The sequence below is a fragment of the Gellertiella sp. DMC107 genome (assembly GCF_056313605.1).
Genome location: NZ_JBQUZZ010000003.1, coordinates 395,663 through 453,074, shown reverse-complemented (window position 1 = coordinate 453,074; position 57,412 = coordinate 395,663). Strand labels below are relative to the sequence as shown.

49 protein-coding genes and 1 tRNA gene (2 of these 50 cut by a window edge) are annotated in these 57,412 nt (G+C 60.5%); 27 read left to right on the top strand and 23 right to left on the bottom strand.

Annotated features, from left to right (window positions below):
• The 14 genes from rplE to rplQ all read left to right on the top strand — a co-directional run.
• A protein-coding gene (gene rplE, locus ACT54B_RS12895; RefSeq protein WP_476045361.1) for a 50S ribosomal protein L5 crosses the window boundary here: on the top strand, positions 1 to 394 show its 3' portion. Its footprint begins 164 nt before the window's first position; 394 of the gene's 558 nt are visible here — the last part of the coding sequence; the start codon falls outside the window, past its left edge; the stop codon is at positions 392 to 394.
• A 33-nt stretch (positions 395 to 427) separates the two neighbouring features.
• Positions 428 to 733 carry a 30S ribosomal protein S14 gene (gene rpsN / locus ACT54B_RS12890; protein WP_476045359.1) on the top strand — a complete coding sequence of 102 codons (306 nt, stop codon included), beginning with the start codon at positions 428 to 430 and terminating at the stop codon, positions 731 to 733.
• A gap of 12 nt (positions 734 to 745) precedes the next feature.
• A complete protein-coding gene (gene rpsH, locus ACT54B_RS12885; protein WP_476045358.1) occupies positions 746 to 1,144 on the top strand; it encodes a 30S ribosomal protein S8 in 399 nt (132 codons plus the stop codon).
• A gap of 39 nt (positions 1,145 to 1,183) precedes the next feature.
• Positions 1,184 to 1,717: a 50S ribosomal protein L6 gene (rplF, locus tag ACT54B_RS12880; RefSeq protein WP_476045357.1), complete on the top strand. Its 534-nt coding sequence runs from the start codon at positions 1,184 to 1,186 to the stop codon at positions 1,715 to 1,717.
• 12 nt (positions 1,718 to 1,729) lie between these two features.
• Complete coding sequence (rplR, locus tag ACT54B_RS12875) at positions 1,730 to 2,092, top strand: 50S ribosomal protein L18 (protein ID WP_476045355.1); 363 nt, start codon at positions 1,730 to 1,732, stop codon at positions 2,090 to 2,092.
• A 158-nt stretch (positions 2,093 to 2,250) separates the two neighbouring features.
• A complete protein-coding gene (gene rpsE / locus ACT54B_RS12870; RefSeq protein ID WP_476045353.1) occupies positions 2,251 to 2,820 on the top strand; it encodes a 30S ribosomal protein S5 in 570 nt (189 codons plus the stop codon).
• 14 nt (positions 2,821 to 2,834) lie between these two features.
• Positions 2,835 to 3,032: a 50S ribosomal protein L30 gene (gene rpmD / locus ACT54B_RS12865; RefSeq protein WP_476045352.1), complete on the top strand. Its 198-nt coding sequence runs from the start codon at positions 2,835 to 2,837 to the stop codon at positions 3,030 to 3,032.
• Between the two features lie 16 nt (positions 3,033 to 3,048).
• Positions 3,049 to 3,525 (top strand): 50S ribosomal protein L15, encoded by a 477-nt coding sequence (gene rplO / locus ACT54B_RS12860; protein WP_476045351.1) that lies wholly within the window; start codon positions 3,049 to 3,051, stop codon positions 3,523 to 3,525.
• 253 nt (positions 3,526 to 3,778) lie between these two features.
• Entirely contained in the window at positions 3,779 to 5,119 is a 1,341-nt protein-coding gene (gene secY / locus ACT54B_RS12855) for a preprotein translocase subunit SecY (protein ID WP_476045350.1), read from the top strand.
• Complete coding sequence (locus ACT54B_RS12850; RefSeq protein ID WP_476045348.1) at positions 5,116 to 5,772, top strand: adenylate kinase; 657 nt, start codon at positions 5,116 to 5,118, stop codon at positions 5,770 to 5,772. The genes secY and ACT54B_RS12850 overlap by 4 nt, the downstream gene beginning before the upstream one ends.
• Before the next feature lie 287 nt (positions 5,773 to 6,059).
• Complete coding sequence (gene rpsM, locus ACT54B_RS12845; RefSeq protein WP_476045347.1) at positions 6,060 to 6,428, top strand: 30S ribosomal protein S13; 369 nt, start codon at positions 6,060 to 6,062, stop codon at positions 6,426 to 6,428.
• 244 nt (positions 6,429 to 6,672) lie between these two features.
• Positions 6,673 to 7,062 carry a 30S ribosomal protein S11 gene (rpsK, locus tag ACT54B_RS12840; RefSeq protein ID WP_183366337.1) on the top strand — a complete coding sequence of 130 codons (390 nt, stop codon included), beginning with the start codon at positions 6,673 to 6,675 and terminating at the stop codon, positions 7,060 to 7,062.
• Positions 7,063 to 7,166: 104 nt separating this feature from the next.
• Positions 7,167 to 8,177 carry a DNA-directed RNA polymerase subunit alpha gene (locus ACT54B_RS12835; RefSeq protein ID WP_476045346.1) on the top strand — a complete coding sequence of 337 codons (1,011 nt, stop codon included), beginning with the start codon at positions 7,167 to 7,169 and terminating at the stop codon, positions 8,175 to 8,177.
• A gap of 39 nt (positions 8,178 to 8,216) precedes the next feature.
• Positions 8,217 to 8,636 carry a 50S ribosomal protein L17 gene (gene rplQ, locus ACT54B_RS12830; RefSeq protein ID WP_476045345.1) on the top strand — a complete coding sequence of 140 codons (420 nt, stop codon included), beginning with the start codon at positions 8,217 to 8,219 and terminating at the stop codon, positions 8,634 to 8,636.
• A gap of 159 nt (positions 8,637 to 8,795) precedes the next feature.
• On the opposite strand, the gene ACT54B_RS12825 is transcribed toward rplQ, so the two are convergent.
• The 5 genes from ACT54B_RS12825 to msrP all read right to left on the bottom strand — a co-directional run bounded on the left by ACT54B_RS12825 (position 8,796) and on the right by msrP (position 12,716).
• The gene (locus ACT54B_RS12825) at positions 8,796 to 10,070 is read right to left on the bottom strand and encodes an RNA polymerase sigma factor (RefSeq protein WP_476045344.1); all 1,275 of its coding nucleotides are present in this window, start codon (positions 10,068 to 10,070) and stop codon (positions 8,796 to 8,798) included.
• 89 nt (positions 10,071 to 10,159) lie between these two features.
• Complete coding sequence (locus tag ACT54B_RS12820; RefSeq protein ID WP_476045612.1) at positions 10,160 to 10,570, bottom strand: VOC family protein; 411 nt, start codon at positions 10,568 to 10,570, stop codon at positions 10,160 to 10,162.
• A 16-nt stretch (positions 10,571 to 10,586) separates the two neighbouring features.
• Complete coding sequence (locus ACT54B_RS12815) at positions 10,587 to 11,012, bottom strand: YciI family protein (RefSeq protein ID WP_476045610.1); 426 nt, start codon at positions 11,010 to 11,012, stop codon at positions 10,587 to 10,589.
• Positions 11,013 to 11,127: 115 nt separating this feature from the next.
• Positions 11,128 to 11,769: a protein-methionine-sulfoxide reductase heme-binding subunit MsrQ gene (msrQ, locus tag ACT54B_RS12810; protein WP_476045343.1), complete on the bottom strand. Its 642-nt coding sequence runs from the start codon at positions 11,767 to 11,769 to the stop codon at positions 11,128 to 11,130.
• A gap of 2 nt (positions 11,770 to 11,771) precedes the next feature.
• The gene (gene msrP / locus ACT54B_RS12805; RefSeq protein ID WP_476045342.1) at positions 11,772 to 12,716 is read right to left on the bottom strand and encodes a protein-methionine-sulfoxide reductase catalytic subunit MsrP; all 945 of its coding nucleotides are present in this window, start codon (positions 12,714 to 12,716) and stop codon (positions 11,772 to 11,774) included.
• A gap of 282 nt (positions 12,717 to 12,998) precedes the next feature.
• Here msrP and ilvD point away from each other — a divergent pair, with 282 nt between their 5' ends.
• The 3 genes from ilvD (at position 12,999) to ACT54B_RS12790 (ending at position 17,738) form a co-directional block, all read left to right on the top strand.
• Positions 12,999 to 14,840, top strand: a complete 1,842-nt coding sequence (gene ilvD, locus ACT54B_RS12800; RefSeq protein ID WP_476045340.1) for a dihydroxy-acid dehydratase — start codon at positions 12,999 to 13,001, stop codon at positions 14,838 to 14,840.
• Between the two features lie 184 nt (positions 14,841 to 15,024).
• A complete protein-coding gene (locus ACT54B_RS12795) occupies positions 15,025 to 16,428 on the top strand; it encodes a DegQ family serine endoprotease (protein ID WP_476045339.1) in 1,404 nt (467 codons plus the stop codon).
• The gene (locus tag ACT54B_RS12790) at positions 16,425 to 17,738 is read left to right on the top strand and encodes a replication-associated recombination protein A (protein WP_476045338.1); all 1,314 of its coding nucleotides are present in this window, start codon (positions 16,425 to 16,427) and stop codon (positions 17,736 to 17,738) included. The genes ACT54B_RS12795 and ACT54B_RS12790 overlap by 4 nt, the downstream gene beginning before the upstream one ends.
• Positions 17,739 to 17,852: 114 nt before the next feature.
• Here the strand turns inward: ACT54B_RS12790 and ACT54B_RS12785 are convergent, their stop codons facing one another.
• From ACT54B_RS12785 to ACT54B_RS12775, 3 genes are all read right to left on the bottom strand, one after another.
• Positions 17,853 to 18,092 carry a DUF378 domain-containing protein gene (locus ACT54B_RS12785; RefSeq protein ID WP_476045337.1) on the bottom strand — a complete coding sequence of 80 codons (240 nt, stop codon included), beginning with the start codon at positions 18,090 to 18,092 and terminating at the stop codon, positions 17,853 to 17,855.
• 122 nt (positions 18,093 to 18,214) lie between these two features.
• Positions 18,215 to 18,706 carry a histidine kinase gene (locus ACT54B_RS12780; protein WP_476045336.1) on the bottom strand — a complete coding sequence of 164 codons (492 nt, stop codon included), beginning with the start codon at positions 18,704 to 18,706 and terminating at the stop codon, positions 18,215 to 18,217.
• Between the two features lie 112 nt (positions 18,707 to 18,818).
• Complete coding sequence (locus tag ACT54B_RS12775) at positions 18,819 to 20,471, bottom strand: M20/M25/M40 family metallo-hydrolase (protein ID WP_476045335.1); 1,653 nt, start codon at positions 20,469 to 20,471, stop codon at positions 18,819 to 18,821.
• Between the two features lie 229 nt (positions 20,472 to 20,700).
• Here ACT54B_RS12775 and ACT54B_RS12770 point away from each other — a divergent pair, with 229 nt between their 5' ends.
• Positions 20,701 to 22,395 (top strand): calcium-binding protein, encoded by a 1,695-nt coding sequence (locus tag ACT54B_RS12770; protein WP_476045334.1) that lies wholly within the window; start codon positions 20,701 to 20,703, stop codon positions 22,393 to 22,395.
• A gap of 12 nt (positions 22,396 to 22,407) precedes the next feature.
• On the opposite strand, the gene ACT54B_RS12765 is transcribed toward ACT54B_RS12770, so the two are convergent.
• On the bottom strand, positions 22,408 to 24,681 hold the full coding sequence (locus ACT54B_RS12765) for a heavy metal translocating P-type ATPase (RefSeq protein WP_476045332.1): 2,274 nt from the start codon (positions 24,679 to 24,681) through the stop codon (positions 22,408 to 22,410).
• Positions 24,682 to 24,843: 162 nt separating this feature from the next.
• On the opposite strand from ACT54B_RS12765, the gene ACT54B_RS12760 reads away from it, so the two are divergent.
• The 3 genes from ACT54B_RS12760 (at position 24,844) to ACT54B_RS12750 (ending at position 28,384) form a co-directional block, all read left to right on the top strand.
• The gene (locus ACT54B_RS12760) at positions 24,844 to 25,266 is read left to right on the top strand and encodes a MerR family transcriptional regulator (protein WP_476045330.1); all 423 of its coding nucleotides are present in this window, start codon (positions 24,844 to 24,846) and stop codon (positions 25,264 to 25,266) included.
• A 106-nt stretch (positions 25,267 to 25,372) separates the two neighbouring features.
• Entirely contained in the window at positions 25,373 to 26,455 is a 1,083-nt protein-coding gene (locus ACT54B_RS12755; RefSeq protein WP_476045328.1) for a hypothetical protein, read from the top strand.
• Positions 26,456 to 26,551: 96 nt separating this feature from the next.
• A complete protein-coding gene (locus tag ACT54B_RS12750) occupies positions 26,552 to 28,384 on the top strand; it encodes a methyl-accepting chemotaxis protein (protein WP_476045327.1) in 1,833 nt (610 codons plus the stop codon).
• Positions 28,385 to 28,465: 81 nt separating this feature from the next.
• Here the strand turns inward: ACT54B_RS12750 and ACT54B_RS12745 are convergent, their stop codons facing one another.
• Positions 28,466 to 29,023, bottom strand: a complete 558-nt coding sequence (locus tag ACT54B_RS12745) for a hypothetical protein (RefSeq protein WP_476045326.1) — start codon at positions 29,021 to 29,023, stop codon at positions 28,466 to 28,468.
• A gap of 146 nt (positions 29,024 to 29,169) precedes the next feature.
• Entirely contained in the window at positions 29,170 to 32,973 is a 3,804-nt protein-coding gene (locus ACT54B_RS12740; protein WP_476045325.1) for a vitamin B12-dependent ribonucleotide reductase, read from the bottom strand.
• A gap of 758 nt (positions 32,974 to 33,731) precedes the next feature.
• Here ACT54B_RS12740 and ACT54B_RS12735 point away from each other — a divergent pair.
• The 3 genes from ACT54B_RS12735 (at position 33,732) to ACT54B_RS12725 (ending at position 38,489) form a co-directional block, all read left to right on the top strand.
• Positions 33,732 to 34,115: a VOC family protein gene (locus ACT54B_RS12735; RefSeq protein ID WP_476045609.1), complete on the top strand. Its 384-nt coding sequence runs from the start codon at positions 33,732 to 33,734 to the stop codon at positions 34,113 to 34,115.
• Between the two features lie 137 nt (positions 34,116 to 34,252).
• Entirely contained in the window at positions 34,253 to 36,307 is a 2,055-nt protein-coding gene (locus ACT54B_RS12730; RefSeq protein ID WP_476045323.1) for an oxidoreductase, read from the top strand.
• A gap of 256 nt (positions 36,308 to 36,563) precedes the next feature.
• Complete coding sequence (locus ACT54B_RS12725; protein WP_476045322.1) at positions 36,564 to 38,489, top strand: M10 family metallopeptidase C-terminal domain-containing protein; 1,926 nt, start codon at positions 36,564 to 36,566, stop codon at positions 38,487 to 38,489.
• 63 nt (positions 38,490 to 38,552) lie between these two features.
• On the opposite strand, the gene gpt is transcribed toward ACT54B_RS12725, so the two are convergent.
• From gpt to ACT54B_RS12705, 4 genes are all read right to left on the bottom strand, one after another.
• Positions 38,553 to 39,050 (bottom strand): xanthine phosphoribosyltransferase, encoded by a 498-nt coding sequence (gene gpt / locus ACT54B_RS12720; protein ID WP_476045321.1) that lies wholly within the window; start codon positions 39,048 to 39,050, stop codon positions 38,553 to 38,555.
• Positions 39,051 to 39,147: 97 nt separating this feature from the next.
• A complete protein-coding gene (locus tag ACT54B_RS12715) occupies positions 39,148 to 40,827 on the bottom strand; it encodes an adenylate/guanylate cyclase domain-containing protein (RefSeq protein WP_476045319.1) in 1,680 nt (559 codons plus the stop codon).
• 152 nt (positions 40,828 to 40,979) lie between these two features.
• Positions 40,980 to 41,819 carry a universal stress protein gene (locus ACT54B_RS12710; protein WP_476045317.1) on the bottom strand — a complete coding sequence of 280 codons (840 nt, stop codon included), beginning with the start codon at positions 41,817 to 41,819 and terminating at the stop codon, positions 40,980 to 40,982.
• A 191-nt stretch (positions 41,820 to 42,010) separates the two neighbouring features.
• Complete coding sequence (locus tag ACT54B_RS12705) at positions 42,011 to 42,790, bottom strand: competence/damage-inducible protein A (RefSeq protein ID WP_476045315.1); 780 nt, start codon at positions 42,788 to 42,790, stop codon at positions 42,011 to 42,013.
• Between the two features lie 231 nt (positions 42,791 to 43,021).
• On the opposite strand from ACT54B_RS12705, the gene wrbA reads away from it, so the two are divergent.
• Positions 43,022 to 43,621 carry an NAD(P)H:quinone oxidoreductase type IV gene (gene wrbA, locus ACT54B_RS12700; protein ID WP_476045314.1) on the top strand — a complete coding sequence of 200 codons (600 nt, stop codon included), beginning with the start codon at positions 43,022 to 43,024 and terminating at the stop codon, positions 43,619 to 43,621.
• 157 nt (positions 43,622 to 43,778) lie between these two features.
• The gene (locus ACT54B_RS12695) at positions 43,779 to 44,411 is read left to right on the top strand and encodes a glutathione S-transferase family protein (protein WP_476045312.1); all 633 of its coding nucleotides are present in this window, start codon (positions 43,779 to 43,781) and stop codon (positions 44,409 to 44,411) included.
• 66 nt (positions 44,412 to 44,477) lie between these two features.
• Here ACT54B_RS12695 and ACT54B_RS12690 read toward each other — a convergent pair whose 3' ends face one another.
• From ACT54B_RS12690 to ACT54B_RS12655, 8 genes are all read right to left on the bottom strand, one after another.
• The gene (locus ACT54B_RS12690) at positions 44,478 to 46,727 is read right to left on the bottom strand and encodes a hypothetical protein (RefSeq protein WP_476045310.1); all 2,250 of its coding nucleotides are present in this window, start codon (positions 46,725 to 46,727) and stop codon (positions 44,478 to 44,480) included.
• Positions 46,728 to 46,983: 256 nt separating this feature from the next.
• Positions 46,984 to 47,068: transfer RNA gene (locus ACT54B_RS12685), tRNA-Leu, on the bottom strand.
• A 251-nt stretch (positions 47,069 to 47,319) separates the two neighbouring features.
• Complete coding sequence (locus ACT54B_RS12680) at positions 47,320 to 47,568, bottom strand: hypothetical protein (protein WP_476045308.1); 249 nt, start codon at positions 47,566 to 47,568, stop codon at positions 47,320 to 47,322.
• Positions 47,569 to 47,727: 159 nt separating this feature from the next.
• Positions 47,728 to 48,477, bottom strand: coding sequence for a TfuA-like protein (locus ACT54B_RS12675; protein ID WP_476045306.1), 750 nt, complete (start codon positions 48,475 to 48,477; stop codon positions 47,728 to 47,730).
• On the bottom strand, positions 48,474 to 49,628 hold the full coding sequence (locus ACT54B_RS12670) for a YcaO-like family protein (protein ID WP_476045305.1): 1,155 nt from the start codon (positions 49,626 to 49,628) through the stop codon (positions 48,474 to 48,476). Before ACT54B_RS12670 ends, ACT54B_RS12675 begins: the two co-directional genes overlap by 4 nt.
• A gap of 77 nt (positions 49,629 to 49,705) precedes the next feature.
• A complete protein-coding gene (locus tag ACT54B_RS12665; RefSeq protein WP_476045303.1) occupies positions 49,706 to 49,927 on the bottom strand; it encodes a hypothetical protein in 222 nt (73 codons plus the stop codon).
• A 19-nt stretch (positions 49,928 to 49,946) separates the two neighbouring features.
• Positions 49,947 to 51,878: an SARP family transcriptional regulator gene (locus ACT54B_RS12660; RefSeq protein ID WP_476045301.1), complete on the bottom strand. Its 1,932-nt coding sequence runs from the start codon at positions 51,876 to 51,878 to the stop codon at positions 49,947 to 49,949.
• A 39-nt stretch (positions 51,879 to 51,917) separates the two neighbouring features.
• Complete coding sequence (locus ACT54B_RS12655) at positions 51,918 to 52,328, bottom strand: helix-turn-helix domain-containing protein (protein ID WP_476045608.1); 411 nt, start codon at positions 52,326 to 52,328, stop codon at positions 51,918 to 51,920.
• 482 nt (positions 52,329 to 52,810) lie between these two features.
• Between ACT54B_RS12655 and ACT54B_RS12650 the strand changes: the two genes are divergently transcribed.
• Positions 52,811 to 57,412, top strand: partial view of an alpha-2-macroglobulin family protein gene (locus tag ACT54B_RS12650; protein WP_476045299.1) — the 5' portion only. Its footprint extends 861 nt past the window's final position; the window shows 4,602 of its 5,463 coding nt (coding positions 1–4,602); the start codon lies at positions 52,811 to 52,813; its stop codon lies beyond the right edge, outside the window.

Below are 57,412 nucleotides of genomic sequence, written 5' to 3'. Positions count from 1 at the left end.
GCCTACCATTGCCGCCGCTGACCTCGCAGCAATTGCCGGCCAGAAGCCGGTCATCACCCGTGCCCGCAATTCGATTGCAGGCTTCAAGGTGCGTGAAAACATGCCGATCGGCGCGAAGGTCACCCTGCGCGGCGCCCGCATGTACGAGTTCCTGGATCGCTTCGTGAACATCGCGCTTCCGCGCGTTCGCGACTTCCGCGGCCTGAACCCGAAGAGCTTTGACGGCCGTGGCAACTTCGCCATGGGCATCAAGGAGCACATTGTGTTCCCTGAAATCAACTACGACAAGGTTGATCAGATGTGGGGCATGGACATCATCGTTTGCACGACGGCAACCTCGGACGACGAAGCACGGGCTCTCCTGAAAGAGTTCAACTTCCCGTTCCGTCAGTAACCGTAACGACGAGCGTAGAAAAGGAACACCTCTATGGCGAAGACAAGCGCTATTGAAAAGAACAAGCGCCGCCGCAAGACGGTTGCCAACCAGGCTGCCAAGCGCGCTGCCCTGAAGGCAATCATTCAGAACCAGGCCCTCCCGATCGAAGACCGGTTCAAGGCAACCCTGAAGCTTGCAAGCCTGCCGCGCGACGGCTCCAAGACCCGCATTCGCAACCGTTGCGAAGTCACCGGTCGTCCGCGTGCATTCTATCGCAAGCTCCGCATGTCGCGTATCGCGCTGCGTGAGCTGGGCAACACCGGCAAGGTGCCGGGCGTCGTCAAGTCGAGCTGGTAAGGAGACGGGCACATGGCTATGACAGATCCTCTGGGCGATATGCTCACCCGCATCCGTAACGGCGTTGCTCGTCGCAAGTCGTCGGTATCCACGCCTGCCTCCAAGCTGCGTGCACGCGTTCTCGACGTGCTGCAGGCTGAAGGCTACATCCGCGGCTACACCCAGGTCGAATTCGGCAATGGCAAGTCCGAACTGCAGATCGAACTGAAGTACTACGAAGGTGCTTCGGTCATCCGCGAGATCGGCCGCGTCTCCAAGCCGGGCCGCCGGGTATACGTCTCGGTCAAGTCCATTCCGCAGGTCGCGAACGGCCTCGGCATCACCATCCTGTCGACTCCGAAGGGTGTGATGGCCGATCACCAGGCTCGCGAACAGAACGTCGGCGGCGAGGTTCTCTGCTCGGTCTTCTAAGATCGCGCAGGGTCCCCGCAAACAGATAGGGAATATATAATGTCTCGTATCGGTAAGAAGCCCGTTCCGGTTCCTGCAGGCGTCACCGCTGGCGTTGAAGGCCAGAAGGTGTCCGCCAAGGGCCCCAAGGGCGAACTGTTCTTCGTCGTCAACGATGAAGTGAAGGTTTCCATGGAAGGCAACGCTGTTGTTGTCGTTCCGGCAAACGACTCCAAGGATGCCCGGTCGAAGTGGGGCATGTCCCGCACGATGATCGAAAACATCTTCAAGGGCGTGAAGGACGGCTACGAGCGCAAGCTCGAAATCAACGGCGTCGGTTACCGCGCGGCCATGCAGGGCAAGAACCTGCAGCTGGCACTCGGTTTCAGCCACGACGTGGTCTACGAACCGCCGGTCGGCATCTCCATCGCTGTTCCGAAGCCGACTGAAATCATCGTCAGCGGCATCGACAAGCAGGTGGTCGGCCAGGTCGCCGCCGAGATCCGCGAATACCGCGGTCCGGAGCCCTACAAGGGCAAGGGCGTCAAGTATGCCGAAGAGCGGATTGTCCGCAAAGAAGGCAAGAAGAAGTAAGGATCACGCGAAATGGCTAGCAGGAAAGAAGCACTCGTTCGTCGTGCGAATCGCGTGCGCCGTCAGGTCAAAGCGGTGGCCAATGGCCGTCCGCGCCTGTCTGTTCATCGCTCGTCGAAGAACATCTATGTCCAGGTCATCGATGACGTGGCGGGCCGTACGCTCGCCGCTGCTTCGACCCTCGACGCAGGTCTGCGCAAGGAACTGAAGACCGGCGCCGACGTGGCAGCAGCTGCTGCCGTTGGCAAGCTGGTTGCCGAGCGCGCCGTTAAGGCCGGTGTGAAGGAAGTCGTGTTCGATCGCGGCGCCTTCATCTATCACGGCCGCATCAAGGCTCTGGCTGACGCTGCCCGCGAAGGCGGCCTCAGCTTCTGATTTCCGTACCGGCGCCTGCTTTTGGGCGTGTCGCCGGAACGGATCGGGTTTCGGTCTCCTGAAGACAGACCCATTCATCGGGACCGTATCCACCTTCATGGGCGGATGCGGTCCTTAAACTCATCCATTGCACCCGGAAAAGAAAAAGGAAGAGGACAATGGCACAGAAGGAACGGGCGCCCCGCGAAGAGCGCCAGAACCGTGAAGAGCGCGACAGCGAGTTCGTCGACAAGCTGGTCGCGATCAACCGCGTCGCCAAGGTGGTAAAGGGCGGCCGTCGCTTCGGCTTCGCTGCTCTCGTCGTCGTCGGCGACCAGAAGGGCCGCGTTGGCTTCGGCCACGGCAAGGCACGTGAAGTGCCGGAAGCGATCCGCAAGGCAACGGAAGCTGCCAAGCGCGACATGATCTTCGTGCCGCTGCGCGAAGGCCGCACGCTGCATCACGACGTCAACGGCCGTCACGGCGCCGGCAAGGTTCTGCTGCGCTCCGCCAAGGCCGGTACCGGTATCATCGCCGGTGGTCCGATGCGCGCCGTATTCGAAACGCTCGGCATGCATGACGTGGTTGCCAAGTCGACCGGTTCGTCGAACCCCTACAACATGGTTCGCGCCACCTTCGACGCTCTGAAGCACCAGGTACATCCGAAGGACATCGCGGCACAGCGCGGCATCAAGTTTGCCACGCTCCAGGCTCGCCGCGCCGCCTCCGGCAATGCCTCCGAAGAGTAAGAGGAGATTGATCGATGGCTAAGAACGCAGGCAAGACTGTCACTGTTGAACAGATCGGCAGCCCGATTCGCCGTCCGGATGTACAGCGCCAGACGCTGATCGGTCTCGGACTGAACAAGATGCACCGTCGCCGCACGCTGGAAGATACCCCGGCAGTTCGCGGCATGATCCGCGCGGTCCAGCATCTCGTCCGCATCGTCGACGAGAAGTGAGCCGGAGGAGAGATCCATGAAACTGAATGAAATCAAGGACAACGAAGGCTCCACCAAGAACCGCAAGCGCGTTGGTCGCGGTATCGGTTCTGGCAAGGGCAAGACCGGTGGTCGCGGCGTCAAGGGTCAGAAGGCTCGTTCGGGCGTTGCCATCAACGGCTTCGAAGGCGGCCAGATGCCCATCTACCGCCGTCTGCCGAAGCGCGGCTTCACCAACATCTTCGCTTCCGATTACGTCGAGGTTTCCCTCGGCCGTATCCAGGCTGCCGTTGATGCTGGCAAGCTCGATGCCAAGGCCACGGTCGACGCAGCCGCTCTCAAGGCTGCCGGTGTGATCCGTCGCGAGAAGGATGGCGTTCGCCTCCTGTCCGACGGCGAGCTGAAGGCAAAGCTGACCCTCGTCGTTGCTGGCGCTTCCAAGCCGACCGCCGAGAAGGTCGAAAAGGCCGGCGGCTCCCTGCAGCTGCTCGCCCAGCCGGCTGCTGCCGAATAAGTTTGTCAAACAACCGCCCGGGGTGCTTCACACCGGGCGGTTTTGCTCCCATATGTGAGCCTCACTGTCCGGACAGGGAATCGCTTCAGGTGATCCGCCGGACGCTTATGGAAAACGAGGGTGAGGCACGCGATCCAGAAAACGCGATACGCCCGCCGCCGAATTCCTAAACGATTTAATTTTCTCCGGGTGAGGCCCGGTGCTCCCAAGACCGGGCGCCAGCTTCCACCGGATGGGTTGTGCGGAGATATGCATGGCGTCTGCAGCGGAACAACTGGCTTCGAATCTCAATTTTTCGACCTTTGCCAAGGCCGAGGACCTCAAGAAGCGCCTCTGGTTCACCCTGCTGGCGCTGATTGTCTACCGTCTCGGTACCCATATCCCGCTTCCGGGACTGAATCCCGAGGCCTATGCCCACGCCTTCAAGGGCCAGTCGGGCGGCATTCTCGGGCTGTTCAACATGTTCTCGGGCGGCGCCGTACAGCGCATGGCAATCTTCGCGCTCGGCATCATGCCCTACATCTCTTCCTCGATCATCGTGCAGCTGATGACGTCGGTCGTCCCGGCGCTCGAGAATCTCAAGAAGGAAGGCGAACAGGGCCGCAAGATCATCAACCAGTACACCCGTTACGGCACCGTACTGCTCGGCGCGCTGCAGGCCTACGGCATCGCAGTGGGCCTCGAGAGCGCCGCCAACGTGGTAACCGATCCTGGCCTGTTCTTCCGCATCTCGACCGTGATCTCGCTTCTCGGCGGCACCATGTTCCTGATGTGGCTCGGTGAGCAGATCACCTCGCGCGGCATCGGCAACGGCACCTCGCTGATCATTTTCGCCGGTATTGCGGCTGGCCTGCCAACCGCTCTTGCCGGTACGCTGGAGCTCGGTCGCACCGGGGCTCTGTCCACCGGTCTGATTCTGACCGTTCTGGTCGTTGCGATTGCCGTTATTGCGCTGATCGTTTTCGTCGAGCGTGCGCAGCGCCGCCTTCTGATCCAGTATCCGAAGCGTCAGATCGGCAATGGCATGTCGCGGGGCGAATCGTCCCACCTGCCGCTCAAGCTCAACACCTCTGGCGTCATCCCGGCCATCTTCGCATCGTCGCTGCTGCTGCTGCCGGGCACCATCGCAGGCTTCTCGCATAACCAGAACCTTCCCGAATGGGCCACCATGGTCATTGCATCGCTCGGCCACGGCCGTCCGGTCTACATGGTGCTGTACGGTCTTCTGATTGCGTTCTTCGCCTTCTTCTACACGGCCATCGTCTTCAATCCGAAAGATACGGCCGATAACCTGAAGAAGCATGGCGGCTTCATCCCCGGCATTCGTCCCGGCGAACGCACGGCGGAATATCTCGACTACGTGCTCACCCGCATCACCGTGGTCGGCGCGATCTACCTCGTCATCGTCTGCATTCTTCCCGAAATTCTTGTTTCCCAGACGGGTATCCCATTAGCCCTTGGTGGTACGTCGCTTTTGATTGTTGTCAGCGTCACCCTCGATACGGTAGCACAGATTCAGGGACACCTGATTGCGCAGCAATATGAGGGCCTGATCAAGAAGAGCAAGCTCCGTGGAGGGAAGAGGGGACGATGAGACTTATTCTTTTAGGACCGCCGGGCGCGGGCAAGGGAACCCAGGCCCAGCGGATCGTCGAGAACTACGGCATTCCGCAGCTTTCGACAGGCGACATGCTGCGCGCAGCCGTGGCAGCCGGTACGGATGTCGGCAAGCGCGCGAAGGCAGTGATGGATGCGGGCAAGCTCGTCTCCGACGATATCGTCATCGACATCGTCTCGGAGCGGATCGATCAGCCTGACTGCGCTAACGGTTTCATTCTGGATGGCTTCCCCCGCACGCTGGTGCAGGCGGATGCGACCGAGTCGATGCTGAACTCCAAAGGCATCGAACTCGACGTGGTGATCGAACTGCAGGTGAACGACTCGGTGCTCGTGGATCGCGTATCCGGTCGCTACACCTGCGCCAAGTGCGGCGCTGGTTATCACGACCATAACCACAAGCCGAAGGTCTCTGGCGTCTGTGACAAGTGCGGCTCGACCGAGTTCAAGCGCCGTCCGGACGACAATGCCGAGACGATGACGACGCGCCTGCAGGCCTATTACAAGGAAACGTCCCCTCTGATTGGCTATTACTATGCCAAGAAGAAGCTCAAGTCGGTGGATGGCATGGCTGACATCGGCGACGTTTCGACCGCTATCGATACGATTCTTTCCGCATACAAGCGGTGAGTTGAGCCGGGGAGGGGCTCAGGCTGCTCCCGGCACCGGCCTTTGTCGGGCCCTGGCACCCGCAAACCGGGGCTTCGGGCAATAATTATGGCGGCACTGGTTGCTTTTTGCAGCCGATTCCGTTAAAGACCGCGCCAACTCGCAACATCAGGCGAACGGCGCGGATCAAGAAATGTCCGGGTCCGGTCGCATTCGCGTGTTCGAACCCTTAGAGATAAACAAGCGGCCTGGCCGCATAACGAAGCACCTAGCGCCTGAAGGCGTGAGGGAACGCAAGGAGAATAGGCGTGGCACGTATCGCTGGCGTCAACATCCCGACCGCGAAGCGCGTAGTAATTGCGCTGACCTACATTCACGGGATCGGTCCGAAGTTTGCACAGGAAATCTGCGAGAAGGTCGGTATTCCGGCCGAGCGTCGCGTTCATCAGCTGACGGACGCCGAAGTCCTGCAGATCCGCGAAACCATCGACCGCGATTATCAGGTAGAGGGCGATCTGCGCCGCGAAACCTCGATGAACATCAAGCGTCTGATGGACCTCGGCTGCTACCGCGGCCTGCGTCATCGCCGTGGCCTTCCGGTCCGCGGTCAGCGCACGCATACCAATGCCCGCACCCGCAAGGGCCCGGCAAAGGCCATCGCAGGCAAGAAGAAGTAATTCAGTGAGTAGTTGAATAGTGAGTAGTGAGTAGGTGTCTACTTGCTGCTCACTTTCGCTGTTTGCTGCATGAAATGCTCCCGAAAGGGAGAGAAATGGAAGTGTCGGTCTTGAGCAGAGGGGCCGGGTCGGGGTGTGAGGCTGGTTAAGCTACTCACTACTCACTACTCACTACTCACTCACTTTCACTTCCGGTGTAGCCGCTGGTGTTACGGCGGTGAAGAGATCACTTGAAAGGAAGACCATGGCCAAGGAAGCCACCCGCGTCCGCCGTCGCGAGCGCAAAAACATCACCTCGGGCGTTGCTCACGTCAACTCCACCTTCAACAACACCATGATCACCATCACCGACGCGCAGGGCAATGCCATTGCCTGGTCGTCTGCCGGCTCGAAGGGCTTCAAGGGTTCGCGCAAGTCGACCCCGTTCGCTGCCCAGATCGCTGCTGAAGACGCTGCGAAGAAGGCCCAGGAACATGGCATGAAGTCGCTGGAAGTTGAAGTTTGCGGCCCGGGTTCCGGTCGTGAATCCGCTCTGCGCGCCCTTCAGGCTGCCGGCTTCATGATCACCTCGATCCGTGATGTGACCCCGATCCCGCACAACGGCTGCCGTCCGCGCAAGAAGCGCCGCGTCTGATCATCGTCCGTGGCGGGCGGATGGTCCCCGGGGATCGTCCGCCTCGCTTGTTTCATGCTCGGTCGTCACGATTGGATGGTGGCGGCGAACGGAAGGAAAAAACAATGATCCAGAAGAACTGGCAGGAACTGATCAAGCCGAACAAGGTGGAGTTCTCCTCCTCCGGCCGCACCAAGGCAACGCTCGTCGCCGAGCCCCTGGAGCGTGGCTTCGGCCTTACCCTCGGCAACGCGCTGCGTCGCGTGCTGCTTTCGTCGCTCCGCGGCGCTGCCGTCACCGCCGTCCAGATCGACGGCGTACTGCATGAGTTCTCGTCCATTCCGGGCGTTCGCGAAGACGTGACGGACATCGTCCTGAACATCAAGGAAATCGCGATCAAGATGGATGGCGACGATGCCAAGCGCATGGTTGTCCGCAAGCAGGGCCCCGGCACCGTCACCGCTGGTGATATCCAGACGGTTGGCGATATCGAGATCCTGAACCCGAACCACGTGATCTGCACGCTCGACGAGGGCGCGGAGATCCGTATGGAATTTACGGTCAACAATGGCAAGGGCTACGTGCCGGCCGAGCGTAACCGCTCGGAAGACGCGCCGATCGGCCTCATCCCGGTCGACAGCCTTTACTCGCCGGTCAAGAAAGTGTCCTACAAGGTGGAAAACACCCGTGAAGGCCAGGTTCTTGACTATGACAAGCTGACCATGACCATCGAAACCGATGGTTCTGTCACCGGTGAAGACGCGGTTGCCTTCGCAGCCCGCATCCTCCAGGACCAGCTCTCGGTCTTCGTCAACTTCGACGAACCGCAGAAGGAAGCCGTCGAGGAAGCTGTCACCGAGCTTGCCTTCAACCCGGCGCTCCTCAAGAAGGTGGACGAACTCGAACTCTCCGTTCGTTCGGCCAACTGCCTGAAGAACGACAACATCGTCTACATCGGCGACCTCATTCAGAAGACGGAAGCAGAAATGCTCCGCACTCCGAACTTCGGTCGCAAGTCGCTGAACGAAATCAAGGAAGTTCTCGCTTCCATGGGCCTGCACCTCGGCATGGAAGTGCCCGCATGGCCGCCCGAGAACATCGAAGATCTCGCCAAGCGCTACGAAGACCAGTATTAACCGTTATGCAGGCCCTGCCTGCGATCAAGGAGTAAAGCCATGCGCCACCAGAAAGCCGGCCGCAAGCTCAACCGCACTGCCAGCCACCGCAAGGCCATGTTCGCCAACATGGCTGCCTCGCTCATCACCCATGAGCAGATCGTGACCACCCTGCCGAAGGCAAAGGAAATCCGTCCGATCGTCGAAAAGCTCGTCACCCTCGGCAAGCGCGGCGACCTGCACGCTCGCCGTCAGGCGATCTCCCAGGTTCGCGACGCTGCTGTCGTCTCGAAGCTGTTCGACACCATTGCTTCCCGCTATGCGAACCGCAACGGCGGCTACCTTCGCATCATGAAGGCTGGCTTCCGTTTCGGCGACAACGCTGCAATGGCCGTCATCGAGTTCGTGGACCGCGACGTTGACGCCAAGGGCGCAGCCGACAAGGCCCGCGCTGAAGCAGAAGCTGCCGAAGCCGCCTGATAGGTCGCTTCCGTATTTGCCTATATGAGGAATAGGGCCAAGGTGCGTGCACCTTGGCCCTATTTCGTTTCCATGGATGGTCAGGCCGGACGAGCCCTCGATATGCCTTTGCCCCCGCATAGGCGGGCAGGCGAAGACGCTGATGTGTTTTGAGAAAGGCTAGGATGCCTCGGACATCCGCCGGTTTCTCTCTGCCTTTTCTCGAAGAAAGTTTTTCTCCGCCGCATTTCCTGCGAGTTCAGCGGCCCGATCGTAAACACTGGCTGCGTCTGCCGTGCGGCCGAGCCGCTCTAGGCAATCCGCGCGGGCGGCGTGGTAAGGGGCAAAGGTAGCCAAGGCGCTCCAGGCCTCCTCGTCATCCAGCAGATCGAGGCCATAGGAAGGTCCTTCGGCCATCCCCAGAGCGATCGCCCTGCTGAGGGCCGCTACAGGGGATGGATGACGCTCCAGCAAGGCACCATATAGGCTGGCGATCCTGTGCCAGTCGGTCTCTTCAAAGCGAAGGGACCGGGCATGACAGGCGGCGATTTCCGCCTGTAGGAAATAGCTCCCCGTAGCGCTAAGGCTACGAGCTCTTTCGAGCCCGGCAAGCCCCCTTTGAATGAGCAGTCTATCCCAAAGCGCCCGGTTTTGCTGGGGAAGGGGAATGGATTCACCATCGGGACCGGTCCGCGCGGGAAAGCGGGAGGCCTGGATCTCCATCAGGGCCAGCAGCCCGAGGGCTTCTGGCTCCGTTGGCATCAGGCCGCAAAGAATTCGGCCGAGGCGCATGGCTTCGTGGCAGAGGGGCGGGCGAATGCCGTCTGGGCCTGACGTTGCGGAATATCCTTCGTTGAACATGAGATACAGCACTTCCAGCACCGTCTGAAGCCGGTCGGCGCGTTCGGATCCTTCGGGAACTTCATAGCGGATGTCGGGCTCCGCAAGTCTCCGCTTGGCACGGGTGATGCGCTGGGCGATGGCCGGTTCGGAGGAAAAATAGGCCCGGGCAATTTCGGCAGTGGAAAGGCCGCCGATAAGTCTCAAGGTCAGCGCTGCCCTTTGATCGGGAGGCAAGAGTGGATGCGCCGCGGTAAAGATCAATGTCAGGCGGTCATCGCCGATGTCGTCATCGAGCGCGCGCTCGTAATCATCGTGCAGAGCGATCTCGTCCTGGTTTTGTGCGTGGATGAGGTCCGGCAGGGCGCGCTCCGCCGTCGTTCTCCGCCGATGCAGGTCAATGGCGCGCCGCTTTGCCGCCACCAATAGCCAGCCGGCCGGATTGTCAGGAATACCGGTCTGGGGCCAGCGGGCAAGCGCGGCAGCCAGCGCCTCCTGGGCAAGCTCCTCTGCGAGATCAATCTGACCGGTCGTCCGGACGAGCGCCGCGAGCAGCCGGCTGCGCTCCAGCCTGAAGATCGTTTCAACCGTGCGATATGTGTCTGCGCTATTCATACGCAAGGTTTAGGATGCCCGCGACGGTGCAGTCAAACAGGAGGCGAATCCGGCCCCCGACAAAGGTCAAGGGCCAGATCCGACTGCGATCAGGCGGAGCTGGTGTCCGCTTCACCTGCCATATTCATCCATATCATCTCCCAGATGTAGCCGTCCGGATCCTCGAGCGTGCGGTAATACATGAAGCCATGGTCTTGGGACGGTGTCGGATCGGCACGCCCGTGCGCTGCAGCGCCCGATAAAACGAGCTGGTCGACTTCGGATCGGCTTTCGCAGGTCAATGCCAGCAGCATCTGGCTTTGCTCGCGGGCGTCTCCGACCGGCCGCGAGACAAATTCGGCGTAGCGTTCATAGGTCAGCAACATCACGCCAATGCTGTCCGAAAGCAGCATGCAAGCGGTTCGTTCGTCTGAAAACTGAAGGTTCTGGGTTGCTCCTATCGCGGAATAGAAGGCAATCGACGTTTGCAGGTTCCGGACCGGCAAGTTCAGAAATAACATCCGGGACATGGTTATCTCACTTCTGATCCGCGAGCTTCTGGGCCACACGATCGTGTACGGCAGTGCCCTCAGGTGTCATGACCTCGGCAAAATCCTCCATCGTGATCACCGGTCGGATCTCGATTTCGCTGGGTCCCGGCATAGGGTTGGGGCATCGTTTGACCCATTCCACCGCCTCGTCCATATCGCGCACTTCCCAGATCCAGTAGCCCGCCACAAGTTCACGGGTTTCGGTGAAGGGGCCGTCGAGAACCCTGCGGCTCGCACCGTCAAAGGCGATGCGTTTTCCCAGTTTCGAGGGCTTTAGGCCATCTCCGCCAAGCATGATGCCGGCATTCACCAGTTCCTCGTTGAACCGGCCCATGGCCTCGATCAGTTCCGGGGTTGGCAGGGCACCCGCTTCGCTGTCTTCGGTTGCCTTAACAAATACCACCACACGCATTTCGATCTCCTTTGTTTCCGGGGCGCCGGACTGGCGCATGATGGAAAGACGCGCGATCATCGCCGGATTCGACAGGAGATGCGAAAAAAAATTGCAGAGCAGAGCGAAGCCGGTTTCAGATCGCATCCATCGGTGTGGAACGGGCTTTTTGCTTCTTCCTTGCCTGCAGCAACGGACGGCGGATCAGCCGATAGGCGAGCAAGACGATGAGCAGGCCGATATGGATATACTGTTCGATCCCGAGGACCTTCGTGGCCATGCTGTAATGCAGGGCACCGAGCGCTGCAGCTGGATAGATCAGCCGGTGCAGCACCGCCCATCGGGAGCCGAGCCGACGGATCGACCCGCTGTTTGACGTAACGGCAAGCGGCACCAGGAGAGTCAATGCAGCCATTCCAAAGGTAATGAAAGGGCGCTTCACGATATCGGCGATGATTGCCGATACGACGAGTGCCTGATCCAGCACCGCATAGACCGTGAAATGCATGGCGGCATAGTAGAAGGAGAGGAGACCGAGCGCCCGCCGGTATCGCAAGCCGTTGAAAAGGCCCCAATCCCGCAAGGGCGTTATCGCCAGAGTGAGAATCAGGAACCGGATGGTCCAGAGGCCGAGAAGCCGCTCGAAGGTCTTGACCGGATCGGCGCCGAGCGCACCACTGGCGCCGGCCCAGAAAGTCCAGACCGCCGGCAAAAGGCCAAGACCGTAAAGGGTCCATATGAGCGCCGACTGTTGGCGCTGGGAAAGCTTGAAAGCCATGGTCAAAAATTCGCCGTCAGGTCCATGCCGCTGTAGAGGCTTGCCACGTCCTCGGCATAGCCATTGAAGGGCAGGGTATCGACGCGGCTGGTGCCGAAGAAGCCGCCAGACCCGATCCGACGCTCGGTTGCCTGGCTCCAGCGCGGGTGGTCTACGGCCGGATTCACATTGGCGTAAAAGCCGTATTCCTGCGGAGCGAGCAGGTTCCAGGTGGACGGCGGTTGCTTGTCCGTCAAGGTGATCTTCACGATGGATTTAATTCCCTTGAAGCCGTATTTCCACGGCACGACGAGGCGAATGGGCGCGCCATTCTGGTTGGGGAGGGTTTCACCGTACAGCCCGACGGCCAGAAGGGTGAGGGGGTGCAATGCCTCATCCAGCCGAAGCCCCTCCACATAAGGCCAGGGCAGCGATTGGAAGCCGCCCTTCTGGCCGGGCATTTCTTCTGGCCGCACGATGGTTTCGAAGGCAACATATTTGGCCGAGCCCAGCGGCTCCACGGCCTTCAGCAGGGCGCCAAGCGGGAATCCGTTCCAGGGAATGACCATGCTCCACGCTTCCACACATCGCATGCGATAGATGCGCTCCTCCACCGGGAACGTCTTCAACAGGTCTTCCAGCCCGAAGGTCTTGGGCTTTGCCACCAGGCCACCCACCTCCAAGGTCCAGGGCGAGGGCTTGAAGCTTCCGGAATTGGCCGCCGGATCGGCTTTGTCCAGGCCGAATTCGTAGAAGTTGTTGTAGGTCGTCACGCTCTCCTTCGGCGTCAGCTCCTCATTCACCTTGTAGGGGGAGGGGACGGTCTTCAGGCTGGCGGCATCCGCGCCCGGAGCGAAAGCCATGGCCGCGCCGCCCGCCAGCACGCCCAGTAATTCGCGCCGCTTCAGGTATACAGCCTGCGGCGTGATGTCGAAGGAGGGAATAGAGGGCACCTTGTAGACGGGCATGGGGACATCCTCATGGTTCTGGCGATGCGCCCAGTCATAAGCCGCCTTGGGGGCGAGAAAAGGGGGCGCACGACCACATTTTCGTGTTCATGATTGCTATACGAGGCCGAAGGCGGATTTGTTTCTTCAAACAACGAAAAAATGCCATGCATCGGGCGTACCGGTTTTGCCGGAGGTGATAGTGACAGCCCTTGGCCTTTCCGGTAGGGATTCCACCCAATCCGGCGCCTTGGCCGCAGCCGCACCAGCGCCTATCCCTGAAACATGATCGAGGACAAGAACATGCCTGCCTATCGTTCCAGAACCACGACCCATGGCCGCAACATGGCCGGCGCGCGCGGGCTTTGGCGCGCAACCGGCATGAAGGACAGTGACTTCGGCAAGCCGATCATCGCTGTGGTCAATTCCTTTACCCAGTTCGTGCCGGGACACGTGCATCTGAAGGATCTCGGCCAGCTCGTGGCCCGTGAAATCGAGGCCGCCGGCGGTGTCGCGAAGGAGTTCAACACCATTGCCGTCGATGACGGGATCGCAATGGGTCACGATGGCATGCTCTATTCGCTGCCGTCGCGCGAAATCATTGCCGATAGCGTCGAATATATGGTCAATGCCCACTGCGCCGATGCCATGGTGTGCATTTCCAACTGCGACAAGATCACGCCCGGCATGCTGATGGCAGCGATGCGTCTGAACATTCCGGCCATTTTCGTGTCCGGCGGTCCGATGGAAGCGGGCAAGGTGGTGCTGCATGGAAAGACCCATGCTCTCGACCTCGTCGATGCCATGGTTGCCGCCGCGGACGACAGCGTATCCGATGAGGACGTCAAGGTCATCGAGCGTTCTGCCTGCCCCACCTGCGGCTCCTGCTCCGGCATGTTCACCGCCAATTCGATGAACTGTCTGACGGAAGCGCTCGGGCTCTCCCTGCCCGGTAACGGCTCGACCCTGGCAACCCATGCGGACCGCAAGCAACTCTTCCTGGAAGCGGGCCGCCGCGTGGTCGATCTTGCTCGTCGCTGGTACGAACAGGAGGATGCAAGCGTGCTGCCGCGCTCGATCGCCAGCAAGCAAGCCTTCGAAAACGCCATGGCCCTCGACATTGCCATGGGCGGCTCGACCAATACCGTGCTGCACATCCTGGCCGCTGCGCATGAGGGTGGCGTGGACTTCACGATGGACGACATCGACCGTCTCTCGCGCAAGGTTCCCTGCCTCTCCAAGGTCGCGCCAGCGAAGTCGGACGTGCATATGGAAGACGTGCACCGCGCCGGCGGCATCATGGCCATCCTCGGCGAGCTCGATCGCGCCGGCCTGCTGCACAGCCACCTGCCGACCGTGCATTCCAGCTCGATGCGCGAGGCGCTGGACAACTGGGATATCGCGATCAGCGACAATCCCGCAGCACACAAGCTCTTTTCCGCCGCACCCGGAGGCATTCCCACCCAGGTGGCATTCAGCCAGGATGCTCGCTGGAAGGAACTCGATATCGACCGCGAGAAAGGCGTGATCCGCGATGCCCAACATCCTTTCTCGAAGGATGGCGGCCTTGCGGTGCTGAAGGGTAACCTGGCGATCGACGGATGCATCGTCAAAACCGCGGGTGTGGATGAAAGCATCCTGACCTTCTCGGGCCCCGCCCGGGTCTTCGAAAGCCAGGATGCGTCCGTCAAGGCGATCCTCTCCAACGAGATCAAGGCCGGCGATGTGGTTGTCATTCGCTACGAAGGCCCGAAGGGCGGTCCGGGCATGCAGGAAATGCTCTATCCGACGAGCTACCTGAAGTCGAAAGGCCTCGGAAAAGCCTGCGCCCTCATCACGGATGGCCGCTTCTCCGGAGGCACTTCTGGTCTTTCCATCGGCCACGTCTCGCCGGAAGCTGCCAATGGTGGCCTGATCGGCCTCGTGCGCGACGGTGACATGATCGATATCGACATTCCCAATCGTGGGATCAGCCTGCGCGTTTCCGAAGACGAACTGGCGCGTCGCCGGGCAGAACAGGATGCCAAGGGCTGGCAGCCTGCCGAGGCGCGCAAGCGCGCTGTGTCCACAGCACTCAAAGTCTACGCCGCTTTTGCGACGAGCGCAGACAAGGGTGCGGTTCGCGATCTGAGCCTTTTGAAATAATCACAATGCAGGGCCATTCGAGAGAATGGCCCTTTCTCTTAGTTCCCCGCTTGTCGGCACCCGCCCCCTGAGAGGGCCCTTGCGGTGGAAAGCCTGACGAACCGGCCTTCTCCATGCTTTCGCCCTCTTTTCATCCAAGCTCGGAATGACCATGTTCCGGTCAGACTAAGGAAAGGGAATCAGCATGTTGTTCAAGGGAAGCCGATTTATCAGCCTCGTGCTCGTTGCGTCGCTTCTACCGGCCGTCAGCCTCCGCGCGGAAGACACCAAAACGGTTCCGCAAACCGCTTCGGAAATGCAGCTCTCCTTTGCGCCTCTGGTGAAGCAGACTGCCGGTTCCGTGGTGAATGTCTATGCGGAGCGCGTGGTCGAACGTCGCTCTCCTTTCCTGGACGATCCCTTCTTCGAACAGTTCTTCGGCCAGCGCATGCCGAACCGGACGGAAAAACAGTCGTCTCTTGGTTCGGGTGTCATTGCCACGGCTTCCGGCATGGTCATCACCAACAACCACGTCATCGAGGGCGCTGACGATATCAAGGTGGCGCTTGCGGATGGTCGGGAATACCCCTGCGATCTGGTGATGAAGGATGAACGGGTCGATCTCGCGGTGCTCAAGATCAAGAGCAAGGACACGTTTGCTCCGCTGCCGATCGGAAACTCGGACAAGGTGGAGGTCGGCGATCTGGTCCTCGCCATCGGGAATCCGTTCGGCGTAGGGCAGACTGTGACGTCGGGCATCGTGTCCGCCTTGGCGCGCAATCAGGTCGTGAAATCCGAATTCGGGTTCTTCATCCAGACCGATGCCGCCATCAACCCCGGAAATTCCGGCGGAGCGTTGATGAATATGAGGGGCGAACTCATCGGCATCAACACCGCCATCTTTTCGCGCGGCGGTGGGTCGAATGGCGTCGGTTTCGCCATTCCGGCCAATCTCGTCAAAGCCTTCCTCACGGCGGCAGAACGGGGGGCGAAGAGCTTTGAACGTCCCTATATCGGCGCGACCTTCGAGCCTGTCACCTCGGAAGTTGCGTCCGCGCTCGGCCTTACCCGCGCGCGCGGTGCCCTTGTCGTGAAGGTGGTGGAAGGCGGTCCGGCCGCCAAGGCGGGCCTGAAGCCGGGCGAGGTGATTACGGCCGTCAACGGGATCGCCGTCGAGCATCCGGACGCGCTCGGTTACCGCCTCGCAACGGCGGGCCTCGGCAAGGCGGTAACGCTTGATGTGACCGACAACGGGGAACCGCATCAGACAAAACTCACCCTTGCGGGACCGCCCGAAACCCAGCCGCGCGACCAGCGGCTTCTGAAGGGCGACAATCCTCTGGCGGGCGCCGAGGTGGCCAATCTTTCGCCGCGGCTTGCGGATGAGATGCACTTGCCCAACGAACTGAAGGGCGTCATCGTGACCCAGATCCGTCGTGGTTCCCCAGCGCAGCAGGTGGGCTTCCAACCGAACGATATCATCCTCTCGCTCAATGGCACGGCCATCGACAGCACGGCCACGCTGGAAACCCAGCTCGGGCAAGACGAAGGCTTCTGGCAGGTCGAGGTCAATCGCGGTGGGCAGATTTTCCGGCAGATTTTCCGATGAGCGATCTGTTTTCGCCTCATGTGCCGGAAGAAGTGGCCAACCGCCGGCCGCTTGCGGACCGCCTTCGGCCCGCAACGCTGGCGGAGGTCTCCGGGCAGGAACACCTGAGCGGCCCCGACGGGGTGCTGACACGGATGATCGAAAGCGGCACCTTGGGGTCGATGATTTTCTGGGGGCCGCCTGGCACGGGAAAGACCACGGTCGCGAGGCTTCTGTCAGGTGAGGCGGGGCTCGCATTCGAACAGATTTCCGCAATCTTCTCGGGGGTTGCGGATCTGAAAAAAGTGTTCGAGGCGGCTCGGGCGCGCCGCATGAACGGGCGCCAGACGCTGCTGTTTGTCGACGAGATCCATCGCTTCAATCGCGCTCAACAGGATAGTTTTCTGCCCGTCATGGAAGACGGCACCGTGATCCTGGTGGGGGCCACCACGGAAAACCCGTCCTTCGAGCTTAACGCCGCGTTGCTCTCCCGTGCCCGCGTGCTGACCTTCAAGTCCCATGACGAAGCCAGCATCGAGCAGCTTCTCACCCGCGCGGAAGCCATGGAGGAAAAACCTCTGCCGCTGGATGCGGATGCCCGCGCCGCCCTCATTCGGATGGCCGACGGGGACGGGCGTGCCTCTCTCACGCTGGCCGAGGAAGTCTGGCGTGCGGCCAGACCGGGAGAGATCTTCGATACGGACGGACTGTCCCGCGTCGTGCAACGGCGCGCCCCTGTTTATGACAAGGGACAGGATGGCCACTACAATCTCATCTCCGCACTGCACAAGTCGGTGCGTGGATCGGATCCGGACGCGGCGCTCTATTATTTGTGCCGGATGTTCGATGCCGGCGAGAACCCGCTTTTCATCGGCCGTCGACTGGTGCGGATGGCGGTCGAGGATATCGGCCTCGCGGATCCACAGGCGCTGGTGATCTGCAATGCGGCGAAAGATGCCTATGATTTTCTCGGTTCACCGGAGGGTGAACTGGCCCTGGCACAGGCCTGCGTCTATATCGCGACTGCCCCCAAATCGAACGGCGTCTACACCGCCTACAAGGCGGCGCTTCGAGCAGCGAAGGAGAACGGATCCTTGTTGCCCCCGAAACACATTCTCAACGCGCCCACGAAACTGATGAAGGGCGAAGGTTATGGCGACGGATACCGCTATGACCATGATGAACCCGATGCGTTTTCCGGGCAGGATTATTTCCCGGAGAAGATGGGACGGCGTCAGTTCTACGATCCGCCCGAGCGTGGCTTCGAGCGGGAGATTCGCAAAAGGCTTGACTGGTGGTCCAAGCTGCGTCGGGAACGAAGTGCTAAATAGGATTCAGAACCAGTCGCTTGGCCCCGTTTCCGGAATCGGATTGCAAGAGACTTGAATCGATGCATGAAAAAAGGGCCTCCGTGGATGAAGGCCCTTTCTAAATAGCGCTTCGGCTTAGTAGGTGCGGCGGGTACCGGCTTCGGCCAGTTCTTCGCCGATCGACATCGACTTGAAGAATGGCACAAGCTGCCAGAGGGCGGAAACGCCGACAGCCACGTAGATAAGCGTTGCAAGCGGCTTGTCCTGTCCTCCGGCCAGGGAGGCGACAAGGTCGAAATCTGCCAGTCCGACCAGCAGCCAGTTGAGGCCGCCGATGATGACGAGAAGAAGCGTGATGATATTGAGGCCGCGCATGTCTTGATCTCCTCTGCGGTGGTTGCAGCTGGAGAACACCGCACAAGCGGCCGTTGTTCCGATCCTTAGCCAACAAAAAACCCCGCCGTTTCCGGCGGGGTTCGTTTGTCGATCAGGCCTGCTTATTCAGCCGGCTTCAGCGAAGACAGGATGCCGACGATGGTTTCGCCATATTTGTCCTGCTCGCCCTGGGTGCCCCAGTAGGTGAGCAGCAGCAGCTTTTCCGGGTTCGGCTGAACCAGAGCAACGGCGATCGATACATCACCGGACTCGTCCTTGCCGGACCATTCGAAGTTCTTGACGCTCATGCCGTTGACGGTGGCGTCGGTCACCTTCTGGGTAGCCGGATCGACGGTCACGCCATGGTCCTTCAGGAATGCAAAAATGTCGTCGATTGCCTTGTTGACGTCTTCGCCGCCGGCAACATCGATAGACATGTAGATGGCATCGTCGGGAGACTGTGCCTGAATGCCGCTTTCGGTCTCTTCCGGCTTCCAGTCGTCCGGGATGGTGATGGAAGCCACCGGCTCGTCGCTCGGGAAGTTCAGCGTAGCAGCATGGGAGGCTACCGGCGCAAGTGCGAGAACCAGCGCGGCAAGGAGGGCTTTCTTCATAGGTGTGACCCTTTCAACGGTATGGAATATCGTGGCTGGCATCGCCGGCCGGCGGCACAATATCCCGTGATTTTCGAAATTGAAATAAATCAACCACACATCGCTTCGCTTATTATTGGGCCATAATCAACCGCTGGGCGATCCGGTAGAGGAAAATCGGAAGATCGTGGAATGCGTAGGGTGCGTAGGCCCGCTCCAGACGCTGATGATATTCCCGACCCCAGGGCCCGATATTCACCACCGGAAAGCGAAGCGCATCGGCGGGCGGCTCGTCGATCATGGCCGGATCTGCGGTGTTTTCGGCAACCACCGCGACGGAACCCGCTTCCGGACGATGACCGAAAAAGCTCATGTCCGAGATACCGGTAAAAATGCTGCGATACCGGATGGCCGTTCCGTCGCGCGCCATGTCCTGACGGGCGCCTTCGATGGCCGTCTCGAAGGCCGCCGTTGAGGGCAGGGCGGGATCCGGTTTTGTCGGAGGGTAGTGTAGTCCCGCAATACCGGTAACCACCGCCGGGCCGGAGAGCTTTGCCTCGGCGATCAGGTAAGCGGTCAGCTGGCGGCTCGTCTCCAGCGGGTTTCCAAGCGCGGCGAGCCCCTTCGCCTTTTCCGCAAAACGCTGCGCGGCGTCTTCGCCGCCTTCGGCCAAAGCCCGTGCCTTCAACTCGGCAAAGGTCACGACGAACCCGTCATCGATGAGGGCTCTTTCCCCGCCCGAAAGCGCCCGGAAGGCCTCGGCGTGGCCGGCCAGCGTGGCGGTTGCCCATTCCAGCGCTTCCTTGACGATGCCGTTGAAGCGTTCGAACAAATGTTGCTGGTTCCAGCTGTGAAACAGCCAGTTGAAGCCGAGCCAGACGGCATCGGGCGTCGTGACATCATATCCGCCGCGAAAATCCTTGCCTTCCAGACAGATCGGTGGCGGGGAGATTTCTCCATCGCCCGTATCCGACAGCGCGGGATTGGCCTCGATGCGCCGCAGGATCTCGGCGGCAATCAGGTGGGCGCTGACACCCTCGAACGGATAGCTGGCATGGGAGGGTTGGCCGATCACATAGGCGAAGGGCAGCAGCTTGCCGATGGTTCCACGATAGATCGCCCTGCCTTCCGATCCGTCACCCTGATCGCTGGTCGAATCCAGATTGATCCCGCCGACGATGTCCAACCCCCATTCGCGGGCGAGCCCGGGCAGGGAATCGCGCATCGATCGCATGCCGCGGGAATTGCGTTCTTCGTCGGGCGTGGTGAGAAACAGGATATTGCACGGAAAATCGGGCAGCGCCGCCAGATGTTCCAGCACGGCAAGACCGGCTGCCAGCCCGGATTTCATGTCCAGCAGGCCACGGCCGGGGAGAAAGTCTCCGCTTTCCAGGTCGGCGAGCGCTTTTTCTTCCTGGGGAGAAAGAGGCCTTGAACGAAGATCGGCCAGCAAGGCCTCCAGAAGCGGCTCCGGTTCGGTGGCCAGAGGGGCGAGGTCGCGGTAATTGGCGACAGGTACCGTGTCGTAGTGCCCCGCAAAGGCCAGCGTGCGCCGGGTTCCCGGCCGTCCGCGGAGCAGTGCCGCCAGATTCATCGTTCCATCGTGACTGGGCAGCAATCGGAGATTTTCAGGGTGATCCCGGAAGCACGGCCAATCGGACAGCATGGCGTGCAGGCGGGGTCCGAAGCTTCGCTCGCCTTCCGTCCCCGTTTCGCTCAGCCACCGGGTGAGCGTGAGGGTTATCTCGCGGCAGCGACCCGAAGGATTGAAGGGAAAAGCGGTCATGGTCACTCCCGGAATAGGCAGATGGGTGGGGGCTCCTCGGCGGGAGCCTGCGTTCGGGAGTGAACCTAGCGCTGCAGGTCGCCAGACGAAATGGCAAAATTGCTTCTATCCGATGCGGCTTTCTGTCGATCCCGATGGCTGGATTGGGCAAATGCACACCCTCGTCTAAACCGAACATTGGCGATTGGGCGCTAGGATCATCGTCAACGCAACGCATGGAATGACGAGGATGGCGCTTTCCCGCTTGACCGGTTTCTCTTCGGCTGAAAACTACCGAACCTATCTGACCGGTCTGATCGGCCGCTATGAGGGTTCGAGCGCCGGATTTTACGTCAACGCCCCCTACGATCCGCACCCCACCATCGGCTATGGTTTCAATATCGATGCCTTCACCTTCACGGAAGTGAAAGGCTTGCTGACCTATGCGCTCGGCGGGCTGAGCGCGCTTCAGCAGCAGGGCATGCGGCTGATCGAACGCTACAAGGCCGGTGCCTTCGATGCCTTGAGCTTTCGCGCCATTCTTTCCGGGAACGCCGGAACCGCGGCGGATCAGGCCGCCTTGCAAAGCATTCGCCTTTCATTGACCCAACAGCAGAAATTGCTGGGGGAAATGCTTCTGGGTGCGAACCACATCCTTGCCTCGAGCATCGATGCGCGGCTGACGAAGGCGCTTGGCGCGGACGCCGCGATGGCTGACAGCGTGGAACGCGCGGTCCTGCTCTCCATGTTCTACAATGCCCCGGCCCTGGTCGGAAACGGCGTACGCTACGCCATTCGCAACGATCTTCGGGGCGCTCTCTGGTATGAGATCCGCTACAATCACAAGAACCAGAACGAGGCACGGCGGATCGACGAATCCGACCGGCTCGGCATCGTGGCGAAAGTGCACACCATGCACGATGTCGTTCGCAATCTGCATTTTCTGTTCAACGGCAGGGATCAGACGGGCAAGGATGTCTACAAGACGATGCTGGCACGGGATCTATCCTATGGAATCCCCTCGGCGGAGCGTTTCCCCGTCGAAGCGGCGGTTCTTCTGGCCGAGGTTGCCAAGGCCTACGGCTACAAGGGCACATTGCACACCCTGACGGCAGGCACCGCCGGGGGCGATGTGTTGACGGGCCGGGACGCCCTCGGCGCGACGGGCGTCATCCTGCCGCGCACCAACAAGGCAATCTTCGGAGAGGCGGGCGACGACACCCTGACCGGTGGGGCAGGGGACGATCTGCTGGTCGGCGGCGCAGGCAAGGACCTGATGCAGGGCGGTGCCGGCAATGACGTCTACGTCGTCGAAGGCACCGGAGACCGTGTCGTCGAGCTGGCGCGCAATGGCGTGGATACGATTCAGGTTGCGGGTGGAGGATCCTATCAGATCGACCATATCGAGAAGGTCGTCCTTGGAAACGGGGTCGGTGCAGCCTCCTTCGTCTTTTCCTCGCCGGGCCAGATCGCGGATGCGGCCGGACATAACCTTGTCCTTTCCGGCAACGCATTGGCCAACACGATAGCGGTCCAGTATACCGGCAGCGTGCCCGTCGACATTGCCTTCACCGGCGGCGGCGGCAATGATCGCTTCGTCTTTACCTCAAGTGGCAAGGGCGTGGCCGACCTCTGGTTTACCGATATCGGTGCCGGTGATCGCGTTGATCTCACGGGCCTCGGTATCGATGCGAAGATAGCCAGCGGAACTCTGAACCTGACCGGCGGCTGGGCCCTGCCGAATGGACGTTACCTCGTTTCGGACGATGTCCGGGCCCTATGGACCAGTCTCTCTGCAACCGGCGTGGCAACCAGCAAATCGGGTGCGATAGACAGCTATTTTGGAACCGACAATGACTGGCTGGTGGTCGAGATCGTCGATCACAAGGCAAAACTCATTGCCGAGTTCCATGGCGCGCTCACCGGAGATATGTTTCTGTTCTGACGCCGGAACCTCTCACCGCCCCGTATCCGAGAAACGGGGAGAGAGGAGACGGAGCGCATTGAAGGTCACCAGCACGGTCGCGCCGGTATCGGCGAGGATCGCCGGCCACAGACCCGTGACGCCGAGGATTGTTGTGACAAGAAACACGGCCTTCAACCCGAGCGCAATCGTGATGTTCTGGAAGATGTTGCGCATCGTCGCCCGAGAAAGCTCAACCATGCGCGCTATATCCAGCACCCGTCCATGCAGTACCGCCGCATCGGCCGTTTCGAGCGCCACATCCGTTCCGCCTCCCATGGCGATGCCGATATCTGCTGCCGCAAGCGCCGGAGCATCGTTTATACCGTCGCCGACCTTCGCCACCGTCAGCCCCCGGCGCTTCAATTCGCCGACGATCCGCTGCTTGTCCTCGGGCAGCAGTTGAGCCCGCACATCGTCCATCCCGAGCTGCTGGCCGATGGCCGTTGCCGTTCTACGATTGTCGCCCGTCAACATGACGGTGCGAATACCGAGCGCCTTCAGGGCGTCCAAACCCTGCTTCGCGTCCGCACGTGGCTCATCGCGCATGGCGAGGGCGCCGGCCACCTGATCGCCGATGAGCAATACGGAGACGGTCTTGCCTTCGTCATTCAGTGCACGGATCCGTTCGGACAGGCTATCGGACAGCAAGGCGAGCTCTCCCGCCGCCTGCGGGGAGCCGAGAAACAGGCTTTTTCCCTCCACCTCGGCGCGCACCCCTTTGCCGCCGATGGCCCGCGAACCGGTTGCAACGGCCATGGCAAGCTGCTGCTCCGCCGCCTTTGCCAGAATGGCAACCGCCAGCGGATGGCTGGAGCCTGCCTCAAGGGCAGCTGCCAGCCGGAGAATGTCCTTTTCCGGGCACGTCTCGGCAACGATGTCGGTCACTGCGGGCTTGCCCTCCGTCAGCGTTCCCGTCTTGTCGAGCGCGATCGCATTGATCTGGCGAAAACCCTCGAGAACCGCTCCACCCTTCAAAAGCAGGCCCCGGCGCGCGCCGGCAGACAGGGAGGCAGCGATGGCCGCAGGCGTCGAGATCACAAGGGCGCAGGGGCACCCGATGAGGAGAACGGCCAGACCCTTGTAAATCCATTCACTCCAGGAGGCGCCCGCGAGAAGCGGGGGGAGGATGGCAACGAGCGCGCCGACCAGCAGGACACCCGGCGTATAATACCGCGAGAACCGGTCGATGAACCTTTCGGTCGGGCTCTTGGCTTCCTGCGCTTCCTCGACGAGCTTGACCACCCGGGCAATGGTGTTGTCCGCAGCGGCGGCCGTCACGCGAATGCGCAGCACAGCTTCGCCATTGATGGTGCCGGCGAATACCGCATCGCCGGCTTCCTTATGCAGAGGCGTGCTTTCCCCTGTCACGGGCGCTTCGTTGATGGCGCTTCCGCCCTCCACGATCGTGCCGTCCGCAGGAATGCGGTCGCCGGGGCGCACGACGATCACCGCGCCCACCGTCAGAAGCTCGGCAGGCACTTCCTGTGTGCGGCCGTCCTTTTCCAGAAGAGCGGTTTTCGGCACCAGCTCGGTCAATGCCTGAATGCTGGCACGGGCCCGACCCGCCGCGATCCCTTCCAGCAATTCGCCGACGAGGAAAAGGAAAACGACCGCCGCAGCCTCTTCACTGGCCTGAATCATCACCGCGCCGATTGCGGCAATGGTCATCAGGGTTTCGATGGTGAAAGGAATGCCGGCGCGGGCAGCGGAAAGCGCCCGGCGTGCGATGGGGAGAAGGCCGACCAGCATGGCCACGGTGAAGGCATAGGCATCGATCGGGGGGAAGAGATGGCCGAGCCCATAGGCGAGGGCGAGAGCAAGGCCGCTGGCAATGGTCAGCCGCGCTTTGCCGGATTTCCACCATGGGCCCTCCTGCGGACCGTGGTCATGCCCGTGGAGGCCGGCGGTATCAGCGCTTTGCGTCTCGGCCTTCGCGGTATGGACATGGTCCGGCTCGCCGTGATCATGCGTGCAGGTTTCACCGTGCTGGTGATCATGATCGTGGCCTTCATGCTTCATCTCGGTTTTTAAAGGCTGACCGTTGTCCCGGGCGTGCACGCCATAGCCCAAGTCCTGCACGGCCTTTTCCACGCTGGAGAGCGTCTCGTCATTCCTGTAATGCACGGTCATGGTGCCCGCCGTGGCCGAGACCGCCACATCGGCCACGCCCGGCAGCCTGCGCACCGCCGTATCGATCTTCGCCGCGCAGCTTCCGCAATCCATGCCCTCGATGCGATAACGCTTTTTCGACCAGTCATCCGCCATGATATTCGCTCCTGAATCTTGCCATGATCATGGGGTACATCCTCTAGTCACTAGAGGAGCAAGGCCTTTTTTGCCGGTACGGGCAGATTTTTTCGGGTGGTATCTGCAACCGCGCCCGGAGAAAGCAGGGCATTGCACCACAGGCCGCCGAGGAGGGGATGCATGGCTGCCATTTCGATCAAGGATGCCGCTCGGCGGAGCGGGGTCAAGGTACCGACCATTCGCTATTACGAACAGATTGGCCTACTGGCTGCACCGCGGCGAGATCAGGGCAACCGGCGCGTCTTCGAAGACAGCGATCTCCGGCGTCTGACCTTCATTCGCCATGCAAGGGAACTTGGCTTCGAAGTCGAGGCCATACGCACCCTTCTGGATCTCCAGGATACGCCGGATCGCTCCTGTTCCGAAGCCGACGCCATTGCCCAGGCCCGGTTGGCAGATGTGAACCAGAGGATCAGAAGCCTTCTGGCCCTGAAAGCGGAACTGGAGCTGATGGTGAAAGGCTGCAGTCACGGCCATGTGGCCGAATGCCGGGTGATCGAGGTGCTTGCGGATCACGGCAAGTGCCTTTGCGACCATCACTGACAATGTCTGCCCCCGACGGGGCCGGCAAGCCTGAAGAGACCCTGACCCCACACGCGCCCGGCACCCCCGGCAGCGCGAAGAACCGACGAAGATGGCAATCCCGAAGATGACCCCTTGTTCCCTTCCTCTTTTCACCGGCCTTCGCAGGTTTCGCGCCAAGGTGCTTTCCGTTGCGGCTGTTGCGGCACTCCTGTCGGGATGCGTCGGCAATATGGGGCTCGATGATCTCGCCAACGCGGTTCCCCCGATTCCGCAGAAACTGCTGGCCGACATGTCGAGAAAGGGCATGAAGGCGGAAAGCCCAGTCCTTGTGCGAATCTTCAAGCAGGAAAGCGAACTGGAAATCTGGAAGATGGACCGGACGGGGCGATATGCGCTGCTGAAGACCTATCCCATGTGCCGTTGGTCCGGCAAACTCGGTCCGAAGAAGAAAAGCGGCGACCGCCAGGCGCCGGAAGGGTTTTACCAGGTCTCGGCCGGGATGCTGAACCCGAAGTCGCGTTATTTCCTGTCGTTCAATCTCGGCTATCCCAACCGGCTGGAGGCCGCGCGCGGCTATTCGGGTGAGGCCTTGATGGTTCACGGCGCCTGCTCGTCGTCCGGCTGCTACGCGGTCACGGATCAGGGCATCGGTGAAATCTATGCCGTGGTTGCCAAGGCGCTCTCGTCCGGTCAGGCGGCATTTCAGGTGCAGGCATACCCGTTCCGGATGACTGCGGAAAATCTGGCGCGCTACAAGACGGATGAGAATTTGCCCTTCTGGCGCACGCTGAAGGAAGGCTATGACAGCTTCGCCTTGACCCGCCAGCCGCCCCGTGTGTCGGTTTGCGGCGGCCGCTACATGTTCAACATGACCTATCCGGGCGGCGAGCCCCAGGACCCGTTGGCGGCCTGCCCGCCCGGGCAGAGTCTGGTCGATCCGTCCCTGCAGGCGGGTCTGGAGCGCGAGCGCCAGAAGGTCGAGGCTGCCTTGTCCTCCTCCAGCCAGTCCATGGCCTTGTCCTATATGGACGGCGGCATGCACCCCACCTTCCGTGCCCTGCTGGAGCGGGAAGGACCAAAGGAGCTTGCGGCGCGGATCTCGCGGACCAAATATCCCGTCAGTCGCCCGGAGGCTGCGCTTGCCGATCCATTCCAGCCGCACCGGAAGCCCGCTTCGACCGAGGAGGGAGCCGCGAAGGGGAACTAGCCTGGAGGGGGCTGTAAAAGGCGCACTGATTCCTTGAGCGTTCATTAAGCATGTTGGGCTAAAATCCTCTCTACGTTTGGACGAGGAACAGACCCCATGGCTTCTATCCAGAGAAAAGTCACCGGTGCGAGCGTAGCCATATTTCTCCTCTCGGCTGGCATTACGGGAGTGGGCCTCTGGTCGGTCGATGCGCTCGTTCGGAACGGCGATCATGTCAGCCGATCCTCTGAAATCCTCAGGAACCACATGCAGGCCGACATGATGCATGACGCGCTGAGAGCCGACGTGCTGGCCGCCATATTGGCGGCCGATCCGGCAAACGGCATCTCGGGTGATACGGTTCAGGCCGATCTCGACGAGCATCGCCAGTCCTTCATGGATATGGTGGCAGCGAACCAGAAGCTTGCCGCAGACCCCATTACCCAAAAGGTGCTCGGCGATCTCGATGCTCCCTTGAAAACCTACATCGACAGCGCCTCGGCCATGGTCTCGCTGGCCGGGAAAAACCAGGCGGAAGCCGTGAAGGCTCTGCCGGATTTCCTGGCCCAGTTCTCCAATCTGGAAACGGCAATGGAGCACGCCGGAGACCAGATCAGCCTTGTTTCCGCCGGAACGGTTCAGGAAAACGGCGCTGTTCAGTCCACCATCAACCGCTTGCTGATCGGGCTCTTCGGCGTCGCGGCGCTGTTCTCGCTCTCCCTGGAAATCCTCGTGCGTCGTAACGTAACGCAGCCCATTCTGTCTCTGACGGCCGATATGACGCAATTGGCCAATGGAAATACCGCCATTATGTGTGCCGGCAAGGGTCGGACCGATGAAATCGGGGCCATGGCTTCTTCTGTCGAGATCTTCAGACAGGCGGCTATCGCCAAGCGCACCCTGGAAGAACAGGCCGAGCGGCAGCGTGAAGAGGCCCATCTCACGCGCCTGGCGGCGCAGGAAAAAGCAGAGCAGGAAGCCGCCGAACGCCTCCGGGTCGCAACGGCTGGCCTCGCAAAGGGCCTTCAGCGATTGGCGTCCGCCGACCTCGCCTTCCAGTTGGAAGAGGCTTTTGCGCCTGAATTCGAGGCGTTGCGCCATGATTTCAATTCATCGGTAAAGCAGCTGGGGGACACACTCTCCGCCATTTCCCTCGGTATTGCCGCGATTGACGACGGTGTGCGCGAAATATCTGCAGGCACGCTCGATCTCGCTGCCCGGACCGAGCAACAGGCGGCGTCCCTTGAGCAGACCGTATCTTCACTCGACGCCATTACCGATAACATCAGCAAGTCCAGCCGACGCACCGATGAGGCGAGGGCAGCGGCAACGGATGCGAATTCCGGCGCGTCGCGATCCGTGGGGGTGGTTTCCCGTGCCGAGGAGGCGATGCAGCGCATCGAGGCCGCGTCCCAGCAAATCACAAACATTCTTGGCGTGATCGATGAGATTGCATTCCAGACCAATCTTCTGGCCCTCAACGCCGGCGTCGAGGCCGCCCGTGCAGGCGAGGCCGGAAAAGGATTTGCCGTCGTGGCTCAGGAAGTGCGCGAGCTTGCGCAGCGTTCCGCCCAGGCAGCGAAGGAAATCAAGGGTTTGATCCATAATTCTTCGACCGAGGTGGCAGGCGGTGTAACCCTCGTGCGCGAAACCGGTCTCGCTCTGAAATCCATCGGCGAACATATTGCCGGGATCAACGATCATATGGAGGCGATCGCCACGTCGGCGCGCGAGCAATCCATGGGCATGGGCGAGGTGAACCAGGCGGTGAATGCCATGGACCGAACCACCCAACAAAATGCCGCCATGGTGGAGCAGACGACAGCCGCTTCTGCAGCCCTCTCGCAGGAGGCTTCACGGCTGCGCGATCTCGTCGCCCAGTTCAAACTCTACCCCTCGGGCGCGTACCACCCTCAGGACGGGACCTCCCGCCGCGGCCGAGCCGCCTGACTGCTGCCAGTCTGAGGGCCAGTGTCCTGCAAGGCGTGCGGTGGCAACACCAATGCTCAAGCTGTTGACTCCGGCAAGCGGTTACGGCCTCAGGGCAAATCTCAGCTGGCGCATCTCATCATATTTCGCTGCCCTCTTGAGGATCTGTTCGTTTATGAACAAAGCAATATCTCTGTTGTGCGATAATACAATTTGAGATTGAATTTGGAGGTTTCGCTCTATTTTCTTGCGCGTCTGGTCTAAAGTGTGTCTGGCGGCATCTTTATCCAGACTTTCAAGTGTTATTTTAATTATGATCGAATTCGGTCCAATAGATTCAACGTAAAGTTCTTGCTCGCATTCATGTGTTTCCATTGTCCATAAAATCTTGCTGCCTTCAAATGGCAATGTGAAAAATATGGTGCATGAATTGTTTTTATACTGTTCGCCGATTTCTTGTATGTCGATGCTATGGCCATCCAGCAATTTAATGGGTACCAATCTAAAATCGTCAATAAATGAATATAGGGTCGCAGATCTGTTTTCGATCAGGAGGTAAGATTCGGGCAGGACGCTAATTCGACTAACGATCTCCCGACGTACGCTCATCTTGAAATCGTTGAACAACGTCTTGTCTTGAGCCTGAAAGAGCTGAATCATATTTTTATCCTGAAAATTTGAGATTTTTATACATTTTGAATATGAAGGCATTATTTAGATTGGTAACATATAAGAGAAAGTAAAAAGGCCCAAGCTTTTGCCTGGGCCTTTGTCGTGTTCTCAGGGAGTCAGTTAGTAAAATCTTATCAGCTGCAGCCGCTCGTCGCGCCGCAGGTGTCGCACTTTTCGCAGGTGCCGTTGCGGACCATCGTGAAGTTCTGGCACTCCGAGCACATATTGCCGGTGTAGCCCTGCATGATGGAGCGGGCGCGGCGTTCGGCTTCCACCTTCTTGGCCTCCGCCTTGGCCGATGCGGCGTCAGCGGCGGCCTTGTCGGAGAAGAGGGCGGTGGTGGACTGCTGCTCTTCGGTCGCGACTTCCTCGGCGATTTCTTCCGCCAGTTCCGCGGCGCGCTCTTCGTAGTCCCGCTTGAAGGAGACCACTTCCGAGGTGGAGATGGCCACGGTCGTTTCGAGCTTGCGGGCGGCCGAGCCGGCGAAGGCCGTTACGTTGCCGCTGCTCGAAGACTTTGCAGGCGCGCCCGTTGCCGAGCCCTTGGCCTCACCCATCGGCATGTGGCCGGAGACGAGGGTCGGCTTGTGGCCGCGGGTCCAGCCGGTCGAGACCAGGTTGGTCTTGCCTTCCTGGATGCCCTTGCCGAGCGCCGTATTGCCGAAATCCGACGTATCGACATGGGCGAGATCGTGACGGCCGAGATAGGAGACGGCCAGTTCGCGGAACACGTAGTCGAGGATCGACGTCGCGTTCTTGATCGCATCATTGCCCTGCACCATGCCGGCCGGTTCGAACTTGGTGAAGGTGAAGGCCTCCACATATTCTTCCAGCGGCACGCCATATTGCAGGCCGAGCGAGATCGCGATGGCGAAGTTGTTCATCATCGCACGGAAGGCAGCACCTTCCTTGTGCATGTCGATGAAGATTTCGCCGAGGCGGCCATCGCCGAATTCGCCGGTGCGCAGGTAAACCTTGTGACCGCCGACGACGGCCTTCTGGGTATAGCCCTGACGGCGGTTCGGCAGCTTGTCGCGGCCATGCACCACCTTTTCGATCACACGCTCGACGATCTTCTCCGTGACGGTGACGGCTTGGGCGGCCACCGGCTGCTGGAGGAATTCCTCCATCATATCCTCGTCGTCCTCGTCCTCGATCAGCGAGGCATTGAGCGGCTGCGAGAGCTTGGAGCCGTCACGGTAGAGCGCGTTGGCCTTGAGGCCGAGCTTCCAGGAGAGCATGTAGGCGCTCTTGCAGTCGTCCACCGTCGCATCGTTCGGCATGTTGATCGTCTTGGAGATCGCACCCGAGATGAAGGGCTGGGCAGCCGCCATCATGCGGATGTGGCTTTCCACCGACAGATAGCGCTTGCCGATCTTGCCGCAGGGATTGGCGCAATCGAAGACGGCGAGATGCTCGTTCTTCAGATAAGGCGCACCTTCCAGCGTCATCGCCCCGCAGACATGGATGTTCGCGGCCTCGATGTCCTTGCGGGTAAAGCCCAGATGATCGAGCAGGTTGAAGTCCATCTGGGACAGCTGCTCGTCGGACACCTTGAGCACGTCCTTCAGGAAGTCGGCGCCGAGCGTCCACTGGTTGAAGACGAACTTGATGTCGAAGGCGCTCTTGAGCGCACCGTTGACGGCTTCGATCTTCTCCGCGGTGAAGCCGCGGGCAGCGAGCGTCGACGGGTTTACGCCGGGCGCCTGGTTGAGATTGCCGTGACCGACCGCATAGGCCTCGATCTCGGCGATCTGGCTTTCCGAATAGCCGAGCGTGCGCAGCGCTTCCGGCACGGCGCGGTTGATGATCTTGAAGTAGCCGCCACCGGCGAGCTTCTTGAACTTCACCAGAGCGAAATCCGGTTCGATGCCGGTCGTATCGCAGTCCATGACGAGGCCGATCGTGCCGGTCGGGGCGATCACGGTCGTCTGGGCATTGCGATAGCCGTGCTTCTCGCCGAGTTCCAGCGCCTTGTCCCAGGCCGCCGTAGCATGTGCGATCAGGTCCTGGTCCGGGCAGTCGCCATGCGCCAGCGGCACAGGATTGACCGCGAGACCCTCATAGCCCGTTGCCTGGCCATGGGCGGCGAGGCGATGGTTGCGGATGACCCGCAGCATGTGGTCGCGGTTCGGCTTGAACTTCGGGAAGGTGCCGAGCTTGGCGGCCATTTCCGCGGAGGTGGCATAGGAAATGCCGGTCATGATCGCCGTCAGCGCGCCGCCGATGGCGCGGCCTTCCGTCGAGTCATACGGAATACCCGAGGACATCAGCAGGCCGCCGATATTGGCGTAGCCGAGGCCAAGCGTGCGGTACTGATAGGAGAGTTCCGCGATCTGCTTCGACGGGAACTGCGCCATCATGACCGAGATTTCGAGAACGATGGTCCAGAGGCGGACGGCATGCTCGTAATCGCCGATATTGATCCGCTTGGTGGCGGCATCCTTGAACTGCAGCAGGTTCAGCGAGGCAAGGTTGCAGGCCGTATCGTCGAGGAACATGTATTCCGAGCACGGATTGGAGGCGCGGATCGGGCCGGCCGCCGGGCAGGTGTGCCAGTCGTTCATCGTCGTGTTGAAATGCAGGCCCGGATCGGCAGATGCCCAAGCGGCGTAGGAAATGCTTTCCCAGAGATCGCGCGCCTTCAGCGTCTTCATGACCTTGCCGTCCTTGCGGGCGGTCAGGTGCCAGTCGCCATCCGTCTCGACGGCGCGCAGGAAGTCGTCCTTGATCGAAACCGAGTTGTTGGAGTTCTGGCCGGAAACGGTCAGATAGGCTTCCGAATCCCAGTCCGTATCATAGGTCTTGAATTCCATGGACTTGTAGCCCTGACGGGCGAACTGGATCACGCGCTGGATGTAGTTTTCCGGCACCTGATCCTTCTTGGCCGCGCGGATCTCGCGCTTCAGTGCCGGGTTCTTCGCCGGCTCGAAACAATCGTCATTGTCGGCCTCGCAGTTTACGCAGGCCTTCATGATGGCCTTCAGATGCTTGGCGACGACCTTGGACCCGGTGACGAGGGCGGCAACCTTCTGCTCCTCCTTCACCTTCCAGTTGATATATTCCTCGATATCGGGGTGATCGATGTCGACCACGACCATCTTGGCCGCACGCCGCGTCGTGCCGCCCGACTTGATGGCGCCCGCCGCACGGTCGCCGATCTTCAGGAAGCTCATCAGACCGGAGGAGCGGCCGCCGCCCGAAAGCTTTTCGCCTTCCCCGCGCAGATAGGAGAAGTTGGAGCCGGTGCCGGAGCCATACTTGAAGAGGCGCGCTTCCCGCACCCACAGATCCATGATGCCGCCTTCATTGACGAGATCGTCTTCGACCGACTGGATGAAGCAGGCATGCGGCTGCGGATGTTCGTAAGCCGAATTGGACTTCACGAGCTTGCCGGTGAAGGGATCCACGTAGAAATGGCCCTGGCCCGGACCATCGATGCCATAGGCCCAATGGAGACCGGTGTTGAACCACTGCGGGCTGTTCGGCGCCACGCGCTGGGTGGCAAGCATGTAAGCGAGTTCGTCGCGGAAGGCGAGGGCGTCTTCTTCAGAGGCAAAATAGCCGCCCTTCCAGCCCCAATAGGTCCAGGTCCCGGCCAGACGATCGAAAACCTGCCGGGCATCGGTTTCGGAACCGTAGTGCTCTTCCTTCGCAAGGCCGTTCATCGCCGCCAGATCGGCTTCGGAACGCCACAGCCAGGACGGAACGCTGTTTTCCTCTACCTTCTTGAGGCGCGCAGGCACGCCCGCCTTGCGGAAATACTTCTGGGCGAGAATGTCAGCCGCGACTTGGCTGAACTGCTCGGGCACGTCGATATCCGCGAGGCGGAAGACGATCGAACCATCGGGATTCTTGATTTCACTCGTGGCCTTGCGGAAAGGAATTTCCGCGTAGGGTGACTGGCCGGGTTTCGTGAAACGGCGTTCGATGCGCATGTGAATTTCCGTCCTCTATCGATGCGTGGCGCCCAAGAAAAAAGGCGCGCGAGTTCCCTGTTCCGACCCCCGCAAAGCGCGAGCCGGATTGCTGTCCCTGATGGTGCGGGCCGCTGTCATGTGCCCCTGTATATTGTGGGGATCCTAACTCGCAAACACTAAATATAGTGTTCACAGATTTTTTGCCAACTCCGTAATTTTACCCATGTCCCCACGGCGGGCGGGCGATTGGAGTGAACCTGGCAAGGGGTCAGCCGCTCCCGTTTCCCCGCCCGTCAAGAGGCGCAGGGAATATCGGTCGGAACAGTCCTGTCTGGTATCGAACCGGCCTCGTTACTTCCGGTCCAGTCGCCGCCGCAACATGGATCTCATTAACTTTGAAACACCTGATTCCGTCAAGCATTGGTTCTTAGTCGTTTCTTAACCACAACATCTTGTGTCTCTAAGCTGTGGAAAATGGGGAAAGCAAACTTCGGCCGAAAAATCAAATACTTGTCGCGGCCTATTCAGCCCGGGTCCCCTTAGGGAAGGCCTTTTACGACCGATTTTCCGGCATTTTGCGACGTCGGAATGTGAAAAAAAGATGACACGGGAAAGCACGCGCAAGGTCTTGACACAGGAGGGAAAAACGAGCCGTGGCGGCGGTGACGAGATGACTGATGAAAAAAATTCGTCCCCTGCAAAGTCCGGTGGTTGTTTCTGTCGTTTGTTCTTTATATGTTCTCGTTCCGGTTGGAGGCGCAAAGGAGAATCAGGCCATGGGACTGTATGCAACGCTCGGAACCAACGATCTCGGTCGCTCGACCCAGTTTTACGACGCGGTACTGGCGACGATCGGCTGGTCCTGCCAAACATCCTTTCCCGGTTGGCGTTGCTACACGCCAGATGCGGCGGACAACACGTTCAGCTTGTGGATTTGCGAACCCTTCAACGGTGAAAGCGCAACGGCCGGCAATGGTGCGATGATTGGCTTCGAAGCCGCTACTTATGCGGAGGTGGAAGCCTTCTATGCCGCCGCAATGACCCATGGGGGCACGGATGAAGGCGCCCCGGGCCCGCGTCCGCATTATGGCCCCAACTGGATGAGCGCTTATGTCCGGGACCCCGCGGGCAACAAGTTGGCCATAGTTTACAACAAATAAGGGGGCTAACCGGATTCACTTTCTGAGCGATGGTTGAAGTGAATTCTGAGCCTCTCATCCGCAGCGCGCCATTGACAGCCACGACTTTGCGAGTACGAATATAGAAATTATTCATTTGTACAACAAAAGGTCCCCCGATGCGCGATCCGAGGCACGACATTCTGTTCGAACCGATGGCTATCGGACCCAAGATGGCGCGCAATCGCTTTTACCAGGTGCCCCACTGCAATGGCATGGGCCACCGGGAACCCTCCGCACTTGCGGGCATGCGGGCCATGAAGGCGGAAGGTGGCTGGGCGGTCGTCTGTACCGAGGAAGTGGAAATCCACCCCTCCAGCGAAGTCTCGCCCGCCATCGAGGGACGGATATGGGAAGACAAGGACATCTTTGCCCACGAGCGCGTGGTGGAAGGCATTCATCGCCATGGAGCGCTTGCGGGAATTGAACTTGTCTATAACGGCCCCCGAACCAATCTGGCCTCGCGACTTCCCGCCATGGGCGTCAATTCCATGCCGGTCAATTCCGAATGGTTTGAACCGCAGCAAAGCCGCGCCATGGACCGGGAGGATTTTCGGGCGATCCGCCGCTGGCATCGCAACGCGGCGCTGCGGGCGCGCAAGGCTGGCTACGACCTGATCTATGTCTATGCCGGTCACGGATTGACGCTGACGCAGCAGCTTCTTTCCCGCGCCACCAACGATCGCAGCGATGAATATGGCGGCTCCCTGGAAAACCGCGTGCGTTTCCTGAAGGAGCTTCTGGAAGACACCCGGGATGCGGTGGGGCAGGATTGCGCCGTGCCCTTGCGGATCGCCGTCGAGGAAAGCCAGCTGAGATTGGGTCTTGAGCGCGCGGAAATGGAAGACATTGTCGGCCTGTTGGCCGAGTTGCCCGATCTCTGGGATTTCTGCATGGGGTCGTGGTCGCGCGACAGCCGAACCGCGCGCTTTTCCGCCGAGGGCTTCCAGGAGCCCTTCGTGCGGGGTCTCAAGCAGCTGACCACGAAGCCTGTGGTCGGCGTAGGGCGGTTTACATCCCCGGACGCGATGGTCCAGCAGATTCGGTCGGGCGTGCTCGATTTCATCGGAGCCGCGCGGCCTTCCATCGCCGATCCCTTCCTTCCGCGGAAAATCGAGGAAGGTCGCTCCGAAGATCTGCGCGAATGCATTGGCTGCAATATCTGCGTGGCCGGTGACATGCAGTCGGTGCCGCTGCGCTGCACGCAGAATCCCACCATGGGTGAGGAATGGCGGCGCGGCTGGCATCCGGAGAGGATCGCGCCGAAGACGCGGGACGCCCGCGTGCTGGTGATCGGCGCTGGACCGGCGGGTCTGGAAGCGGCCCATCAGCTCGGCAAGCGCGGCTATGACGTGGCCCTGACCGATGCTCGGGAGGTCCTCGGTGGTCGCGTGGCGCGCGAATCCACCCTGCCGGGTCTTCGTACATGGCAACGGGTTGCGGATTATCGCCTCGGCCAGATCGAGAAACTCTCCAACGTGGAAACCTATCCAGCCAGCCTCATGACGGCCGATGACGTCATGGCATTCGGCGCAAATCACGTGGCGGTGGCGACGGGTGCAAGGTTTCGGGAAAACGGTCGCGGGCGACATCATCCGGGAGGCATCCCCATCGGCGAGGGCGCTTCGGTCTTCACGCCCGAACATGTTTTCGACGGTGCTCTGCTCCAGGGGACTGTGGTCGTCTATGATGACGACCACTATGCGATCGGTTCGGCGCTGGCGGAAAAGCTCGCAGGGGAGGGCTGCACCGTGACGCTGGTTACACCCGCGCCTCTCGTGTCGCACTGGACGCACAATACGCTGGAGCAGGGTTTCATCGAGGCGCGGCTTGTCGAAAAAGGGGTCACCATCCTCACCCGGGCCATCGCGACCGATATTCGCCCGGGCCTCTTTGGGGCTGTCGACGGCGTGACCGGCCGGCTTCTCGAGATGGAGGCCGATCATGTCGTTCTGGTCGCAAGCCGGGAGCCGCAGCTCGCGCTCTTCGAAGCGCTCAAGGCCCGTCAGGCCGAATGGGCCGATGCCGGACTGGAAACGGTAACCACGATCGGGGATGCCCATGCGCCCGGCATGATCGTTCATGCCGTGCATGCGGGGCATCGCTTTGCCCGTGAACTGGACCTGCCGGTCGACAGGGATGCGGTGCCGTTCCTCAGGGATCAGCCGCGTTAAGGCCGGAAAGAGGCTGTTTCGGCGGCCGTGGCCCCGCTCATTATAGTCTTATTTCAAGATTTAAGAGCTCGGAAACCAGGTGGCAGCACACCCTGTTAAGCAAGGCTCACGGATTTTGTCCGTATTTTCACAGTCTTCGCTCCGTCTTGCCCTTCGAGACGGGGGAGGTCAAAGCACAAGGTCTGTAATTTCAGATTTCTTTAATTAGAGAATTATATCTTTCTCATGTCCGAATTAGGGACTGGGGAGAAAATAGATGGTTGAAATCAACCGCACCGAATTTGATACACTTGCCGGCAAGATTGCTGGTGCGCATTGGAGCAGCAAGACCATTACCGTCAACATCGACGGCCTCTTGAACAACCGGGGGCAGTACGATGCCGCCATGGAGGCCCTGAAAGTCTGGTCCAATTCGACAGGGCTGAAATTCAAGTTTGTCCATAACAACCAGGCGAATATCGTCATCGACAATAACTATTCCGGTGCTTTCACCAACCCGACCACGGTTGCCGGCACCAATATCATGAGCAAGGCCTATATCAACGTATCCGAAAGCTGGAACACCAACGCGCCAGCGGGAACCGATCCCTGGCAAAAGGGATATTACGGGTTCCAGACCTTCTTGCACGAGATCGGCCATGCCCTGGGGCTTTCCCATCCGGGCACCTACAACGGGAACAACCCGAGCTACAGCACCAGCCGTGGCTCCGATATCGATACGTTCCAGTATTCGATCATGTCCTATTTCTGGCAGTCCTATCATCCGCAAAACGAGGCCAGCAATCTGTTTCTCACCGGGCCGATGATGGCGGATATCGAAGCCATGAAGAAACTCTACGGCCGCCTGGACGCCAATGTCGGTAATACGGTCTATGGTTACGGTGAAACGGTGTATGGCGGATGGACCGACATCGGCAGGCACGGCAATGTCACCTACACGATCTTCGATACCGGCGGTCGAGACGTGATGGACTACAGCGATGTGACCGTCGGACGGGATCGCTTCGATGGCGCACAGTACAACATGATCGATCTGCGCGAGGGGCATTTCTCCGATATCGGCGGCTGGGTGGGCAACGTATCCATCGCGCTGGACACCGTGATCGAGGACGTCAAGGGCAGCCAGATCATGGACGTGATCCGCGGCAACAATGCAAACAACAGCATCAGCGGTCTTGCAGGCGATGACCAGCTGTTCGGCGGCGACGGCAATGACACGGTCTATGGCGGTAGTGGCAACGACTATGCCGAGGGCAATGGCGGAAACGACACCCTCGACGGAGGCGACGGCAATGACGAAATCTATGGTGGGGAAGGCCTGGACACGCTGAAGGGTGGCGTTGGCGACGACCATCTGGAAGGCGCCAGTGGCGATGACGTTCTGGATGGCGGTGCCGGAGCTGACTATATGGAAGGTGGCAGCGGCGCCGATGATTTCTACGTGGACGACCCGGGCGATGTGGTTGTCGAATTTTCCGACGGCGCCGTCGGCAACGACAATACCGTCGATCAGCCATCCGACTGGACGGCCAACTACAAGGCCATCAATGCGGCGCCGAAATCCGATCGCGTCTTTTCGACCGTGGATTACATCCTCGGCGACGCTGTCGAAACGCTGAAGTTGATGGGCAACGGCAATCTGAACGGCACGGGCAACAGCCTCAGCAATGTAATCGTGGGCTCGGCCGGCGACAATGTCCTGAAGGGGTTGGGGGGCTCGGACTACCTGACCGGTGGCGCTGGCAACGATTCACTCGATGGAGGAGCGGGAGATGACCTGCTCGAAGGCGGTTACGCACACGATGTGCTGACCGGTGGCGAGGGAAATGATGCCTTCGTTTTCGGTGTCGGGTTCCCGCAAGTCTCCAAGGGCAAAGGCTCGAGCTGGGGCACGCTCAATGCCTCCTCGGACAATGTGACGGACTTCGTCCATGGCGAGGATGTGATCTTCCTCAGCCGCACGGCTTTCTCGGGCCTGAACTCCGGTACGACGCTCAAGAGCGGTGCCTTTACCCTCGGTACGGTGGCCGACAGCAGGGACAGCCGGGTCATCTACGACCAGGCGTCCGGAAAACTCTGGTACGATGCAGATGGCACGGGCAAGGCGTTCGAAAAGGTCGTGATTGCAAGCTTCGATACAAAGCCCGCAATCGATGTCAGCGATTTCCTGCTGATTGCCTGATCATCGCATCTGCGAACCTCAAACAAAAAATCCCCCGCCAACGGCGGGGGATTTGTTTTGGTATCAGCCTCTGGAACCCTTGGCGATGGGCTCCTGGTAGGTGAAGCCCATGTCCCAGGGGAAATAGATCCAGGTATCCTGGGAAACTTCCGTGACAAAGGTATGCACCATGGGGACGCCCTTCGGCTTGGCGTAAACGCAGGCGAAATGGGCGTTCGGCAGAATGGCGCGCACTTCTGCGGCGGTTTTGCCGGTGTCGGTCAGGTCGTCGATGACCAGAACGCCTTCGCCGCCCTTCTCCATGAGCGCCGGCGTGACGCCCTTGAGAACGTTCATTTCCCCTTGGGTGTCGTAATCGTGGTAGGAGGCGATGCACACCGTTTCGATCAGGCGAATGTTCAGCTCGCGCGAAATGATCGCTGCCGGAACAAGCCCACCGCGCGTAATGCAGACAATGGCCTTGAAGTTCTGGTTGAGGCCGGACAGGCGCCATGCAAGCGCACGGGCATCACGGTGAAACTGATCCCAGGAAACGGGGAAGGCTTTATCGGGAAGGGACATGACGGACCTTTGCGAGCGAATTTTATGGGATATGTTTCGCCCATACCGGAAATGCGTCGCTTTTGGCAAGGGAAAGGGTGGTTTCCACCCGCTTCGTTCACAAGGTGGCGTAGAGAAAACGGCTGAGTTCGCGGGCATCGCTGAAAATCGACGCGATAACGGGCTGGGCCCGTCCGCGGAGAGAGATTTCCTGGCTTAATGCCGCCTCCACCCGCATGCCTGCGCCATCGAGGATCTCGGAGGATACGGCGAGCTCCGCATCATGCTCTTTCGCGATACCTTCGAGACGGCTGGCCGTGTTGATCGTATCGCCCACCACCGTCAGCTCGGAGATCTCCCCATAGCCGACCCGTCCGATGATCGCGGGACCGCCATGCATGCCCATGGCCACGCGCAAGGGTTCCTTCAGCTCGCCCTTGAAGCTGCGGTTCAGGTCCTCGATCCCCTGGGAGATGCGCACGGCCGCGGTGATCGCCTTGATGCAGGCGGTGCGATAGCCGTCCGAGAGGCCGAAATGGATCAGCGCTCCATCGCCGATGAACTTGTCTATGACGCCCCCCGATTGCTCCACCGCTTCCCCGATCATCTCGAAATAGCTGTTGAGCAGGAACATGGTGTCGAAAGGCAGCTTCTCTTCCGACAGGCGGGTGAAATCCCTGAGGTCGCAGAACAGCACCGCCAGATGCCGTTCGCGCCCCGAAGCATGGTCCTTCAGCGCCTGGGCACGGCGAATATGCGGCGCCGGCTTGATCACCGGAGAGACCGTGACGTCCGTCTTGGGACGCAACTGACAGGCAAGCCGAACATTGGAAGGCGCACCGATCCTTTCCAGCGTCGTACGCTCGATGGCGCTGGGTTCAGGCAAACTGTCCACCCCCGCAAGCACCTTCACCCGGCAGGTGGAGCAACGGCCCCGGCCACCGCAAACCGACAGATGCGGGCGGGAGGCCAGCCGGCTCGCTTCCAGAATGCTGGTGCCGGACGAAACGGTGATCGCAGCGCCATCCGCATAGGAAATCTTGACCCGATCCGCACGAGGGACGGCGCGGGCAAGGAAGACAAAGCCGACCGACGCCAGCAAGGTGGCAAAAACGGCATCCGCCAGCTTGGACAGGGTTTCCGTGTCCGCCGAACGCCCGGTAAACCAGGCGGGCGTTGGCTGCACGTCGAGCGATCGCATGGCGAGGAAAAAGCCGATGAGTGACAGCACGGGCAACAGGATGGCGATGGTGTAGAGCGGCAGCTTGGCCCGCGCATACCAGCGGCGGTTGCGCGTCCAGAACCATATCCCGAGACAAAAATGGGTCCAGGCGACAATCAGCGCCACGCTTTGCCGGACGATGGTCGGCGGGCTCTTGGCCATGCGGGCCAGAATATCCGTATAGCCCCCGGAATATCCCGTCAGACTGTAGTCGATGCGGGTGCTCACCACGTGCAAGGCGATCAGGAAAGGAAGCGAGAGCCCAAGCGTGATCTTCATGGCTTCGCCAAGCGGCATCTTCAGCGTGTGACGCCGGTAGAGCGCATCGAGCGCGAGCAGGAAATGCGTGATGATGGAGCCGTACAGAAGCACTGTCCCGGGGGCCGAACGCCAGACAAGGCCGAGTATCTCCCGCAGACGCTCCATCGCACCCAACGATACGATGCCGAGCGCATGATTGGTAAAGTGACCGAGAATGAAGGCGCCCATGATCAGGCCCGTGCCGAAGTGCAGGCGCTTTCTCAGTTGGGGAAAATCGATCCGCAATGCTTTTCTCTTCGGTCCGCCAGGGTTCATGCCCTGCATATTTCCGATGACGTTCTCAGAGGCAACGGCATTTTCGGTGAACAATGCGTGACCGATCCCGCATATCGGGGCGGAAAGCGGCAAAAACAAGAAGCGGGCCGTAAGGCCCGCCTCAATCTTTCTGAAACTGTGCTGTCCGGCTGTCAGCGAGACATGAGCGTGAGCGCCGTCATGGAATCCAGCAAGGTGCGGGTTACGCCGCCGAACAGCATTTCCCGCAGTCGGCTCTTGCTGTAGGCGCCGATGACCAGAAGGTCGATCGCCTGATCGGAAAGGCGGTTTTCCAGGACGGTCGCCGGAGAAAGCCCTTCGCTCGGGGCGGTGGAAACCGTGACCTTGATGCCATGGCGGGCAAGCGTCGCGCCGAGATCGGCTCCAGCCAGATCCTTGTTTTTATCATCGCCATTGGAGGGATCGACGGTAAACACTTCCACCGATTGCGCGCGGGTCAGGAAGGGAAGGGCGTCGAATACGGCGCGCGCCGCTTCCCGCGTCCCGTTCCACCCGATCAGCACCCGGTTGATCGGCTTGGCGTCCGTGAAGATATAGGGGACCAGCAGAACGGGACGACCGCTTTCGAACAGCACCTGCTCGATTTCCGAATCATCGCTCGCATAGGACGGATCGGATTGCGCCGTCACGATGAGATCCGCGCAGCGCAGCGTGTTGGCGGTATTGTCGGAACCGTACCCCGACATGGAAACCACATTCCGCCATTCGCCGGAAATGGCCTCCCGACGGCAGGCTTCGTCGAATATCCCCTTGAGATCGGCGCTCTGCTGATGGGCAGCATCCTGCATGGCTTGAATGCTGGCCGGGTCCGGTATCGCCATCGGCGCGGCAAGCGGAGCGATGGCAACCTGCTCCACATGCAGCCCGATCAGATGGGCGCCGTTGACCCGCGCCAGATCGATTGCGCAGTTGAGTACATGGGCAGCGTTCTTGGTATTGGAGAGAACGCACAGGATGGTCTTGTAAGCCATGGGGGCCTCCTTTTTCAGGTCACGCGCAAGGCGCAACGATGTCGCGGCACGACCGGCATCCAGCCGGTTGTGGCAGGGGCTCGGCTGCGTGCCGTCCCTTGTCGATGTCCAGATTACACCGGACGGATGACGGCCCCTTGATTTCAATCAATAACGGATGCCGGTAATTTCAACCGTGCCACCCCGAAATTTCACGCCTCCATGATAGCGGAACCTGCTTTTTTTGCTTCACCGATCTGAACCAGCATCGCCTCGACCGCCTCGGCGGCGGCCTTGCAGTCCTCGACCGAGCGCCCGCGTATGACGATTTCGGTCGAAAAACTCTTGCCATCATATTTGGGGTAGGAGCCGATCGCGGTGGCCTTGTGTGCCGCTTGCACAAGGCCGAGGGCCGTCCCGATATCGCCTTCTCCGAACGGACTTTTCACCGTCATGGAATGCATCGCCGCGCCGGTGCGGAGCGTTGGCATAACCGCCTCCACCATGGCGACGAAGACCTGCGGAACACCCGCCATAACATGCACATTCTCCACGATGAAACCGGGAGCGGTCGATACGGGATTGGGGATGTGCTTTGCGCCGCGGGGCATCCGGGCCATCCGCTGGCGGGCCTCGGTGAACTCAAGGCCACGGGCTGCATACATGTCACCGAGCAGTGTCATCGCCGCGGCATCGTGCTCGCAAGGCAGGCCGAAGGCCGCTGCCACCGCATCGGCGGTGATATCGTCGTGGGTTGGGCCGATGCCACCGGACGTGAAGATATAGTCGTAGCGGGTCCGCAGCGCATTCAGCGCTTCCACGATCGCGGCTTCCTCATCGGCGACGATTCGAACCTCCTTGAGGTCTATCCCGCTGGCGGTCAGGACGCTTGCGAGATGGCCGATATTCTTGTCGCGGGTTCGTCCGGACAGAAGCTCGTCGCCGATGGCGAGAATGGCGGCGGTGACGATGGGGGCAGGGGACGATGTCATGGGAACAATCCGGAAGGGCTGGAGTTGTCGACAATCTAGCGCTGCCCACTGTCTTTGCAATGCGCTCAGTCGAGCGATGTGCCGCGAAAAAGCGCTCGCAAGGGTTCAGTTGTTGAACAGTGCGTTTGCGCTGCGGAGGCTTACGGGGTGTCGCGATCTCCCCTATCACTTCCCCCATCAAGGCCGCGGACTGATCCGCCGGCAATCCCTCCCAGCCTCAAGGAGCTGAAAATGGCTAAAGTTCTGGTTCTCTATCATTCGGTCTACGGCCACGTCGAAACCATGGCCCATGCGGTTGCCGAGGGCGCCCGCGAAGCTGGCGCTGAGGTGGTCGTGAAGCGGGTGCCGGAAACCGTTCCGGAGGAAGTGGCAAAGGCCCATCACTTCAAGCTGGATCAGGCCGCCCCGATCGCAACCCCGGATGAACTGGCCGATTACGATGCCATCATCTTCGGTGCAGGCACCCGCTACGGCACGGTTGCTTCCCAGATGCGTGCGTTCGTGGACCAGACGGGCGGCTTGTGGGCCAAGGGTGCACTGGTCGGCAAGGTCGGCTCCGTCTTCACCTCGTCTGCCACGCAGCATGGTGGTCAGGAAAGCACGATCCTGGGCTTCATTCCCACCCTTATGCATCACGGCATGGTGGTCGTGGGCCTGCCCTACGCCTATCAGGGCCAGATGAGCATGACGGAAATCACCGGCGGCTCCCCCTATGGTGCATCGACGATCACCGGTGGCGACGGCTCCCGTCAGCCTTCGGAAAACGAGCTCGCTGCTGCGCGGTTCCAGGGCGCGCATGTCGCCAAGGTCGCGGCCAAGCTGTCGGCCTGATAGAATATACCCGTCAGTATGATCGACGCGCTGCCCTCACGGGCAGCGCGTTTTTTTGTGGCAACGAAAACGCCGGCGGACGGCACAGGCTCATTGACCGTTGCATTCGAGGTGGCCATCCTGCACCAAGCCAAATGGACCGATGCAGGAGACCGGAATGACCTATACGCTCTTTGCCAGTGAAGGGACGGGATCTGCCGTCTGCGAGGCAATCCTCGCCCTGTCAGGCTTGCCCCATCGGCGGGTCGACGTCACGATCCAGGCGTCGACCGGGCCTGATCCGGAACTCATTCAGGTCAACCCGCTCGGCCAGGTGCCGGTACTCCGCTTGCCCTCCGGCGAAATCATGACAGAGTCGGCCGCTATCGTCCTTTATCTCGCAGACCTCGTTCCCGAGAAAAGCCTGGCGCCTCGTCCGGAAGATGCCCTGCGAGCGCGATATCTGCGATGGATGGCTTTCCTTGCCTGCGCCATCTATCCGAGTTCGCTGCGCAAGTTTTATCCCGATCGCTACACGGCCGATCCCGAGGGCGGCGAAGCGGTCAAGGATTCTGCCATCGCTCGTCTCACCCGAGAATTCGCCGTTCTGGCAGCCGGCCTCGGAAATGGACCGTTCCTGTTGGGGGAAGCCATGAGTGCGGTCGATATCTATGCTGCGATGTTGATCGGGTGGGAGGAAAATCAGGAGGGCATGCGCGATGTCTTTCCAGGGCTCATACAACTCGGACAACGGGTCGCCGCCCATCCGGTCATTCGGCCGATCTGGATTCGCAATCTTCTTCCGGTCTGACTAAGCCGGTGAATCGAAAAAGCCGGCGGAGATTTCCGCCGGCTTTTTCCTTTTGCTTTCTAAAGCTTATTGAGCGCAGTCCTCGGTATCGCAAGCCGGCGCTTCTTCTGCCGGTGCTTCCTCGGCGGGGGCCTGCTCTTCATATTGCGGCTCTTCGGCCGGGGCCGGTTCCTCGTACTGGGGCTCCTCCGCAGGTGCGGGCTCTTCGGCGACAGGCTCCTCGGCAGGGGCCTGCTCTTCATACTGCGGCTCTTCAGCCGGAGCCTGCTCTTCAGCCTGAGGCTCTTCTGCTGCCGGCTCTTCAGCCTGCGGCTCTTCGGCGGCAGGCTCTTCGGCGGCAGGCTCTTCAGCCTGCGGCTCTTCGGCAGCGGGCTCTTCAGCCTGCGGCTCTTCTGCCGGAGCCTGCTCTTCAGCCTGAGGCTCTTCTGCTGCCGGCTCTTCAGCCTGGGGCTCTTCGGCGGCAGGCTCTTCAGCCTGCGGCTCTTCGGCAGCGGGCTCTTCAGCCTGCGGCTCTTCGGCGGCGGGCTCTTCAGCCTGCGGCTCTTCGGCAGCCGGCTCTTCAGCCTGGGGCTCTTCGGCAGCGGGCTCTTCAGCCTGAGGCTCTTCGGCGGCGGGCTCTTCAGCCTGAGGCTCTTCGGCGGCGGGCTCTTCAGCCTGCGGCTCTTCGGCAGCGGGCTCTTCAGCCTGCGGCTCTTCGGCAGCGGGCTCTTCAGCCTGCGGCTCTTCGGCGGCGGGCTCTTCAGCCTGGGGCTCTTCGGCGGCGGGCTCTTCAGCCTGGGGCTCTTCTGCAGCCGGTTCTTCAGCCGGGGGCTCTTCGGCGGCGGGCTCTTCAGCCTGGGGCTCTTCGGCGGCGGGTTCTTCAGCCTGGGGCTCTTCGGCAGCCGGTTCTTCAGCCTGCGGCTCTTCAGCAGCTGGTTCTTCAGCCTGCGGCTCTTCAGCAGCTGGTTCTTCAGCCTGGGGCTCTTCGGCAGCGGGTACTTCAGCCTGCGGCTCTTCGGCAGCGGGCTCTTCAGCCTGCGGCTCTTCTGCGGCCGGTTCTTCAGCCTGCGGCTCTTCAGCAGCCGGCTCTTCGGCAGCCGGTTCTTCAGCCGCGGGCTGCTCCGTCGCGGCAGGCTCTTCTGCAGCGGGTTCCGGCTGGGTGGGCTCGACAGCCGTATCGTCAACCGGAATGGCTTCCTCCGCGGCCGGTTCAGGCTGATCCAGGAACGTATCCGGTGCCGTGTTGTCGTCGACAACCTCTACCGCGTCGGCCTGAGGGTCGGGAATATCCGCGGCCGTGTCGATTTTCGCGGCATCCGCCTGGACGGATTCGTAGGCGGAATCGATCTGCTGGATTTCCTGCTGGTTGACGATCGTCGTTTCCGTCACGGTCTCGTAACGCTCGTAGGTCGATACGTAGGTGGATTCGAAACGGCTATATTCGCGGCTGTTCATGCCAAACGTGTAATCGTCATATACAACAACAGGCGCATCATAGGTGCTCCAGCTGTAGGTTTCATAGTACACGCTGTATTCCGAGTAGGAATGATACACCTCGGCAGAGAAGTAGGTGTAGGAATCCCGATAGTAAACCACGTCTTCCGGATGATAGATCACCACATAGTCGTAATAACCGGAATAGATCCCGAAGACTTCCGCGACCAGGATGGTGGCAAGCCATTGGTTGGTAAGCGACCTGTTCGCGGCTTCTGCGCGATCGAGGCGGCGCTGCATTTCAGCCAGTTCATAGCGCGCGCGGGCATCCTTGCCGCGTTTGCTGGACAGATTGGCAAGCTGCTTGCGCATGGCATTGATGCGGCGGGAGTTTGCAACGGCGTTCTTCTTGCTTGCGCCCGATTTGCTGCCGGCGGACCGCTTCAGATACTCCTGCCAGAGGCTTTTCAGAGACTTGACGCCGACCGATACTTCCTTTGCCTTGATGCCGGACAGACGGTAGGCATTGTCCAGGCGGGCCACGGCGGCCGAGGCCTTGGGCAGCGCCTGAGCCAAGGCCTTGTTGTTTTTCGATGCAGCGGCCTTTTTAACGGCCTTCAGGGCCTTGGATGTATCCACGAGTGCCTTGACCAGCGGCGCGGACCGGCTGCGTTCCTTGGCGGGACGCGCCTTGAGGCGCTGTGAAATCACCACCAGGGACTGTTCCATTTTCTTCATCAGCTGCGTCGCAGTCAGCTTGACGGTCTTCTTCGGCTGGGCAGCCTCCGCCGATGGAATATAGACGCCTTCGAAGTGTTGCCGCACCGCTAATGGGGCGATGGCGATGGAGGTGCTGAGCGCGACTGTAGAAAGCAGTCGCAGAAAGCTGGGTGTCGAACGCAAGGAGGCGGTCCTTTCAATGGAGGCGAAACGGTGGCCTGAATTCGCACGGGCAGGGCCGCACTGTCTTTGACAGCGAAAGCCAACCTGACGGAAGTCCGGCCCGTACAATCGGTACGGTGCGTTACGCTAGCCGAACAAGAAGTGGTAATAAATAATTAACTGAACCGGCGTGTGACATTTTTTGGGCCGATCGTTAACGGCGGGCCAGCCGATCCAATCCGCTGGCGGGCACAGCAATGCCGAGATACCAAACCGATGGTGCGGACGACGGGGATCGAACCCGTATACCCTGAGGTGAGGGATTTTAAGTCCCTTGCGTCTACCAGTTTCGCCACGTCCGCCTGAGGTAGCAAGTCATCCGGAGGGACTGCCCGCCGGATGCCGAACGTCTGGATGTCGGGCAATGCATCCAGAGCGCCGGGCCGAATGCATGCACTACCTTGCGACGGTTTACAACAGTTGGGGCGAGGAGATCCACCGGTCAGATGCAGGCACCCAACCCGGCAGGCGGTCTATCAGGACGATTTGAGGGGAAAGAAAATGCGGGCGACGGTCCTGGAGGTGCCACCGTCGCCCCGAGCTGAAAGAGCGGTCAATGCGGTTGCGAACGCAGCCAGGCTTCCCGTTCGTCGGCTACAAAATCGGGGTTGCCCATGCCCGGATACATCTCTTGAAGGATGGCACCCAAAGCAAGTTCGAGGCAATAGGCGGGAAATTCGGCGCCGATCTGGTTCGCCCGCTCCCGCGCATAGGTGACAAGCCGCGCTATGGAGGCCAGCTCCTTCAGTTCATTTTCGATTTCCCCATCTTCACGGGAAGCATGCAGCGGGCGGTCAAGCATAGGAGAATCCTTGCAGTTCGGCATGGTCCATATCCGGCGGGTGTGGTGATGCGGTCCCATGGATGCAAAACCCACCTACGCGCAGCGGCCTAACGCTGCGTCATGGGAAAAGATTAAGCGAGCGGTTTGAAAATTGCGCGTGACTCCGCCGTGACACACTCACTGGTTATGTTGTAATAGATAACACAACCTTTTTCGTTGAGCCCGGAGCTGGCTTGTTTCCTGAAGGATCCAATCGCGCGTCTCTGTCGATGCCGCTTGTCCGCCCGCCTGCTCCAGCATCTCGACAAGGAGAAGCGCATCGTCCCGCTTGAGGTTGATGGTCCGGGAAAGGGCGTCAAGCGTCTGCAGCGTATGGACGTCCAGCGTGTCTGCCGCTTCGGACAACATCCTTTTCCATGTGCGGTCCTTGAAGAAGAGCGCGCGGGCGGCGTGCATCAGCGTCTCCTCCTCGGAATCGGACAAGACAAGGCGCCTGCGCGCCTCCGCCAGGACGGCCTCGACATTGACGAGGGGTTCACTCAGTGAAGGATAGCCGAGCTCTTTCGGCCCATGCAATTGAGCCACATCGGAATCGTCCAGCCGCCGCCCCGTTGCATAGTCCCGGGCGATGGTGCCGACGGGGATCATGCCGAAGCGCGCACATTCCGCGGCCCGCAAGGCACCCATGGACGCCGCGCCGTAAACGGCGATGTTGCGGGAGAGCGCATAGAGAATTTCCTTGTGCCATACCGATGCCACGTGCCCGAATGCTCCATCGACGATGCCGATAGCGGTCGCACCGTTCTCCGCCGCCGCCATCACGTCGCCCTGGCGGGCAGGCGGCGCGACGGTGATGGATGGAAAGGCGAGGCGCCCGCGATCCGTATGCATCTGCGGCAGGGTCGGGCCGACAAACAGAACTTTCATGCCATGACAGCCTGCAAGAGCGCCCGTGATCCCAATCGCCGACGGCGTGCGCCCGGGGGATGCTCCAGGGCAGGCACCAGGATTTTCTCGACGGAAAAGGGCAGGGCCGGGTCGGAAAGGCCAACCGCGACGACGGGGTCACACCGTGTCGAACGGAGCTGGCGCAAAGCGTGGTCCAGCATGGCGTCCAGACCGGCCGGCGCGGTTGCCCAGGAAGGGCTGCCGGCCGCGGGAAGGGCAAAGGCTTCCCTGATCCAGGGCGGGACCGGATCATCGTAGATTGCAGGGTCGAGGTCGTCCCGCGTGCCGCCGATAAAGGTTATGCGGGACTGTACCGCTTCCGTCAGCGCGCGCAGGGCAGCGCGCACGGGGTCGGGGTGCGCACCCGCTCCGCCCGTCACCTCGGTCGCGCCAACCTGCTTTCTGAATTGTATGTCTGATGGGCCAAGGTGGCATAGCACCACGGGTATGCCATTGTCCGCCGTCATGTTGAAGAAAACCGCTTGTGTCCCGGCTTTCGTCACCGTTTCCAGCAACCCCGTGAGGAGAGCGTCATGCAAGTCGCGCGGATCGAATATGGTCCTGCCGCGCGCCTTATCATCCAGAAAATGGAAGAGACATTCCGCATCCCGCTCGATGCGCTCCATTAGACCGTGAAAACGGGCTTCCAGCGGCGAATTGCCGGACGCCAATCCGTCCGACGATTGCCAGAAGCGGCTGTTCATCAGGGTCCGGTCCAGTATGACGGCGTCCATGGGGACGAAGACCCGCGTCCCGTCGGTCAGGTCTTCTCCTGCCAGCCACTGCGTCGGCATATCCGGTTCCAGGTCTGCCGCGCCGGTCGCGGTAAGGTCCGGGAGAAAGAGGACACGCTCCCCACGCTTCATCAGCTGAGCACCGGTCGCCGTTTCTGGACGCGGCCATGGCGTGGCGGCAATTGCCCGCTCAAGCGCTTCCATGGCTGCGGAGACCCGCGCATCCATATCGGTCACACCCTTGCCCTGGCTCACGGCAAGGGACCGGGCATTCGGCGTGATGGCGTTCCAGACCGGAAGACCGAGCCGGTCCAGGCCGGTCATGCGCGCCATTCGCGTGATTCCGAAAGACAAAAGATGCGGTTCGATCCGCGTCCACGTTTCGGAGGAGGGCATGATGCGGTCGGTAGGCGGAGAAATTGGAAAGCCGGCTGGCGCCCCCGCCGCCGGCTTTCCATGGTCTCGCTCGGCAATCATGCCAGTCTCGACAACTCGACCGTATCGAACTTGCCAGCAAGAACCTGAGCATTCTGCTCGACCGCCACGGCGTAATCTACGCCCTTGATGATCGGGCGACCCGAGATGCCGATCTTGTCAGCCGCATCCTGCGGTATGGGGGAAACCGTTTTCTGGTCCAGGTCGACCATCCATACGGCCTTGTCGCCGGGTAAACCCAGCAGCACTATTTTCGTCATGTCCGTCCCTCTCTTTGCGTTACAAACCGGCCTTCTTCAGGCCCTCTCGATAGTGTTCCCGCTGCCAATCTTCCTTGATGGGCAGAACGGAGATCCACTGATCGACCTCGAAATCCGGATAGTGCTGCCGAAGCTTGCGGGCGAGAACCTTTGCTTGCTTGATTTCGCCTTGCATGGCGCGGCATGCGGCAGCGAGCCGGAGTGCAGGAGTGGGGTCGGCCATCCGGTCGATGTAACGGAGGGCTTGGGTATAGTCTTCGAGATAGTAGTTTGCCCCTGCGGCGGCCCAGAGGTAGCCATCCGGGGTAACAGGGTTGAGTTCGATCGCCTTCTCGAGTTTGACGAGACCTTCTGCGGGACGGGAGGAGTGGACGAGCGTATCGCCGAAATCGACCAGCACATCCGCATATTGCGGGCTGAGGCGTTCGGCGGTCATCAGGGCTTCGATACTTTCTTCAAATGCCCCCAGAAAGAGCTTGGAGACGCCAAGCTCGCGATAACCGGACGTGAAGTCTCCGCTGCGGTGGATGGCCTCTTTTGCATAGAGCTCTGCAGAATGCAGCAGTTCCGGCTCTCCGCGCGCGGTGACGAGCCATTCGAGATGATTGGTGCGGGCAAGGCCGCTGAGAGCCGGCCCGAAATCGGCCTTTTCCTGCAAAGCGGCGCGGAAAGATTTTCGCGCCCTGCGGATGGAAGGCAGCGTATAGCGCTGGAGCGATTTTTGCCCTTCGAGAAAATGAAAATAGGCCTGGGGGTCGCCTTCGTAGTACAGCCTCGTATCTTCGTTACGCCCAATCGCCGACGAGATGTTGCGCACCACATGAAACGCTATCTCGCGCCGGTTCGTCAGGTAATCCGCCGGATCGAGCCTGTATCGGTCAGCCCAGATGACCTCGTCATTGGCTACATAGATCAGCTGGGCAAACAAGGACGGCGTGCCGGCATCAATCCTTATCCGTGTGTCGAGGACATAATGGATGGAGTGGCGGAGGATCGTTTCCGCTTTCTCGCTCTGCCGGCTGATGCGTTGCGCCGTATAGGGCGCGACAATGCGCAGTGTCTGACAACTGCAGAGCCCGATGGTCGCGTCTTCGAGAAGCGCCGAGACGATGCCGCCATCGTCTTCGGAGGGCGGCAGGATGGCAAGGCGCGGCAGCGGTGCAATATCGAGAACCGGAGAGGGCGGGGCGATCGCGGCACTCGGAGCACTTTCGTCCTTGCGCTTCTGATAGAGGGCGCGAAGAACTCCCAGAGCATCGCCCACCGTCTCGCTGCGCAGCGGTGCCGCCGGCAGGGGCGCTGCCGTCCGGGCGATCGGCAGGCTGGCAAATCCATCCCGATCGGCGACAGCCTGCGGATTGAGAATGCTCTTCGCAACGGCATTGTCCGGATCATAGCGGAAAACCCGCATGGCGGCCTCTCGTACGAGCACGTCGTCTGCGACGGTTTTGCTCAGAGGCAAGGCTATGCGGAGGGCAGACGTATAGATCTCGCAGCAGCGATGCTGCATCTCGACGATCCAGGCCCGGAATTCCGCCGAACCGGACTGCATGTCTGCGAGAAAGGGGTGCCTGTAGAACGTGATTGCCTTGCCGAGAAGCGGATGGACATTATCCGCGTCCGCCGACTGCAGAGCGGTCAGAACATCCAGGTCACATTGAATGGTCTGCGGGATCAGCCGGACCTGACTGGCGGTAAATTCCAGAAAATGGACGCCCAGCTCATCCTGCCGCGCCATGATGCGGGAAACGGTCTGCCGGAGGTTCGTCAGGCCGCGCGCCACGTCGGGGCCGCCCCAGACCAGTCGGGAAATGCGGGTTCTCGCAACATCGGCTTCACCCGATGCCAGCAGGTAAGCGAGCATCTGCAATCCCTTTTCCGGGAAGCTCGCTTCGCTGCCGTTCAAATCGAGAAGCTTCAGCTCACCCGACGTTTGCAAACTATAGGCCATGTCCCGACCGCGCCCCAGATCGCCCCCATTGCGGCACGGTCAATTGGGGATCGCAGTTGTTTCTTCGGCCTGTTCCTGAGCGCCGATGAACGCAACTGCGGATTGGCCCTCCGCAATGCTCTTCACTAATGCCACGAACTTCTGGCGCATGTCCACATCCGTAATTTTAGCAAAGGCGCGATTGAGGGCGAGCCCCTCTTTCGAAGCCATGAATTCCGACAGAGCCTTGGACGTGGCATAGGTTTCGACGCCGTCGAGGCTGACGGTCGAGTCGCTGGCTTCCTGTTCGAAGAAGAAGGCCGGAGAGACGCCCAGAACCTCGGCAATCTTCATCAGCCTGCTGGCACCGATGCGGTTTGTGCCCTTCTCGTATTTCTGTACCTGCTGAAAGGCCACGCCAATCTGTTCGGCCAGTTTTTCCTGACTCATGCCAATCAGGCGCCGGCGCATCTTCACGCGCGCTCCCACATACTGGTCCACCGTTCCCGGCGATCGCTTGAGGCTCACTTTTATCTCCTGCTGTTTCAGCACCCTGTATTATCCTTGTATCATTTCATCAGGAATTGCAATCTTTAGTATTGCACGGTGCGTCTCAGTCAGAGCGTAATGTTTGTTGATTGATGGGATTATCTTGCGGTTTTTATTGCTAAATATAACTAAATTGCGCCCGTAACCGAGGATACTCTGTCGCATGCCATATTATTGCAGGTGATTTTTAGGATGTATCGGAATTGCGATTAGCAGTTGCGTACAGTGAGAATTCCCTAAAAAAATTACCGGTTGTGATCGAAGTGAAGGTTTTGCGACAAAAATTGGGTGCATTCGGATTTTTCGATTGTCAAAAATACAATCATAGGGGTGGCGATTGACAAGCATCCCATAAGCCAGAAAGAGTGGATGAAACGAAGCCTACCTCCCGGAGGAAAGAGGTCATGTATTCTCTTGCTCGCCTGTCTGCCGCCCTTGCCCTCAGCCTTTTTTCCTTCAGCGCGGCCCATGCCGCTGGCGAATCGCGAAAGGTGGTGACGGTCAACAACGGTGATTATTACGGTTTTGACCTCCGTAGCGTGAAGAATGTCACGCTCGATGCCTGCAAGGCGGCCTGTGTGGACGACAATGCCTGCAAGGCATTTACCTATAATCCCAAGGTCAAGTGGTGTTTCCTCAAGTCCGACTACAAGAAGCTGAACGCCTCTCCGGGCGCGGTTGCGGGACGAATCGTAACGGACAAGACGGGTGGCGAGCAGGCTGCCGCGGAACCGGATCTCGGCGCGGCCACGGCCCCGTCTTTCCTGTCGCGCCAGTTTACATCGGATGCCCGTTACTTCCGCGACAATCTCGCCATCGAAAGCGGGCAGGAAGACCTGGCGGTAGAAGCGATCCTGGGGCAAGCCCGCGAAGCTGTTGCCTCGGCGAATTTGGAGGGAGGCTTCAATCTCTTCAAGAACGCCTTGTCCTTGAAAAAAGACGAGGTGGCGCTGTGGCTCGAGGCCGCCCGGATCGGGGCGCGGGTAGAAAACAACATCGACATCGCAGGGCAGGCCGCCTTTGCGGCCTATAACGGTTACCTCCTGTCACGCACTGCCAGCGTCAGGGCGGATTCGCTCGCCATCATGGGCGCTGCCTTCGATAAGGCGGAAAACTATCGCCCGGGTCTCGAATCCTACAAGGCAAGCCTCAAGATCGTGGAATCGAAGGCGGTTCGCGCAGCCTTTGCCGACCTTCGCGCCCGTCAGGGCTTCCGCGTGACCGGCAATACGGTGGATAATGACAGCGCCACGCCGCGGGCCTGCGTGCAGTTTTCGGAGCAACTGATCAAGAGTGGCGTCGACTATGCCTCCTTCGTCCAGCTGGACGGAAAAACGCCGGAGGCGCTTGAGGCAAAAGACAACCAGGTCTGCGTCGAGGGACTGGAACATGGGAAACGCTACAAGCTCTCCCTGCGCTCCGGCCTTCCGTCTGTCTACGACGAGAGCCTTGAGGCGCCGGTCGATCTGGATGTCTATGTCCAGGACCGGAGCGCGATGGTGCGCTTTACCGGCGACAGCTTCGTTCTGCCGGGAACGGCCCGTCGCGGCATTCCGATCGTCTCGGTCAATACCGACAAGGCCGATCTGAAGCTTTATCGCGTCGGTGAGCGCAATCTGGCGCAGCTTCTCGCGAACTCGCAGTTCCTCACCCAGGTTGACGGCTACACGGCGGACCGGCTGGAAAACGAGGTCGGCCAAATGGTGTGGCAGGGCTCGATCGAGATCAAGAGCGAGGTCAACAAGGAAGTTGTGACCAGCTTCCCGGTGGATGAAGCCGTCCCGCAGCGCAAGCCGGGCGTCTATGCCCTGACGGCAAAGGCCACCAATTCTCGCATGGAAGATTGGGATGCACGCTCGACCCAGTGGTTCGTCGTCTCCGACATCGGTCTTTCCACCTATACCGGCACCGATGGTTTGACCGTTTTCGCCCGCTCGCTTGCCACCGCCAAGCCGATGGCGGGCGTCGAGCTTACTCTCCTCGCCAAGAACAACGAAGTGCTCGGCACTGCGAAGACGGACGATCAGGGGCGCGCCACCTTCGATCCGGGTCTCGTGCGCGGCACCGCAGCCAATATTCCGGCGATGATCACAGCGGCCAATGGCGCCGACGATTATGTTTTCCTCGACCTGACCCGGGCCGGCTTTGATCTTTCCGACCGCGGTGTGACAGGGCGTGCTGCCCCCGGCGCTATCGACGTCTTGGCCTGGACCGAGCGCGGCATCTATCGTCCCGGCGAAACCGTGCATGCCAGCGCGCTCGCCCGCGATATTGCGGCGGATGCCGTGGACAACCTGCCGCTGACTTTTGTCTTCAACCGGCCCGATGGCGTGGAAATGCGCCGCATCGTGACCGATGGCGGCAAGCTCGGCGGCCACGCTGTCGATCTGGACGTTCAGGACAATGCCATGCGCGGCACCTGGACGATGCAGATCTACACGGATCCCAAACAGAGCCCCATTGCCGAGAAGACATTCCTCGTCGATGACTTCGTTCCGGACCGCATCGAATTCGACATGGCCAGCGAGGCGAAGGTTCTCGATTCGGCAAGTCCCGCAGCGGTTACGGTCGATGGCCGTTACCTCTACGGCGCGCCGGCCGCTGGCCTCAAGCTTGACGGCGAAGTGACGCTGAAGCCGACCCGTGAACTCGAGGCCTATCCCGGCTATCAGTTCGGTCTGGCGGACGAGCAGGACCAGTCTGACAATCGCTTTACCCTGGATAACCTGCCGCAGCTCGATCAGAACGGGCATGCTGTTGTCGAGGTGTCCGTCGGGGAACTTCCTTCGACGACCCGGCTTCTGAATGGCGAGATCACCCTTCGCATGCGGGAGGGCACCGGTCGTGCGGTCGAGCGCAAGCTGACGCTGCCCGTTCGGCCGGAATATGACATGATCGGCATCAAGCCGGAATTCTCCGGCGAAGTTGCCGAGAATTCGGCGGCCAATTTCAACGTGATTGTCATGTCTCCGGAAGGGGACCGCAAGCAGGCCTCGGGTCTTGCGTGGACGCTCTACAAGGTCGAGCGCGATTACCAGTGGTACCGGGATGGCAACAGCTGGAAATATGAGCCGGTCGAGCGTACCCGCAAGCAGGAAAACGGTTCTCTCGACGCAACGACGGATGGAGCGAAGATTTCTGTTCCGGTCGCCTGGGGCCGTTATCGCCTCGAAGTGCAGAGTGCGGACGGTGCGGCCGTTTCTTCGGTCGAATTCGACGCCGGCTGGTATGTAGCCGCCACATCGACCGAAACGCCGGATGGGCTTGAAATCGCCCTCGACAAGGAAACCTACAAGACCGGCGAAACGGCCCATCTGAAGGTGTCGCCCCGCTTTGCCGGTGAAGTCCTGGTCAATGTGGGCACGGAAAGCCTGCTCTACAGTGCCAGCCAGACGGTGGGCGCAGAGGGCGGCGTGATCGATATTCCCGTATCGGCCGATTGGGGTGCGGGCGCCTATGTCTCGGCGACCCTGTATCGTCCGGGAGACGCACAGGAAAGCCGTATGCCCATGCGTGCCATCGGCATCAAATGGCTCGGCATCGATCCCGGCGAGCGCCAGCTCTCCGTCAAGCTTTCTCCTCCGGAAAAGATGTTGCCGCGTCAGTCCCTGACGATCCCGGTCGAAGTGGCTGGCGCAGGGGCGGGCGAGGAAGCCTATGTTTCGGTCGCGGCCGTGGATGTGGGCATTCTCAATCTGACCGCCTATGAAGCACCGAACCCGAATGACTGGTATTTCGGCCAGCGTCAGCTCGGCCTGGAAATCCGTGACCTTTACGGCCGCCTGATCGACGGCTCGCTTGGCGTGACCGGCAAGCTCCGCACCGGCGGTGACGGGGGAGAAAATGCTCTTCAGGGCTCGCCCCCGAAGGAAAAGCTCGTCGCGTTCTTCTCCGGGCCCGTAAAGCTCGATGCGTCCGGGAAGGCGATGGTCTCCTTCGATATCCCGCAGTTCAATGGTACCGCCCGCGTGATGGCGGTTGCCTGGACGAAATCCGGCGTCGGCCATGCGGAAACCGATGTCATCGTCCGTGACCCGCTGGTTCTGACGGCAAGCATGCCGCAATTCCTGGCTCCGGGGGACGAAAGCCGCATTCAGATCGATATAGCCAACACGGATGCACCGGCTGGCGATTATCAGTTGCAGATCTCGCCCAATGCCGCTGTTGAAGTGGAGGGCAACCTCACACAGGCAGTTCGTCTGGATGTCGGCGCCAAGCAGACCCTCACCTTCACCGTCAAGGGCGTATCGCCGGGAGCCGGTGAAGTGGCGATCCGCATGACCAATGACGGGGATGTGGATGTCGAGCAGGCCGTTTCCGTCAGTGTGCGGTCCGGCGCCTTGCCGATTACCACCCGTCGCCCGATCGAGATCGCCGCAGGCGGCAGTCTGACCGTGGACAGCAACCTGCTGGCCGACAGCATCCTGCCGGGATCGGCCGTTGCGATCCATGTCAGCCGTGCACCCGCTTTCGATATTCCGGCGCTGCTTTCCATGCTGGATCGCTATCCGCTCGGCTGCGCCGAGCAGACCACAAGCCGTGCCCTGCCGCTGCTCTATCTCAGCGAGATGGCCGGTGAGGCGGGCGAGCAGGATGATCCGAAGATCAAGGAACGCATCCAGGATGCCATCTATCGTGTCCTCTCCTATCAGTCTTCCTCGGGCAGCTTTGGTCTCTGGGGTCCTGGCTATGGAGATCTGTGGCTCGACTCCTACGTCACCGACTTCCTGACCCGTTCGCGCGAGCAGGGCTACACGGTGCCGGAAGATGCGATGGCGCAGGCCCTCACCAACCTGCAGAATGCGGTCGGCTACGACAACAATGTGCAGGAGCGCGGCAATGAAATGGCCTACGGATACTATGTCCTTGCCCGCAACCGGCGCGCGGCCATAGCCGATCTTCGCTACTACGCGGATACGAAACTCGACGAGTTCCCGACGCCGCTCTCCAAGGCTCATATCGCCGCCGCACTATCCCTTTATGGCGACCAGAACCGTTCGGCCCAT

Coding starts and splice junctions, on each gene's coding strand:
- ACT54B_RS12665 (WP_476045303.1), bottom strand. CDS start 49,927: ATGACGAAAATAGTGCTGCTGGGTTTACCCGGCGACAAGGCCGTATGG.
- ACT54B_RS12745 (WP_476045326.1), bottom strand. CDS start 29,023: ATGATTCAGCTCTTTCAGGCTCAAGACAAGACGTTGTTCAACGATTTC.
- ACT54B_RS12715 (WP_476045319.1), bottom strand. CDS start 40,827: ATGAACCCTGGCGGACCGAAGAGAAAAGCATTGCGGATCGATTTTCCC.
- rplO (WP_476045351.1), top strand. CDS start 3,049: ATGAAACTGAATGAAATCAAGGACAACGAAGGCTCCACCAAGAACCGC.
- ACT54B_RS12670 (WP_476045305.1), bottom strand. CDS start 49,628: ATGCCCTCCTCCGAAACGTGGACGCGGATCGAACCGCATCTTTTGTCT.
- ACT54B_RS12760 (WP_476045330.1), top strand. CDS start 24,844: ATGGCTGCCATTTCGATCAAGGATGCCGCTCGGCGGAGCGGGGTCAAG.
- ACT54B_RS12795 (WP_476045339.1), top strand. CDS start 15,025: ATGTTGTTCAAGGGAAGCCGATTTATCAGCCTCGTGCTCGTTGCGTCG.
- ACT54B_RS12790 (WP_476045338.1), top strand. CDS start 16,425: ATGAGCGATCTGTTTTCGCCTCATGTGCCGGAAGAAGTGGCCAACCGC.
- ilvD (WP_476045340.1), top strand. CDS start 12,999: ATGCCTGCCTATCGTTCCAGAACCACGACCCATGGCCGCAACATGGCC.
- rpsK (WP_183366337.1), top strand. CDS start 6,673: ATGGCCAAGGAAGCCACCCGCGTCCGCCGTCGCGAGCGCAAAAACATC.
- ACT54B_RS12820 (WP_476045612.1), bottom strand. CDS start 10,570: ATGTTATTTCTGAACTTGCCGGTCCGGAACCTGCAAACGTCGATTGCC.
- ACT54B_RS12775 (WP_476045335.1), bottom strand. CDS start 20,471: ATGACCGCTTTTCCCTTCAATCCTTCGGGTCGCTGCCGCGAGATAACC.
- ACT54B_RS12730 (WP_476045323.1), top strand. CDS start 34,253: ATGCGCGATCCGAGGCACGACATTCTGTTCGAACCGATGGCTATCGGA.
- ACT54B_RS12815 (WP_476045610.1), bottom strand. CDS start 11,012: ATGCGTGTGGTGGTATTTGTTAAGGCAACCGAAGACAGCGAAGCGGGT.
- ACT54B_RS12755 (WP_476045328.1), top strand. CDS start 25,373: ATGACCCCTTGTTCCCTTCCTCTTTTCACCGGCCTTCGCAGGTTTCGC.
- rplQ (WP_476045345.1), top strand. CDS start 8,217: ATGCGCCACCAGAAAGCCGGCCGCAAGCTCAACCGCACTGCCAGCCAC.
- secY (WP_476045350.1), top strand. CDS start 3,779: ATGGCGTCTGCAGCGGAACAACTGGCTTCGAATCTCAATTTTTCGACC.
- msrP (WP_476045342.1), bottom strand. CDS start 12,716: ATGCCCGTCTACAAGGTGCCCTCTATTCCCTCCTTCGACATCACGCCG.
- wrbA (WP_476045314.1), top strand. CDS start 43,022: ATGGCTAAAGTTCTGGTTCTCTATCATTCGGTCTACGGCCACGTCGAA.
- ACT54B_RS12725 (WP_476045322.1), top strand. CDS start 36,564: ATGGTTGAAATCAACCGCACCGAATTTGATACACTTGCCGGCAAGATT.
- rpsH (WP_476045358.1), top strand. CDS start 746: ATGGCTATGACAGATCCTCTGGGCGATATGCTCACCCGCATCCGTAAC.
- rpsE (WP_476045353.1), top strand. CDS start 2,251: ATGGCACAGAAGGAACGGGCGCCCCGCGAAGAGCGCCAGAACCGTGAA.
- ACT54B_RS12675 (WP_476045306.1), bottom strand. CDS start 48,477: ATGAAAGTTCTGTTTGTCGGCCCGACCCTGCCGCAGATGCATACGGAT.
- gpt (WP_476045321.1), bottom strand. CDS start 39,050: ATGTCCCTTCCCGATAAAGCCTTCCCCGTTTCCTGGGATCAGTTTCAC.
- ACT54B_RS12740 (WP_476045325.1), bottom strand. CDS start 32,973: ATGCGCATCGAACGCCGTTTCACGAAACCCGGCCAGTCACCCTACGCG.
- ACT54B_RS12705 (WP_476045315.1), bottom strand. CDS start 42,790: ATGACATCGTCCCCTGCCCCCATCGTCACCGCCGCCATTCTCGCCATC.
- ACT54B_RS12850 (WP_476045348.1), top strand. CDS start 5,116: ATGAGACTTATTCTTTTAGGACCGCCGGGCGCGGGCAAGGGAACCCAG.
- rpmD (WP_476045352.1), top strand. CDS start 2,835: ATGGCTAAGAACGCAGGCAAGACTGTCACTGTTGAACAGATCGGCAGC.
- ACT54B_RS12770 (WP_476045334.1), top strand. CDS start 20,701: ATGGCGCTTTCCCGCTTGACCGGTTTCTCTTCGGCTGAAAACTACCGA.
- ACT54B_RS12835 (WP_476045346.1), top strand. CDS start 7,167: ATGATCCAGAAGAACTGGCAGGAACTGATCAAGCCGAACAAGGTGGAG.
- ACT54B_RS12780 (WP_476045336.1), bottom strand. CDS start 18,706: ATGAAGAAAGCCCTCCTTGCCGCGCTGGTTCTCGCACTTGCGCCGGTA.
- rpsN (WP_476045359.1), top strand. CDS start 428: ATGGCGAAGACAAGCGCTATTGAAAAGAACAAGCGCCGCCGCAAGACG.
- ACT54B_RS12735 (WP_476045609.1), top strand. CDS start 33,732: ATGGGACTGTATGCAACGCTCGGAACCAACGATCTCGGTCGCTCGACC.
- ACT54B_RS12710 (WP_476045317.1), bottom strand. CDS start 41,819: ATGGCTTACAAGACCATCCTGTGCGTTCTCTCCAATACCAAGAACGCT.
- ACT54B_RS12750 (WP_476045327.1), top strand. CDS start 26,552: ATGGCTTCTATCCAGAGAAAAGTCACCGGTGCGAGCGTAGCCATATTT.
- ACT54B_RS12825 (WP_476045344.1), bottom strand. CDS start 10,070: ATGAATAGCGCAGACACATATCGCACGGTTGAAACGATCTTCAGGCTG.
- ACT54B_RS12695 (WP_476045312.1), top strand. CDS start 43,779: ATGACCTATACGCTCTTTGCCAGTGAAGGGACGGGATCTGCCGTCTGC.
- msrQ (WP_476045343.1), bottom strand. CDS start 11,769: ATGGCTTTCAAGCTTTCCCAGCGCCAACAGTCGGCGCTCATATGGACC.
- ACT54B_RS12655 (WP_476045608.1), bottom strand. CDS start 52,328: ATGCGCCGGCGCCTGATTGGCATGAGTCAGGAAAAACTGGCCGAACAG.
- rplF (WP_476045357.1), top strand. CDS start 1,184: ATGTCTCGTATCGGTAAGAAGCCCGTTCCGGTTCCTGCAGGCGTCACC.
- ACT54B_RS12785 (WP_476045337.1), bottom strand. CDS start 18,092: ATGCGCGGCCTCAATATCATCACGCTTCTTCTCGTCATCATCGGCGGC.
- ACT54B_RS12660 (WP_476045301.1), bottom strand. CDS start 51,878: ATGGCCTATAGTTTGCAAACGTCGGGTGAGCTGAAGCTTCTCGATTTG.
- ACT54B_RS12765 (WP_476045332.1), bottom strand. CDS start 24,681: ATGGCGGATGACTGGTCGAAAAAGCGTTATCGCATCGAGGGCATGGAT.
- ACT54B_RS12680 (WP_476045308.1), bottom strand. CDS start 47,568: ATGCTTGACCGCCCGCTGCATGCTTCCCGTGAAGATGGGGAAATCGAA.
- rplR (WP_476045355.1), top strand. CDS start 1,730: ATGGCTAGCAGGAAAGAAGCACTCGTTCGTCGTGCGAATCGCGTGCGC.